Raw genomic sequence first — 57,671 nt, forward strand, 5'->3', positions numbered from 1 at the left:
AACCCCTCAAGATTGAGGGGCAGGGGAGTTGAATAGGCGAAGCCTATTTTTTACGTTTTAAACCGATAGTTCAATGACATAGATATATGCTGCATATAGAATAAAAAAGTAGGAGAGTTAGGATTGTATCTGGTGGGGTTATAGCTGGTAGTTTGGTCTGTATGGAATATCAGAGATAAAGACAGGTAATGAAGAGTTTTTAAAACTTTTTATTGCCTATTTTTTAGATATTACAGATAGTTGCAGGGAACGGTGATTAGGTGTACAATAATGGCGTTTTAAGTTTAACGGATGATGAAAGTGGCAGGAAGATGGAAATATTATTAGCGGGAAACACAGGATATTTAACGGGAGAATGGATCGAACAGACTTCTCCCGGGACGCATGTCCTGATCTGTGGTGATACACAATTTAAATACCATAAGGGAAAAGTCCCCATTTTAAGACTTCAGGAACATCGTGCAGAAGAGATTGATTTAAAACAATATGAGCTGGATCGTATTGTATATTTTTCCAGTTTTTTATCGTTAGGCGCAAAAAACAGTGGGGAAGTCGAGGCTCTCAACCACCTTTTGGAGTATTGCAGAGGACGCGCGATCCAGTTCTTATATATTACAAATGAAAACGGGAAAGGAGATAATCCGCTTCTGAGAAATATGGCGGATGATATATGCAGGTATTATCGGGAGAAAGCAGGCGTTTCGTTAAAGGTTGTGAGTGCTCCCTGCCTTTATTCTGCAAGATACAGTAAAGACTGGCTGTACAAGACCTTTCAGTCACTGGAAAAGGGAAAGATGCCTGAATTTCCAAAACAAAATGAGGATATGGCTGATTTTTTGTATCTGGATGACCTGGGAGAACTGATTTTTCGTATTTTTGATAACTGGGATCAGGATGACAGGAGTCTTGAAATCCCGGATGTGTTCCATATTCGTTAGGGAGAACTGGAAACTGCAATCTTAAAATTGTTTCCTGCGCTAAAAGCAGACCGTTCAGAAAAACGGGAAAAAACTGTGAAGACTGTACCGGACAGCAGGAATATGATTGAAAAAGAGAATCTGGAAAAGAATACGATCCGGAAAAAATATGGCTGGTTTCCGAAGATCAGTATTCTGGAAGATTTAAAGGATCAGTATCAGGATTTTCTTGATAGAAGGCAGAAACGTGAAAACTGGTACAGACTTATTTTAAGCAGGATTACAGGTCATGCCGCGGTCATTAAATGGGGAGAAATCCTTCTCTTTTTCGGATTTTCTGAAATCCTCCACAGAGTTCTTGGAAATTCTGTACAGTTTCGTTATATTGATGTACGTCTTTTGTATGTGGTGATCATTGGATCTATTTATGGATTGAATGAAGGGGTAGCGGCAGCTTTTCTGGCAGTCTGTGCTCTGACAGTTTCTTACATCAGAGAAGGCATAAACGGTTTGACACTGTTTTATGAACCATCTAACTGGCTGCCGTATATTTTATATTTCGTGGTTGGGGCTGTATGTGGTTATAGCCAGATGAAAAACAGAAAAGATATTGCGTTTGCAAATGAAGAAAATGCACTGTTAAAGGATAAATTCCTGTTTATCCTTTAACAGTGCATTATATGGAATATAACATTAAGTGAAAGGGCAAAGCTGTATGCCTGGAGCAGCGGGAAATATAAAATCCCTCTGGTCTGGGAAAATGATTATGGTTCTGGGAAATTTGTGGTAGTAAATCTGGGAATATATGTAAAGGCAGTCAGAGGTATTTTTTCAGCTGCATACAGTCTTCTGTCAGATTGTACCATCTACCCGGTTATCAATGGATCTGCTTTTTATCTGGATGATTTTCCTTCCCCGGTACCGGGTGGAAACGGAGAGTATATATACCGTGATTATGGTATAAATGTCAGAGATTTTTATGCAAACATCTGGTGGCCGGATATCCTGGCCCTGGCGGAAAAATATGGTGTTAGATATACAGGAGTTGTGATTGAAAATTATGGGGATCAAACAGACGGGGTAATCGAACATCAGATGGAAACATCCAGGTTCCAGTATTTTGGAAATATGCTTCTGCGTCACGGAGGAGAAATAGGATATCATGGGTATAATCATCAGCCACTGGCCCTTGGAAATGTAAAGTATGGTGACATTCTTCCGTATAATACATGGGCTGATACGGAGGCAATGGAAAATGCCATGACAGAACTTTTGCAGTTCTGCCGGGAAATGTATCCGGAGGCTTCCATGAGTGTGTATGTTCCGCCATCCAATGTTCTTTCAGAAGAGGGGCGGCAGCTGTTGGCGGCAAAATGCCCGGAGATTAGAACAATTGCCAGCAACTATTTTACAGGTGAATTCGCATACGAACAGGAATTTGAAGTGGCAGAAGATGGAATTGTGGAGCAGCCAAGGATAATTTCCAGTGCAGTGATCGATGATTATATGCAGCTTTGTGCCTTTTCCGAACTGAATATGCATTTTGTAAATACTCATTTTATGCATTCGGATGATCTTCTGGATGAGGACCGTGGAGCAGCACTTGGATGGGAAACGTTAAAGGAAAATCTGGACAGATATATGGGCTGGCTTTATACGTCTGCTCCTTTGCTCCGAAATCTGACGGGATCGGAACTTTCAGGTGCGATCCAACGCTACAGCGCGGCAGCCGCAGAGAAAGAACGTACAGCAGACGGATTTTGTTTTCATATTGAAAACCGATATGATACAGCGTATTTCTTTGTGCGGTTTTCAAAAGAAAAGCCGCTGGCAGTGACAGGTGGGACAATGGAACAGCTGACAGACAGCCTGTATCTTCTTTGCGCAGACAGCGATGAAGTGCAGGTGAAGACGGACAGGTGATGCAATGAAAATATGTTTGATTTTGGAAGGATGTTATCCTTATGTTCATGGCGGTGTTTCAACATGGATGCATCAGTATATTACAATTATGAAAGAACATGAATTTGTGCTGTGGGTCATTGGCGCAAAAGCAGAACAGAAGGGAAAATTTGTTTATGATCTTCCGGATAATGTGACGGAAATTCACGAAGTATTTCTGGATGATGCATTGAAAATCCGGGAAAACGGTGTACGGTATGTACGTTTTTCGCCGGAAGAGGAATGTGCGCTGGGAGAAGTGATGGACTGCAAAAGCCCTGACTGGGAGATTTTGTTCCGTCTGTACCAGGAGAGAAAGATCAATCCCATGTCCTATCTGAAAAGTGAGGCATTTTTAAGAATTCTGGAAACGATCTGTGAAGAGCGCTATCCGTATATTGCCTTTGCGGATGCATTTCATACGATCCGTTCGATGATGCTCCCGGTGCTCTATCTTCTTGGAACATTTGTACCCCAGGCAGATGCATATCACGCCATTTCTACTGGTTACGGAGGACTTCTGGCATCCCTTGGAAGCTGGAAATATAAAAAACCACTGATGCTGACGGAACATGGCATTTACACAAGGGAACGGGAGGAGGAGATCATCCGTGCATCCTGGGTTGCTCCGGCATTTAAAAAGCAGTGGATCCGTTTTTTCTACATGCTCTCTGATGTGATCTATAAGAGGGCATGCCGGGTGACATGCCTGTTTACAAATGCCTTGAAGATACAGGAAGACATCGGCTGTGCCCCTGAAAAGTGCCGGGTGATTGAGAACGGGGTCAGTTATGAGCGTTTTTGTGAAATCCCATTAAAGGAAGAAGACGGCTGGGTGGATATTGGCGCAGTGGTCCGTCTGGCCCCGATCAAAGACATCAAGACGATGATCTATGCATTTTATGAGCTTTCCTCAAGAATGGAACATGTCCGGCTTCATATCCTGGGAGGTGTGGATGATGAAGAATATGCAAAAGAATGTTATGATCTGGTTAAACAGATGGAACTTCAAAATATCATTTTTACCGGAAGGGTAGATATTCAAAAATATATGGAAAAGCTGGATTTTACGATCCTGACAAGTATATCGGAAGGCCAGCCGTTGTCTGTACTGGAATCAATGGCAGCAAGACGTCCCTGTGTCTGTACAGATGTTGGCTGTTGCAGGGAACTGTTGGAAGGTAAGCAGGGTGATCCTTTTGGACTTGCAGGATATTGTGTGCCGCCGATGTATCGGGAAGGGCTGGCTGATGCGATGGAAAAAATGTGTCTTTCAAGAAACAGGAGACTGAGGATGGGAGAAAGCGGAAGAAAACGTGTGGAGAAGTATTTCCGGCATGAATATATGATGGAAAAGTATAGAAAGCTGTATAGAGAGGTAGAAGAGATTGGCAGGAATCGGATTTGAGTTAAAAAAACTGTTTCGCAGAAAAGGGATTTTCGCATCTTTCCGTGCATATGGATATGCAGGTGTGATCTGTACAGGCCCGATGCTGTTAGGTGTTCTTCTTCTGCTGGGTGTAATGTTTCTCTGCAATCTATACAATGTATCAGAACATAGCAGGGAGCTGATCATCTGTATGATCACCTATGCTCTCCTCGGTTCCCTTACAGTTACCAGTTTTTTTTCCATGGCAGTTACCAGATTTCTGGCGGACATGCTTTATGAGGATAGAAAAACAATGATCCTTCCTTCTTTTTGGGGATCAACCGGGATTTTGCTGGCAGCTGGCGGTATCTTGTATGGACTCTTTTTGCTGTTTGCAGGGATCGGACCGGTGCTGCAGCTTCTCTGTTTTGGATTGTTTGGTGAACTGGTGGTCTGCTGGATGGCAATGAACTATTTGACAGCGATCAAAGATTATAAAGGGATCATGCTGTCATTTGTTGCAGCCGTTCTTGTGACATTTCTGCTGGGGTTTCTATTTCTCTGCCTGGGATTTCCGGCAGAGGAAGGTATGATGGCAGCTGTATTTTTTGGATACTGTGTAATGCTTATCTGGGATGTTGTGCTTTTGTACCGTTATTTTCCGCAAAGTGAAGAGAAACCATTCGCGTTTTTAGCGTGGGTAGACGAGTTTCTCCCTCTGGCATTTACAGGCCTGTTTGTAAATCTGGGGCTTTTTTCTCATCTTGTCATTATGTGGATGGGGCCATTACAGGTACACGTTCAGGGATTGTTTTATGGTGCGCCTTACCATGATGTGTCAGCCCTGATGGCATTTTTAAGTATTCTGATCACCACTATAAATTTTGTGGTATCCATGGAAGTAAATTTTTACCCCAAATACAGGAATTATTACAGTCTGTTCAATGATGAAGGATCCATCCGTGATTTGAAACAGGCAGAGCATGAGATGCTGGAGGTTCTTGATAATGAACTGAGATTTACGGCACTGAAGCAGATATTTGCAACAGCTGTTGCTATTTCCATAGGAGGAATCGTCCTGAGTTATCTTCCTCTTGGATTTAATGATCTTATGGAAGGATATTTCAGGACACTCTGCGTTGGGTATGGGATCTATGCAGTTGCGAATACCATGCTTTTGATCCTGTTATATTTTACAGATTATCAGGGTGGACTTGTGGCATCGGCTCTGTTTGCTTTGGTTTCCTCAGCTGCAACGGTGATATCCCTGTTCTTTTCCAAAGTGTATTTTGGCTTTGGATTTATTCTGGGATGTGCAGTTTTTTTCCTGGCAGTTTATATCAGATTAGAACAATTCACCAGGAGGCTTCCATATTATATTCTCAGCAGACAGCCTTTAGTGGAGGAGGATAAACTGGGGGTGTTTACAAAACTTGGATATTTTCTTGATGGTGAGAGAAAGAAGGAAAAACTTCATGAAAAAACGAATTAGTTTACTATTAAGCGTTTGGCTTGCGGTTTCATCTGCTCTTTGTGGATGCAATATGGTTTTGCAGAAAAATGAAAAAATTCAGGAAAGCAGTACGGATTTAGCGACCGCATCAGAAGAAACGGAGATACAAGGTGTAAAAAAAGCAGAGGAACAGGATATTAGCCAGGTACATCTGCGGGATAAGGACCTTTTATATTCAAAGGAAGATGAAACAAATGTGACTACTATGTATCTGACAGTCAGTCGTGGAAATGATGCAGAAAATACAAATCACAGTTGGGAAGAAATTAATTCATATTCTGTATTTGATTATGAAGAAATGGGAGTGCCAAGGTATCAGGTGGCAGCTCTTTTACAGGTGGGAGACGAAAACGGCCCTGTTGCAGGAGAGGTTGGATACGGTGAGACAGTACCGAATGCAACTGTGCAGATCAGGGGACAAAGTTCCAGTAAAAATCCCCAGAAAAATTATAAGATCAAGTTGAAAGAGAATAAGGGATCATGGGAAGGCCAGCAGACGATCGCGCTAAACAAGCATATGTCAGAGGGACTACGCTTCAGAAACAAATTATGTTATGATCTTCTTAAGGGTATCCCACAGATAATGAGCCTCAGAACCCGCTTTGTCCATCTTTATGTAAAAGATACAACTTCCGGGAAAGATGCATTTGAAGATTATGGTTTGTATACACAGGTAGAACAGTTAAATAAAACAGCTTTGGAGGCACATGGACTTCAGAAAAACGGGCAGCTCTATAAAGTAAATTATTTTGAGTTTTATCGCTATGAAGATACGATCATGACAGAAGATACACCAGGTTTTGATCTGTCAAAATTTGAAGAAAGGCTGGAGATCAAAGGGGATCACGATCACACGAAATTAATCCAGATGCTGGATGATCTGAATAATTATTCAATACCTGTTAGCGATGTGTTAAAGCAGCATTTCGATGAGGAAAATCTGCTGTACTGGATGGCATTTCAGATTTTAGTTGGAAACAGTGATACGCAGAGCCGGAATTGTTATTTGTACAGTCCGACAAATTCGCCAATATGGTATATTTTGCCATGGGATAATGATGGAAGCTTTTTTAATACAGAATGGGCTTTGAAAAAAATACAAATCGTGGAAGCTGGGAGGTAGGAGTCAGCAATTACTGGGGAAATATTTTATTTCAAAGATGTTTGAAATCAGATGCTTTCCGTGAAAAACTGGATCAGGTGATAGAAGAACTCCGCAGATATCTCAGTGAAGAACGGCTGGAAGAAATGGTGGAACAGTATGCAGGTGTTGTACAGCCTTATGTAGAGAAAATGCCGGATCAGTTGAATGAACCACTTACACCGGAGGAGTATGAACAGGTAAAAGCAGGGCTTCCGAAAGAAGTAGAACAAAATTATGAGATGTACAGGGAAAGCCTTGAAAAACCAATGCCGTTTTATATTGGAAGACCTGTGACAGAAAATGGAAAACTGAAAATAAATTGGGATGCTTCCTACGATTTTGATGCGGAAGATATTACATATAGTGTGGAAATTGCCCGGGATTATCAGTTTACCCAGGTGATCTACAAGGAAGAACAGACGTTGATCCCGGAGATATTGGTAGATATTCCGGACCCTGGGCAATATTTTGTGCGTATACGGGCCACAAATGAATCGGGAAAGACACAGGATGCCTTTGATTATTATGTAACAAATACCGGAAAACAATATGGCATGATCTGTTTTTATATTAACGAAGATCATACGGTTGGAGTAGACGCATATGAGGAAGAGTAAGGAACACTTTCGTCACGAATGGAAATACCTGATCAATAGGGCTGAGAAGCAACTGACAGATCTGCGCTTAAGGGAATGCATGCAGCTGGATCCTCACGCAGGGGAAGGCGGTTACATGATTCGCAGCCTGTATTTTGATGATTACTGGAACAGTGCCATGGAAGAAAAGGATGCAGGTGTACTGATGCGTAAAAAGTACAGGATCAGGATCTATAATTGCAGTGACAAAAGCATTAAACTTGAGAGAAAGAAAAAATTCGGCAGTTACATATACAAAGAAGCTGCGCCGCTGACACGGCAGGAAGTAGAATGGATCCTGGATGGAAAATACGAATTTTTGCTGCGCAGTTCCTATCGTTTATGCAGGGAATTTTACATCGAGTGTGTTTGCAATATGATGCGTCCAAGGGTGATCGTAGATTATGAAAGAGAACCATGGATCATGGATACAGGAACAGTACGGCTTACCATGGACATGAATGTGCGTGCTGCAGTGGGAAGCTATGATATTTTTGACAGCAGTCTGCCAACGCTTGATGTGCTGGAACCTGGAAAACTTGTTATGGAAGTTAAATATACGGAATTTCTGCCCCAGATTGTAAGAAATCTTGTTCCACAGAGTGCATCAGAATTTACAGCTGTTTCAAAGTTTGTTCTGTGCTGTGAAAAAACGAGATATCTTCATGGATTTGAATATTGGGCAGAATAAATGGGAGGAAATTATGAGTGTAAAAGATACGATCAAAAAATCTGTCCTGGAATCAGGCACATTTGCACAGTATGATATGTTAAAGATCATGCTTGCCATGACAATTGCCCTGCTAATGGGATGCCTGATCTATATGGTATATAAAAAGTTTTATTCCGGAGTTGTGTTTTCAAGAAGTTTTGCGGTGACCTTAGTGGGAATGTGTGTGCTGACATGTATGGTAACTCTGGCGATCAGCACCAATATTGTAATCTCCCTTGGTATGGTCGGAGCATTATCGATTGTGCGTTATCGTACAGCCGTAAAAGACCCTATGGATCTTTTGTATCTTTTCTGGAGTATTACCACAGGTATCACAGCAGGAGCAGAAATGTATCCCTTGGTTTGGGGAGCAGCGATCATTATGATAGTGATGCTCACATTGTTTTATCATTATCAGGAAAAAGGAAAAGTATATATTGCAGTGATCCATTATCAGGGTGATGTGGCAGGTGATGAAGCAATCCGCTGTTTTGGAAAACGGAAATATTTTCTGAAATCAAAGACCATGCGAAAGGGGATGACTGAGATGGCAATTGAAGTATTCTGCAAGAAAGAGGACACGAGTTTTATGGAAAAGATCCGTGCAGTAGAGGGTGTAAATGATGTAACTTTGATTCAGTATAATGGAGAATATCATGGTTAGGGAAGTAATTACAGTAGCAGCTCTTACAGCAGCCTTCTCTTTTTTGGGTGGCTGCACCCCACGGGCGGCGACACTGCCTGGTTTTAGAAGTGAGACAAAAGAGTTTTCACAAAGCGGGGAAACATTTGGAAATCCATTAATGGGATATGCACCGGATGCCAGAAGGGAAAATGTATCAGAGGACATCACACTTTTGTATGTAGATATAACATGGAAAGAGCTGGAACCGGAATGTGGGGTATATGACTGGGACACCATTGAAAAAGAAAATCAGTTTTTTCGTTGGAGATCAGAGGGAAAACATCTGGTATTAAGATTTATCTGTGATGATCCTGGAGATGAGAGTCATACAGATATTCCAGACTGGCTGTACCGGGAAACAGGGAAAGACGGAGACTGGTACGACAATGATTATGGAAAAGGATTTGCGCCGGATTATTCTAATACGACCATGATCAGACGCCATACACAGGCGGTAAAAGCTATGGGAGAACGCTGGGGTTCAGATTCGTTGATCAGTTATATAGAATTGGGCAGCCTTGGTCACTGGGGGGAATGGCATGTTTATTATGGGGCAGGAATTCGCAGATTGCCGTTGGAAGAAGTAAGGGAGCAGTATGTGAAGGTATGGCCGGAGGCATTTCCGAATGCGATGATCCTGATGCGCAGACCATTCTGTTCTGCAAAAAAATATGGATTTGGTCTGTACAATGATATGGCGGGCCATCCCGAAGATACGAAGACATGGATAGAGTGGATTGAAAATGGCGGTGTGTATGATCAGACTGGGGAAACCGATGTTATTGTACCCATGAACAGTTTTTGGAAAAAGGCTCCTGTGGGAGGAGAATTAAACAGTTCCATAAGTATGAGACGGATGTTAGTTAAAAACCTGAATGAGACGGCAGAGCTGATCCGCTCATCTCATACCACATTTCTGGGTCCGAAGATCGCTGATAAATCCTATCTGGATGGATATCAGACGTTGTTGAAAAATATGGGATACCGGATCTGGGTCACCCAGGCACAGTTAAAGCAGGCATTGGGAAAGGCAACGCTCATACTGACATGGGAAAATGATGGAACGGCACCGTTTTATAAAAACTGGCCGGTAGTTGTCACAGTGACAGACAGTTCCGGGGCTGTCATTGAGGAAAAAACATTAGATTGGAAGATATCTGAACTGATGCCAGGAGAAAAAAACGTAACGACAGTGAAGCTTGATACCAGAGGCCTGCTTGATAAAGCACGGTCAGACAGGAATATCTGTGTGGAAATTCGCGATCCCATGACGGAAAAAGCGGCTGTACGGCTTGCAAATAAAGAACTTGACCAGAAAGCACAGAAAAAACAGATGATTGTTTTTAAATCAGGTGAATAAGGAATGGTGAGAAAGAACAAGAAAGAAACAAGGAAAGGAATGTTTTATGATAGCTGAAATTTATCATAAGTTTTCTACAGATCTGGAAGATGTGCTGACTGGTGATTTTTTCGGTGCTATGAGGTATATGCCTTTTAATAGAGGCCTGAATCAGATATTTAAGAATTACGCAGTCAGTGAAGATCCGCAGGTGACGCATATTCTTTCTAATGCCGCAGATGATGATTTTAATTTTGAATTCTGGAAGCGGTCGGAAAATGGACTGGTTGAGATCGATGGATTTATTCCGCTTACGTCTGTGGAAATCGGGATCGAGGTAAAATACAGGAGTGGATTATCTGGTGGGGATCAATTGGAGAAAGAAGCGCAGGTTCTTGATGAATGGTGCAATGGTAAAGAAAAACTCTTAATATTGATCGGGGAGGCAGAGGAGGCAAAAGCAATTTATATTGAAAACAAGGATAAACGGGTATTCCGGGATGTTCATCTGGCATATTTATCGTGGCAGGATATTTTACTGGGACTGGATCAGGTATTGATATCATCATCATATGAAAAGAAAATGATAGAAGATTTAAAAACGTTGCTAAGAGAGAAGGGGTTTGTATCCTTTGAAGGTTTTTCAATTGATCAGCCAGTGGTAGATAAAGATATCTGCTGGACAATGGATGGAAATGATTTTGTAAAAAGCGATGCTTAAGGGGAAAGAATAAATGATGGTTGGAGAAAATATACATAATGCTTTTGTGGTTGTATTTAAAACATTGCAGGAAATTGAAAAGTTTATTGGTAAATGCAGAACAGAACTGGATACGAAAAAATATTACATGCCGGCAGAACGTTTCATGAGATACAGCTCAGATCAGACATGGGAAGGCTGGATCTACTGGAGTTTTATATTGCTGTTTCAGCGCCTGGATGATGGCTCTGTTATGGAAAATGGCTGGATTGACGGTCCGGTATATGCGGTAGAAATCAATGTAGATTCTGATACATGCGATGTTCCAAAGGTTTATATTGCAAAAATGCAATTTGATAGAATGAAAGACTGGACAAAGGGATGTTCTCCATCCAATCATTCATTGTTTTATAACGCAATCCATGGAAATTCCTGGACACCTTTCTGGGGACTCCAAAAAGTGGAAAAGCAGGAACATGATCTGACGGATCTTACACAGAAAAATTATAAGGATGTTATTTTTGGGACAATTGAAAAGATGGCGAAATAGAATACATCCATTTATAATAAACTTAAAAAATAAATTTAACAGGAGAAAATGAATGAAAAATTATGTATACATGACCGACAAGGATAATGTAGTAACCATGATCCGCCAGCTAAATGCCGGAGAAGCAATCGAGGTAGATGGCGTAAAAATCAAAGCAAACCAGGATATTCCTGTATACCACAAAATTGCGATCGAAGAAATAAAAACAGGGGAGACGGTTGTAAAATATGGTGAGAGCATCGGTACTGCCAGCTGTGATATCCACATAGGTGACTGGGTCCATACCCAGAATTTAGAGTCAGGCAGAGGCCGCGGTGACCGTTAGAGGAAAGGGAAACATAATTATGAAATTAATGGGATACAAAAGAGAAAATGGTACTTTTGGAATAAGAAATCATCTGTTGATCCTGCCAACTTCCGTCTGTTCCAGCGAGACTGCACAAAGAATTGCTGCTTTAGTGCCGGGAGCAGTTGCAATTCCTCATCAGCATGGCTGCTGTCAGGTAGGCGCAGATTATCTTCAGACTGTAAATACCCTGGTTGGCTTTGGCAAAAATCCGAATGTAGGTGCTGTACTTGTTGTCAGTCTTGGCTGTGAAGGAATACAGCCGGAAGTAGTAGCAGATCAGATCCGCGAAAGTAAAAAGCCGGTTGAAACTGTTATCATCCAGGAATGTGGCGGTACCTTAGGCTGCATTGCCAAAGGTGCTGAAATTGCAGCTAAAATGGCCAGGGAACTTTCCGTTCAGAATAAGGTTGCGTTTGATATCAGCGAACTTGTTTTAGGACTGGAGTGTGGAGGCAGTGATCCTACCAGTGGTATTGCAGGTAATCCGTCTGTAGGTGCGGCTTCCGATAAGCTGATCCAGCTTGGAGGTACAAGTATACTCAGCGAGACCACAGAACTTATAGGTGCAGAGCATCTGGTAGCTGCCCGTTGCGTGACCAAAGAAATGGGTGATAAGCTTACAGCTATGGTCAAGCGTATTGAAGATAAATCAAAACTTTACGGAGTAGACCTTCGGGGGACACAGCCTACGCCAGGTAATATTGCAGGCGGACTTACAACGATTGAAGAAAAATCCCTGGGCTGTATTCATAAAGCAGGTCAGAGTCCTGTGATCGGTGTTCTGGAGTATTCAGAAGCGGTTGATCCGGAAAAACATGGTCTTTATTTCATGGATACACCGGGGGAAGACATTGACTCCATCACCGGTATGGTTGCAGGTGGAGCACAGATCATTCTTTTTACTACAGGTAGAGGAACTCCTACAGGCAGTCCGGTTGCGCCCGTTATCAAAGTCACGGGAAATCCTGAAACCTATGCAAAGATGACAGATAATATCGATATAAATGCCGGCAGGGTCATCACAGAAGGAAAGACACCACAGGATATAGGTGCTGAAATTTTTGATAAGATGGTTGCTGTGGCAAACGGCGAACTGACCAAGGCAGAAGTCCTTGGACATAAGGAATTTGGAATATATCGCATAGGAGATACGTTCTAAGTTAGTATCTGCAGGTGGTTTTACCGATCTTCTGGTGTGCCTTGTTGTCTGTAGCAGCTTCCTGGGTGATCGATCGGTTTGTAGTAGATGTTTTATTAGAAAGGTCAAAGGATATTAGATAAAATGTTAGGAATTTTATTTGCTTTTTTATTTCTGATCTGTGTGTTTAAATTTGTTGGTATCCTGCTGATGATGTGCGGAAAGGTAATGGGCGCTGTATTCAGCATGCTGGGATTTATCATTTCACTGGCAGTAGGAGTATTGCTGTTTGGGCTTTCGGCAGCTTTTTCCATGATCCTTTTGGGAATTGCAGCTGTGTGGCTGTTAGTGCGGATCATCTTATAATAAAAACGGGAGTGCTTATGTTGAGGCATTCCCGTTTTCATTTTCATAACCATATGTAACATAAGCCATCATGGCATCGGTTGTTTCTTCATCACGGATAAAACTCATAAGGATCTGATTGATCTTTTCGATCCGTTCGGATGGAAAACTTTTTCCTGCTTCTGCGTCAGAAAGTTCCTGGCGCATTTCAAATAACGTATCTTTACGCTGTGGACAGGGAAGACCAAGGGCTTTTGCAACTGTTCCAATGGCGCAGTATGCTTCAATGGGAGAGGACATATGGGCTGGTGGGTTAAAACGGGCTTTGATATCCAGAGCCATTTTTATGATATAAGACAAAAGATCGCCTTCTTTCTGTAAAATGATATAAATGCATGTGCATAGTATTTTAACACAGAACCATCTGTTTTAACAGAACGATCCTGAAATTAAAAACATTTTTTTAACGTCCGGTCTGCTTTTAAAATCGGGTATAGTATGGTATACTCATACAAATGACGAAAGTAACATAGGAGCCTGAACTAAAATATGAAAAATTCCAAATTTCGATTTTTTATGGACTGGGGTCTTACGGCATTAGCGGTGATCGCCAGTTGTGTTCTTTTATGTTTTGCATTACTGAAATTTTCCGTGATCGCAGCGATCATAAAAAAGATCATAACGATCCTTATGCCTATTATATACGGAGGTGTACTGGCATATCTGATGCTGCCGGTTTACAACAGGACAGAAGTCTGTGTCCGGGATCTTCTGTCAAAGGTGATCAAAAATGATGAGGGCCGCACCCGTATTGCAAAAAGTATAGCAACGTTGGTGAGTCTCGCAGTATTGTTTGCGATCGTCAGCGGACTGGTTTCCATGTTGATCCCACAGATCTACGAAAGTATCATTGGTTTCCAGGACAGCCTGACAGAGTATATCAACAACCTGACCGTCTGGATCAGCAAACTTCTTCAGGATAATGAACATCTTCAGGAAAGCATTATGCCGTATTACAATGAGGCGGTCATGCGTTTCCAGAACTGGATCGCTACGGATCTGGTGCCAAATATTTCCCTGATCTTTGACCGCGTTTCCAGCGGTGTGATCAGTCTGGTCACTGTTTTAAAAAATCTGCTGATCGGCCTTATTGTTATGGTGTACTTTTTAAACATAAAAGATACACTGTGCGCCCAGTCAAAAAAAATGGTTTATGGATTTTTAAATGTAAGAGCAGCTAACCGACTGATCGGTGAAGTCCGTTTTGCCCATAAGATATTTGGCGGCTTTATTACAGGAAAGCTTTTAGACTCTCTGATCATAGGCATCATGTGTTTCTTTTCTTTAAAATTTTTAAAGATGCCATATGTGCTCCTGATCAGTGTGATCGTAGGTGTTACCAATGTGATCCCGTTCTTCGGACCATTTATCGGAGCGGTGCCAAGTGCATTTCTGATCCTTTTAGTGGATCCCATGAAGTGCCTGTATTTTTTGATCTTCATTCTGGTGCTTCAGCAGTTTGATGGAAATATTCTTGGACCGAAGATCTTAGGAGACTCTACCGGTCTTCCAAGTTTCTGGGTATTGTTTTCCATCCTGTTATTTGGCGGTCTTTTCGGGTTTGTGGGAATGATCATAGCAGTGCCTACTTTTGCAGTTATCTACAGGGCCATGTCCTTATATATTAACAGTGCTCTTAAAAAGAAGAATTATTCGGAGAACACACCTGATTACTGCCGTCTCCACCATATAGATCCCCGGAGTGGAGATTTTATTGATATGGATCAGTGGCCGGAAACGGGAAATAAAGGGATGAATGACCTGGATATGGCCGCGGGAGAAGAACTAGAAGAGAAAACGGAAAATATAGAAAAGTAAAAATGATCCGGCATAAGCCGGGAAACAAAATTAAAACCATACCTGAACCGCAAAAACTGTCGATGACAAGAACTGGAAAATCACTTGTCAATTCCGGCAGTTTTTGTTATAATAATTCTTGTGTTGCAGATATAGTTCATCGGTAGAACATCAGCTTCCCAAGCTGAGGAGGCGGGTTCGATTCCCGTTATCTGCTTAAACTATTTAAGGAATGAGAAGCCCTGTAGATGTATAAATAGCATTTGCAGGGCTTTTTCAAAACTTCTTGCCAACTTTGCAAATTATTGTTATAATAATGCCGATTTAGAAAGATTTAGAATATAGTTGCGAAACACTCAAAAGCCTTGTTTCTATAAGGTTTTTTTTTGTCATCAAATAGCAGTGAAGAAAGATTGCAAGAGAACATAATGCAATATGGAGGGAAAAATGGCAAAGGAACAATACAATGCAGACAGTATAACCGTCCTGGAAGGACTGGAGGCAGTACGGAAAAGGCCGGGTATGTATATTGGAGGAGTTGGGTCTAAGGGGCTGAACCACCTGATCTATGAGATCGTGGACAATGCAGTGGACGAGCATCTGGCTGGTTTCTGTACCCAGATCACCGTCCGCCTGGAAAAAGACGGCTCCTGTACCGTTCGGGATAACGGACGTGGTATTCCGGTGGAAATGCATAAAAAAGGAGTGTCTGCAGCCAGAGTGGTACTTTCCACCCTTCATGCAGGCGGAAAATTTGACAATAACGCATATAAGACCAGCGGCGGTCTTCACGGTGTAGGTTCTTCTGTTGTAAATGCTCTTTCTGAGCATATGACTGTAAAGATTTACAGGGACGGCTGTATCTACCAGGATACTTATCATCAGGGACATCCTACTACAGAGCTGGAAAATGGTCTCCTTCCAGTTATAGGAAAAAGCCGTGAGACAGGAACCGAGATCAACTTCCTTCCAGATGGGGAGATCTTTGAAAAGACCCGTTTTAAGGCAGACTGGTTAAAGAGCCGTTTACATGAAACTGCTTATTTAAACCCAAACCTGATGATCCACTATGAAAACCGCAGAAGTGGGGAAGAAGAGAAGGTAACTTACCACGAACCGGAAGGCATTATCGCCTATGTAAAAGAATTAAATGCAGGAAAAACACCGATCCATGACCCCATCTATTTTAAGGGTGTAGTAGACAAGATCGAGGTAGAAGCCTGCGTTCAGTTCGTAGATACCTTTGAGGAAAATATCCTTGGCTTCTGCAACAACATTTTCACCCAGGAGGGCGGCACCCATTTAGCTGGATTTAAGACCAAATTTACAGCTCTGATCAACTCTTATGCCAGAGAGCTTGGCATTTTAAAGGACAAAGACTCCAACTTTACAGGTGCCGATACCAGAAACGGTATGACAGCCGTGATCGCTGTAAAGCACCCGGATCCTATTTTTGAAGGACAGACCAAGACAAAGCTTGCCAGCGCAGATGCTACCAAGGCTGTATTTACTGTAACCGGTGACCAGCTGCAGCTTTACTTTGACCGAAATGTAGAAGTGTTAAAAGGCGTGATTGGCTGTGCAGAAAAATCTGCAAAGATCCGCAGGGCCGAAGAAAAAGCAAAGACCAACATGCTCACCAAGTCCAAGTTTTCCTTTGACAGCAACGGAAAACTGGCAAACTGCGAAAGCCGTGACGCTTCTAAGTGTGAGATCTTCATCGTAGAGGGAGACTCCGCGGGCGGTTCCGCAAAAACAGCCAGAAACCGTCAGTACCAGGCCATCCTTCCCATCCGTGGAAAGATCTTAAACGTAGAAAAAGCATCTATGGATAAGGTTCTGGCCAATGCAGAGATCAAGACCATGATCAATTCTTTCGGTTGTGGCTTTTCCGAAGGCTACGGAAACGATTTTGACATCACAAAACTGCGCTATGACAAGATCATCCTTATGACCGATGCGGACGTAGACGGAAGCCATATTGATACCTTATTATTGACTTTCCTTTACCGTTTCATGCCGGAGCTGATCTACGACGGACATGTATACATTGCCATGCCGCCGTTATTTAAAGTGATCCCGAAAAAGGGAGAAGAACAGTATCTCTATGATGAAAAAGATCTGGAACGCTACCGCAGAAACCACACCGGTGATTTTACCTTACAGCGCTACAAAGGTCTTGGTGAAATGGATGCAGAGCAGCTTTGGGAGACTACACTGGACCCGGAGCGGCGTGTATTAAAACGGGTAGAGATCGAAGATGCTAGAATGGCGTCAGAAGTAACAGAAATGCTTATGGGCAGTGAGGTAGGACCCCGCCGCCAGTTTATTTATGAACATGCAGACGAAGCAGAGATCGACGCATAACAGAGAGGACAGACAGATATGGCGGAGAAGATATTAAGAACCGAATACAGCGAGGAAATGCAGAAAAGCTACATGAATTATTCCATGAGCGTTATCACTGCAAGAGCGATCCCGGATGCAAGAGACGGGTTAAAGCCAGTTCAGCGCCGTGTTCTCTATGACATGAGCCAGCTTCATCTGGACCATGATAAACCACACAGAAAATCAGCCCGTATCGTAGGCGATACCATGGGTAAATACCATCCACACGGCGACAGCTCCATTTATGATACCTTAGTTGTCATGAGCCAGGAATTCAAAAAAGGAATGGCATTGGTAGACGGCCACGGAAACTTCGGCTCCATTGAAGGGGACGGGGCTGCGGCTATGCGATATACAGAGGCAAGACTGGAGAAATTTGCCCAGGAAGTTTATTTAAAAGACCTGGACAAGACCGTTAATTTCGTACCAAACTACGATGAAACAGAAAAAGAGCCGGAAGTCCTTCCTGTACGTGTGCCAAACCTTTTAGTAAACGGCGCAGAGGGAATTGCCGTTGGTATGAGTACCAGCATTCCTACCCACAATTTAGGGGAAGTAGTGGATGTAGTCCAGGCATATATTGATGATCCGGCAGCTCCTACAGAAGAACTGATGGAATATCTGCCGGGACCTGACTTCCCAACCGGAGGCATTATTGCAAATAAAAGCGAGCTGCCACAGATCTATGAAACAGGTGTTGGCAAGATCAAATTAAGAGGCCGTTTTGAGGTAGAACTGGGCAAGCGGAAAGTTGATAAGGACAAACTGATCATCACAGAGATTCCTTATACCATGATCGGTGCAGGTATTAATAAATTCCTGGTAGATGTGGCAGATCTGGTAGAGTCCAAGAAGCTGACCGATGTAGTGGACATTTCCAACCAGTCCAATAAGGACGGTATCCGCATTGTGTTAGAACTTCGCAAGGACGCAGATATTGACCGTATTAAAAATATTCTTTATAAGAAGACCAAGTTAGAAGATACTTTTGGTGTCAACATGCTTGCCATTGCAGACGGCAGGCCGGAAACATTAAACTTAAAAGGCATCCTGCGTAATTTCATGGAATTCCAGTATCAGAATACCGAGCGCAAATACAATGTGCTTCTGGAAAAAGAACTGGATAAGAAAGAAATCCAGGAAGGTCTGATCGCAGCCTGTGACTGTATTGACCTGATCATTGCCATTTTACGTGGTTCTAAGAATTTAAAAGATGCCAAGGCATGTCTGGTAAACGGCGACATTTCCAATATTCATTTTAAAGTAGCCGGTTTTGAAGAAGATGCAAAGAAGCTTCATTTTACAGGGCGTCAGGCATCTGCGATCCTGGAAATGCGTCTGTATAAGCTGATCGGATTGGAAATATTAGCCCTTGAAAAAGAACACAGAGAGACTTTAAAGAAGATCGCCGAATACAAGAAGATCCTTGGCAGCAGAGCGGTTATGAACCAGGTGATCAAAGATGATCTGGCTGCCATCAAAGCAGAATTTGCTATTCCAAGACGGACCCGTATTGAAGACGGGGCAGAGGCTGTTTATGTGGAAAATGAAATTTCCGTTCAGGAAGTTGTTTTCGTTATGGACCGCTTCGGCTATTGCAAGCTTCTTGATAAATCTACCTACGAACGCAACCAGGAGACCGTAGATACAGAACAGGTTCATGTGCTCCGCTGCTTAAATACAGATAAGATCTGTCTGTTCACCTCTGCCGGTGTCCTTCACCAGATCAAGGCTTTGGATATTCCATCCGGCAAGCTGCGTGACAAAGGCGTTCCTATTGAGAACTTAAGTAAATACGATGGCAGAAATGAGACCATCTGCCTTCTCACTACAGCCCGTGAACTGAAAGGCCGCATCCTTTTATTTGCAACCCGTCTTGCCATGGTAAAACAGGTGCCTGGAGAAGAATTTGAGACCAACAACCGTATGGTAGCAGCTACCAAGCTTCAGGAAGAGGACAGTGTGGTTTCTGTAACAATGATAAACGGGGAAACAGATGTAGTGCTTCAGACTACAAATGGAACGTTCCTGCGGTTCCCGTTAGAGGAGATCTCTGTTCTTAAGAAAGCCTCCAGAGGTGTCCGTGGTATCCGCTTAGCAAAGAATGAAGAACTGGAAACAGTATATCTCATCGGTGAAAATCCGATCATCGACTATAAAGGCAAAGAAGTTCATTTAAACAGGTTGAAACTGGCAAAAAGAGATGGAAAAGGCAGTAAAGTCCGTTTGAACTAAACTTCTGACAAACAAAAATAAAGCCATGTCCGCGATATAAATACAAATGTGCGCAAAAGACGAATTTTTAGTTGCATTTTTCCCGACTTTGTTATAGTATAAGGAAAGACTCCCCGATACGGGGCAAAAACGAAAGCAGCGGCTGCCCCAAAGCCCTGCGGAAGATGAGGAGAGGAACTATGGAAAAGAAATTAAGAGTTGGTATCTTAGGTGCAACAGGTATGGTAGGACAGAGATTTATCTCTCTGCTGGAAAATCACCCATGGTATGAGGTAGTTACAGTAGCTGCCAGCCCAAGATCAGCAGGAAAGACCTACGAAGAAGCAGTAGGTGACCGCTGGAAAATGACCACTCCTATGCCGGAAGCTGTAAAGAAGCTGGTTGTTATGAACGTAAACGAAGTAGAGAAAGTAGCTGCCAGTGTAGACTTCGTATTCAGTGCAGTGGATATGACCAAGGATGAGATCCGTGCCATTGAAGAGGAATACGCAAAGACAGAAACACCGGTTGTTTCCAACAACAGCGCGCATCGTTGGACTCCAGACGTTCCTATGGTCGTTCCGGAGGTAAACCCAGAACATTTTGATGTGATCGAATTCCAGAAAAAGCGTCTGGGAACTACCAGAGGCTTCATCGCAGTAAAGCCAAACTGCTCCATTCAGAGCTACGCACCTGTTTTAACTGCATGGATGGAATATGAGCCATATGAAGTAGTTGCAACTACCTACCAGGCAATCTCCGGTGCAGGAAAGACCTTTAAGGACTGGCCTGAAATGGAAGGAAACATCATCCCATACATCGGCGGAGAAGAAGAAAAGAGCGAGCAGGAGCCACTGCGTATCTGGGGCCACATTGAAAACGGTGTGATCGTAAAGGCAGAAAGCCCTGTGATCACCTGCCAGTGCATCCGTGTTCCTGTATTAAACGGACATACAGCAGCTGTATTTGTTAAGTTTAAAAAGAAACCAACCAAGGAACAGCTGATCGAGAAGTTAGTAAACTTCAAGGGCATTCCTCAGGAACTGGAACTTCCAAGTGCTCCAAAGCAGTTCATCCAGTATCTGGAAGAAGACAACCGTCCACAGGTAAGCCTGGATGTAGATTTTGAACATGGTATGGGCATCTCTGTAGGCCGTTTAAGAGAAGATACCGTATATGACTACAAATTTGTAGGACTTTCCCACAACACCGTAAGAGGTGCAGCAGGCGGTGCAGTTCTGTGTGCAGAACTTCTTACAGCTAAGGGATATATCGCAGCTAAATAATAAGTATAAGAAGTATGTTTTGTCCTCCTGGTATTTTGCCGGGGGGACATTGGATTAGTTACAGATTAATTATAAGGAGGTTTTCTTATGGCTATTCAGAAAAAAGAATTTGGTGTTATGCCTTCCGGGGAAAAGGTATACGAGTACACACTGACCAACAAAAGCGGTGTCAGCGCGTCGTTTATTGAACTTGGGGCAACCTGGACCAAAATGCTGGTTCCGGACCGTGATGGCAACATGGCAGATGTGATCTTAGGCTATGACGATCTTGCAAGCTATCAGGCAAATACACCTCATTTTGGCGCCCCCATCGGCAGAAATGCAAACCGTATTGGAAACGCAGTGATCACCATTGACGGAAAAGATTATAAATTAGAGGCAAACAATGGTCCTAACAACCTGCACAGTGGTCCGGATCTGTATCACAGCCGTTTATGGGAAAGCTGGGCATATGAGACAGCAGAAGGCAGCCGCCTGGACTTCTTCTTAAACAGCCCGGACGGAGATCAGGGATACCCTGGAAATGCAAAGATCCGCATCAGCTATACCTTAACAGAGGACAGCTGCTTAAAAATCGATTACAACATGGTTGCAGATGCAGACACAGTAGCTAACTTTACCAACCATTGCTATTTCAACCTGGCCGGACATAACAGCGGTCCTGTAATGGATCAGCAGGTATGGCTTGCAGCTGATACATACACACCTGCAGACGCGGTTTCCATCCCAACAGGAGAGATCCTTCCGGTAGCAGGAACTCCTATGGATTTTACAAAGATGAAACCGATCGGACAGGACATTGAAGTTGATTTTGAGGCTTTGATCCTTGGACATGGATACGATCACAACTGGGTATTAAACCATGAAGCAGGCGTTCTTGGCATTGCAGGTAAGGCAAAAGATCCAGCAAGCGGCCGTGTGATGGAAGCATACACAGATCTTCCTGGAATGCAGTTTTATACTGCAAACTTCTTAAAAGATGAGCGCCCTGGAAAAGGCGGTGCCCACTATGACAGACGCCATGCGTTCTGCTTTGAGACACAGTACTATCCAGATGCCTGCCATAAGCCAAACTTCCCGTCACCGATCTTAAAAGCAGGAGATACTTATAAGACAACTACCATTTATAAGTTCTACGCAGAATAGGGTCAGACGGATACTGCCGGCAGGCAGATCTTCAAAAATATACAGTACAAAAAGGACAGTCTATTGCTGGAAAATGGCTTTGGACTGTCCTTTATAACTTCTTGCAAGAGCCCTGAAAAAATGGTATACTTATAAAATATGTCTTTAAATAATGAGGAATCAAATGTCAAAATCATTATACATTGCGGAAAAGCCCAGTGTAGCCCAGCAGTTTGCAGATGCATTGAAAATACGGGGACGTCGCGGAGACGGCTATATCGAGTCAGATGAGGCGATCGTCACCTGGTGCGTGGGACATCTGGTGACCATGAGTTACCCGGAAGCCTACGATATGAAATACAAGCGCTGGAGTCTGAATACACTTCCTTTTCTGCCAAAAGAATTCAAATATGAAGTAATACCAAGTGTGGAAAAGCAGTTTTCCATTGTAAAAGGACTTCTTACAAGGCCGGATGTAGATACTATTTATGTCTGCACCGACTCCGGACGGGAAGGAGAGTATATTTACCGTCTGGTAGCCCAGATGGCTGGTGTAAAGGACAAGCACCAGAAGCGTGTGTGGATCGACTCCCAGACCGAAGAGGAGATCCTTCGCGGGATCCGGGAAGCAAAAGATGAGTCTGAATATGACAACCTTTCTGCCTCTGCTTACTTAAGAGCCAAAGAAGATTACCTTATGGGTATCAATTTTTCCAGAGTACTGACCCTGCGCTACGGGCCGTCTATGTCTCAGTATCTGGGAACAAAATTTACAGTCCTTTCCGTAGGCCGTGTTATGACCTGTGTCCTGGGAATGGTAGTCCGCAGGGAGCGGGAAATACGAAACTTTGTAAAAACCCCGTTCTACCGTGTTCTTGGAAGCTTTCAGGCAACTGCAAAAGACGGTACACCTGTGCTGTTAGACGCAGAGTGGAAGGCGGTAGAAGGCTCTAAATATTTTGGAACGCCCTATCTTTATAAAGAAAATGGTTTTAAAGAAAGGGAGAAAGCAGAAGAGCTGATCGCCTACTTAAAAGAAGAGCCGCCTTTAGAGGCAAAAGTCCTTTCCAAAGAAAAGAAGAAAGAAACGAAAAATCCGCCTCTTCTTTATAACCTTGCGGAACTTCAGAATGACTGTTCCAAAATGTTTAAAATAAGCCCGGATGAGACTTTGAAAGTGGTCCAGGAACTGTATGAGAAAAAGCTGGTCACATATCCGAGAACTGATGCCAGAGTCCTTTCAACAGCTGTTGCAAAGGAGATCTATAAAAATATTAACGGTCTCATGCGCTATGAACCAATGGCAGGTTTTGCAAAAGAAGCAATGAATCTTGGAAGTTTTAAAGGGATCGCAAAGACCCGTTATGTCAATGACAAGCAGATCACAGACCATTATGCCATCATTCCTACAGGACAGGGAATGGGAAACTTGCGCGGACTGTCCCCGTTATCTGAAAAGGTCTATCAGGTAGTTTGCCGCCGGTTTTTAAGCATCTTTTATCCGGCTGCCATTTACCAGAAATACAGTCTGGTACTGGAACGGAAAAAAGAACAGTTTTTTGCAAGCTTTAAAGTGCTGTCAGAACCTGGTTATTTAAAGGTGGCAGATGTGAACCTGGCAAAGAAAAGCAGCATCCAGGAGACCTTTTCTGATGAGAAAGAGGGAAATTCTGCACAAACAGATGAAAAAAACGCGGAAATTCCGAAAGTTGACCGAACTCTGCTGTTACAGGTGCTTGCAGATTTGAAAAAAAATGATATACTTACTATAGCGGATCTGAAGGTGAAGGAAGGAGAGACTTCTCCACCAAAAAGATATACCTCCGGTTCCATGATCCTGGCTATGGAAAATGCCGGCCAGCTGATCGAAGATGAGGAGCTGCGGGCCCAGATCAAGGGCAGCGGCATCGGCACCAGTGCCACCAGAGCGGAGATACTGAAAAAACTGGTCAGTATCAAATATCTGAGTTTAAATCAGAAGACCCAGGTGATAACCCCGTCTCTGTTGGGAGAGATGGTTTATGAAGTGGTGGACCACTCCATCAGGCAGTTATTAAATCCTGAGCTGACTGCTAGCTGGGAAAAAGGTCTGACTTATGTGGCGGAAGGTTCCATTACATCGGATGAATACATGGAAAAACTGGAACGTTTTGTTGCAATGCGCACTGTAAACGTGACCAGATTGAATAACCAGTATGATATGCGGGGACTTTTTGACGCGGCTGCCGCCTTTTACAAAACAAAAAAGGAGAACTGATTACAATGAAACTGAAGGAAATGAAAATTAAAGAGCTGTTTGATACAAGCCATACAATTGCTGAGAGAATTTTTGATAATCATACTTATGCCTGGGAAGTACTTCCGGAGATCGGTGATTTCATCCGTTCTTTAGGACCTCTTCTTCCGGAAAATGAATACCGCAAGATCGGCACTGATATCTGGGTACACAAGAGCGCAAAAGTAGCACCTACCATTATGATGGCTGGTCCTATGATCATCTGTGAAGGCGCAAATGTACGTCACAGCGCATTCTTAAGAGGAAATGTTATCATCGGCGCTGGCGCTGTTGTAGGCAACTCCTGTGAATTAAAGAATGCTCTGATCTTTGACGAAGCACAGATCCCACACTTTAACTATGTTGGTGACTCCGTACTTGGATATAAGGCTCATATGGGCGCAGGCGCAGTTACTTCCAATGTAAAGTCTGACAAGTCTTTAGTTGTAGTACACGCAGAAGATAAGGACGTAGCTACCGGATTTAAGAAATTTGGCGCGATCCTTGGTGATGGCGTAGAAGTAGGCTGCAACAGTGTTCTTAATCCAGGAACTGTTGTAGGTAAGGAAAGCAACATCTACCCATTATCCAGCGTAAGAGGCTGTGTTGCTGCTCACTCCATCTACAAGAGCCAGGACAATATCGTAGCAAAGGAAAACCGTGAAGAAGCTCCGGCACCAAAGAAGAGAGCAACCAGAAAGCCAAAGGTTGTGAAATAACGTAATGTGCGCAGCAAAAAACAAGCGGCTGCGGTAGCAGACATTTGTTTTTTGCAAGCCATTAACGAACGAACCGCCCGCGAAAGCGGGCAGTGGAGCGCGTAAGCGCGTGGTTCGTGAGTGAAGAATATATAATAAAACCCCCGCTAACCAGCGGGGGTTAATTTTTTACGTCCTATTTTGTTCCGAAGATACGATCTCCCGCATCTCCAAGACCTGGGCAGATATACGCATTTTCATTTAAACATCTGTCTAAATGTCCAACATAAATCTGAATGTCCGGATGTGCTTCCTGCAGTTTCTTAAGACCTTCCGGTGCTGCGATGATGGCCATAAATTTGATCTTCTTTCCACCGTGCTGCTTGATGAAATTAACAGCTGCAACAGCAGATCCACCGGTTGCCAGCATTGGGTCAGTAACAACAATGGTACGTTCCTCGATCGGATCCGGAAGTTTGCAGTAATATTCATGAGGCTCATGTGTCTCCTCATCTCTGTAAAGACCGATATGTCCGACCTTAGCACTTGGAACCAGTGCCAGGATACCGTTTACCATACCAAGACCTGCTCTTAAGATCGGCACAACTGCCAGCTTACGGCCTGCGATCATAGGTGTCATACAGGTCTCGATTGGTGTCTCAACTTCTACATCTTCCAGAGGAAGATCTCTTAAAGCTTCGTATCCCATCAGCATGGCGATCTCTTCGATCAAAGCACGGAATTCATTTGTACCGGTGCTTTTCTTTCTTAAAATAGAGATCTTGTGCTGGATCAATGGGTGATCAAAAACAATTACATTTTCCATAGTTTTTTGCTGCTCCTTATTCGTGTTGTATAAGACACAGATACTTGTCTGTCTTTTCTGTTTCCTATTATAACTGATAGCGTGGATAATGGCAACGTTAATTACTTGGTAGAAGGATCAAATGCAACGATCACATAATCTCCCAAAGCGTGGGGGACCGGAACGGAAAAGCAGATAGTTCCGTGGTTTTCATAGCTGAAGGATTCCGGCCATACAGTATCAGATGCCAGCGGAAAGTCGGCTCCGTTAAATACCTCTGTAAGGATATCCAGATCCAAACTGTCACGATACTCTAAAAAAGCTTCCTTCTGATCCTGGGTTATACCTACAAATTCCACATCATCACTTAAAACATAACCGGCCATAGTGTAGCCATCTGTGTAATCAGAAAGCCCAAGATTTCTTACCTGGTTCAGATCCACTGTGTTGGTATAAAAAACACTGACAGGATAAGCAGCTCCATTACTCATGCGGTCTCCTTTGTAAACAGCAGTGAGACGCTTCCGGTCTGCAGATATGACTTCGCATTTTACAGTAAGAGTATCTGCGGTTTCATCCAGATCGTTTGCCTGAATAATGGAAAGGGCATTGGTCTTTAAAAGTTCATTTACATTGTCCTGTTTTGCGCTGTCGTTCATCTGGCTTACCACCGGATATTGAATGGAAATATTTCCGGAAGAATAAGTCTCAAGCTGTACGCTGATACCTGTAGTTCCTTCTTTAACAGTCTCACTTTCCTGAACAGAAGAACTTTCCTCCACAGTTGCAGGTTCTGTTGCTTCCGGGACACTGGTAGCTTCCTGGGTATGTATGGTAGACAGATCCGTATCCGCCGGAGCGAGACCAAAGATAAGACCGATGGAAACTGCGCCGACCACAACAGCAGCACCTATGGCACCGATAATGATCTTTTTGGTTGTATCCATAATTATTTCCTCCTCGTATAGTATTTCTTCCTTATTATATATTACTCTGCTTTTATGGACTCTGTATAAAGAAATACTTACAAATTCATGAAGGATAACAGGAATATATTTTCATTTCCTTTCATATAGTATAAGAGCGTGTCAAAAAGGTTATGTCACGCAGGATAAAAACGGGAGGGAATGTAAAATGACATATTTAGAACTGGTTGCAGCAGTAGGCAGCGTACCTATGGATATTGCCTGTATGTACTTTAACGGCAGGCTGACAGAACGGGAAATGAAAAATGTGATCGGTTGGAAAAAGGCCGGTCTGGTGGAATGTTTTTATCTGCAAAATAGAAATGATGAAAATAATCAAATCCGTAAATGAATATTGAAAATAAATACCCCTTGTGCTACATTTATAATTAGGTGTGAACAAAAGCAAAGGGACTGTTGATGTGGGAGAGAAGAAGTTATATGTTAATTTATTAGGAGAGTTTTCTGTGTGGTACGGAGACAAAAAGGTGTACATGGGACGTACATCTACCGGCCGCCAGGCACAGCTGTTCCAGCTTCTGATGATCAGTCCGGGATTTCAGATATCCAAGGAAAAATTAATGGCTGACATTTATAAATCAGGAGAGTTCAATAACCGGAACAACAGTGTCAACAATGCGATCTATCGTCTGAGAAAAATGCTCACGGATGCGGGGGTTCCAGGTGACGAATATATCGCCATTGAAAATGGAAACTGTGTGTGGAAAGAAGATATACCTGTTCAGGTAGATACTGTGGAATTCAAACGGCTGTTAGAAGAAAGCCGGGATGCAGAAGATGATGATAAACTTCATATACTTCAGGAAGCCTGGCTTCTCTACAGAGGACCGCTGCTTGCCAGCAATTCCATTGAAGAATGGGCTATTCCTGAGAATCTTCATTATAAAGAACTGTATCGTGACTGTACCAACCAGATCGCGGATATATTAAAAGAAAAAGAACGCTGGGAAGATCTGTATACCCTGTATACAACTGCATTGGGAATAGAGACTTACGAGGAATGGCAGTTAGGGCAGCTGGATGCGCTGATCGCTTTAGGAGAGTATGAGAAAGCATATAAAACATATGAAAAAGCGGTCCGGATCTATACAGAAGTTTCGGATCTGCCTGTTTCCGAAGAGATGTTAAAGCGTTCCCGCAAGATCAGCCAGTACTTAAAAGGTGGTTATGAGGATCTTGACGATATCCAGGTAAGCTTTCTGGAAGTAGCCAAGAAAAGTGAAGAACAGGTATATGAGTGCCCATATCCAAACTTTATGGATGTGTACTGTTCCATCTTAAGACTTGGTGCCCGTATAGAGGTTGTTTCCTGCCTGATGCAGTGTACCATTGTAAATAGGAAGAAACTGCCGGTACAAAAGGCAGTTGCAGCGAAAAAAAGCGCCCTTCTTTTACAGGCGATCAAACAGACGCTGCGTTATGGTGATATATTTACGCAGTATAATACATCAAGATTTCTGATCATACTAAATCATACTAAAAAGGAAAATGGAAAGATCGTCTTTAACCGGATCGCCAAAGTTTACGAATAACTTGGCGGAAATCGCAGGGATATTGACTATCAGATCACTCCTATGTATCAGGAATAATATAATTGTTCATATTGTCCAACAGATATCTCAGACAGATTAAACTCTGCCTGGGATATTTTTTAAAATTAAAATATTTCTTCAAAAATGGCACTTTTTTTGTAACTTGTGATAAAAACCGTGATAAGGAAAATGATACCATAAATACAACAAGAGAAGAGGTAATTGTCAGACAGTTGAACATATATTATTGAGGAGGGAGTTGTATGAATCAGCTACGCAAAGCGAAAAGCAGAAGACACGCTGTGTTGCCTCGTAAGTATATAAAGGTGGTTGTTACATATGTACTGTTATTTGCCATTGTATTCAGCAATATGAGCAACCCACTACTCAATGTATTTGCAGGGCAGAAAAAAGAAGAATTCCGAATTCATGCGGATGAACTCCAACGGGCAGCAGAAGAAGCCCTGGAGGAAGGACACATCGTCGAGGAACCATTAGACTTCTATACGAAAGACTCTTCGTTATTAAAAGAATACGAAGAACTGTTCGCAGCAGACGGTACTCTCTATGAGATCTTTCCGGATTATGAGAGAGAATATTATCTGGACGATATCGAACTTCGGATCTTCCTTCGGATCAGTCCTGATGCAGATCCAGACTCCTACGCACTGACCGGAGAAGAAACACTGATCTTCCTTTATACAAACGGAGGAGAAGAAACAGTAGCAGGCAGGGTAAATATTGACGGATACATTTCCGGTATCTGCAGCCTGAAATCTTATATGACTGCATTTGAAAAGAAAGAAAACAGCGGCAGCCATAACAGCGGTAACAGCAGCAGCTCCGGAACAAAAACAAAACCGCGAATTGATCCTTCAGAAACTGAGACAGCAGAAGAAGTTCCAGGAACAGATCAGGAACCAACTGATGATGGAGAAAAAAACTCACAGGTTGACTCCGAAACAGAAGAAGTAAAAGAGCCGGAAGCTTCTGATGCAGGAAAAAATGATGATGAGGATAAATCTCACGAAGATGGTTCTGGCGCAGATAATTCCAACACAGAAAACAACGGATCTGACAATGAGGAAAATCCGGATACAGAAGATGAGAATGATGCCTCTGAAAACACTCCGGACGAGAACCAGGAAGAAAATACTTCTGATAATGAAAATTCAGAAGATACTGGTTCCGATAATGAGGACCAGGGAGAAGAAGCATCCGACAACGGTGACTCTTCCGAGGATGCCGGTGATACAGCAGACGATACAGACAACAGCAGTTCATCTGATACAGTTGCTTCCATTTCTATCCATTCCAGAATTTTCCTGACAGATACAATGCAGGAAGAGACGGAAGAGGAAACAGAGGCACCAACAGAAGAAGAAACTGAAAAGGAAACGGAACCGGAGACCGATCCTGTACCAGAGGAAACAACACCTAAAGAAACCACTGCTGATGAAACTCTTCCGCAGGAAACACCAGAAGAGACAACAGCAGCAGAAAGCAAAGATAATACCGGCACAACAGAAACAGGAGCAGCTGCACAGCCTGAAACAGAAGAAACAACAGCTGCAGATGATACAAAACTTTCTGATCTGCCGGGGGCAGTAGAAGAGACAGAAACAGAACCTGGATTTGAACGTGTCGGAGTATTAAAAGGTGAGACTTACAACCTGGTAGCATTAGATCAGACAATAACAGCAAGAGCTTTCACCGCAAAGCTTTCTGATATGGGATTTGACAAAGATGAACTGGAAAGCCAGGGACACATCATCAATTACATGATCGATCCTGTAGGCAGCGCAGAACTTGTAAAAGCACCAAAACTTACAAGAGACGGCGCAGAAGTAACCTTTGGTGTGATCCCGCAGACAGGTTATAAGATAACAGAAGTCACTGCAAACGGTGTGGAACTGGAAGAGACCGATCCGGAAAACATCGCCAGCCCGTCCAATGCAGAAAGAGCTGACGAAGCTGTCTACTATACGATCCCGGAAGTTTTAGAGGATCAGGAAGTAGAGATCTTCTTAGAGGAGATCGTACCGGGTACACATCCGGCATTCAACCAGGCTAAAACAGTAAACGGCGTGATCGTAACGGTTACAGCAGAAGAAGGTATCATTCCGGAAGGAACCGAACTTACAGTTACAGAAGTAACAGATCAGGTTCAGGAAGCTGTGATCGAGAAAACAGCCAGTGACGAAGAAGCTGATACAAATGTAACAGCTGTGATCGCATACGATATCAATCTTATGCTGGACGGCAAAAAGCTGAACAATGACTGGGGCCAGAGCCATCACGTAAATGTGAAATTCTCCGGCGAACGCATTGAACAGCTCAGTAAAGAAGCCGATACCCTCCAGGTAGCAACTCTGGAAACACCAACAGAAACCGTAGAAGCTGCCTTAGGCGGAACCGAAGAAATGCCGGTGGTAGACAACATTACCCCAGACAATATCCAGATCAATGCAGAAGGCAGAGAGAGTATTGATGTTGCAGGCGAAGCTTCTGTGGAGGCAGTGGAGTTTGAGGCGAGACATTTTACCGTTATTGCATTATTAGCTGAAAACGGAATAGCTGTTCAGGCAACGCAGAATGTAAGCTTGATTGCTGGAGAAACTAAGACAATTACAGGTACAGCAGGTGACGAAAGTTCTGATTATACTTCTTGGCGCTCTAATAACACTGGTGTTGTAACTGTAAAGGGCAATGGTTCTTCCGCAAGTATTACAGGAGTATCAAAAGGTACTGCAACCGTTACCCATGGTTATTATAATAATGGGTGGTATTATACAGAAACATTTAATGTAACAGTATCAGGATACAAATTATATTTTTACGCATTGATCCCAGGAAAAAATGCGGATGATAAAACAGATCCTAATACACGCTGGTTTGGTTTGGGTGTAGGTGGTATTGATGGTGAGTACTTAGAGGCACCTAGCCAATATACTGCGGATACGCGAATTGATAATAGCACTGTTACAATAGCTTATCCAAATCAGACTCCAGAATTTCCGGATATTACATATCCGAAAGCAGGAGTACAGGGAAGTACCACATATAAGTATGCAGCACCTGGCAGTGAACATGTAGGAGAAAAAGGATATTATACATTAGAGTTAATGCGTAATATCGTATCAAATGGTGCGAACGCAGGCTATAACGATTACAATTCAAAAGTTGCCGCAGGAACCAATACGTTTCATAGAGATTATATCATAGTGCTTAATACCACCAATAAAATAACGGTAGGTTATAAGGTCAAGTATCCGGACTCGACAACGTTTAACGCATTAGAAGGTTATACATGGACAGTTGATCAGGGAATAAAAGAGTCAGAAATTGAAAAGTTAAAACCTACATCAGCGGATATTGTTGGTGATAAAACTTATAATGATATTAAATATAAGTTTGATGGATGGTATGAAGACGAAGCGTGTACAATTAAAGCAACTTTTGCAGGAACAGTTACAGAAAATCCAACCTGGTATTATGGACGGTATATACCGGAGTCAGGAAATATTGTTTTAAAGAAAGTATTTAAAAAGACTAACGGTGAAAACGCAAGTGGTAATATGTTAAAGGTTAAGTTTTCATTATATCAAGCAACTGCAAGTGGTGAAATTGATTTAAACGCTCGTATATCTGAAAATATCACACCTGGTATAGATGGTCTTATTTCTTTAAAGAATTTACAAGACGGAAAGACATATTACCTTGTAGAAACCGCAACCAGTACAGGATTTACCTTAAAATCTGAACCAATAAAAATAACGATTGTATATGATAAGGATAACTCACAGTTAAAATATACGATTGAAACAAGTTTAGATCCGTATAGTGTAACAAATCCATATGTAATAGTCAACTATGCAGGAGTTATCTTACCAGATACCGGTGGTTCCGGACTTGATCATATCCGCCGCGTTGGATGGTCTGTAATTATCACATCCGTGTTATATGCAGGCATACAGTTAAGTCTGACATTGAAACGCAAGCGTGAAGAATAATACTTCACAGTAAAAACAATAGTAATAAACACTGCGGGGCACCCCGCTCCGCAGCGTATAAAAAATAATAAAAAATTAATTATCCAAAAGGGGAATTTTTCTAAAAAGAAAGGAAAGATGATTATGAAAAAGATGAGAAAAGTAGCGGGAATGTTAATGGCAGCAACAGTAGCAATGGCAATGCCTATGTCAGCAATGGCAGCAAGTATCACTGTAAATGGTGCATTTGAAAATGAAACTTACAAAGCGTATAAGATTTTTGATTATACTTCAAGTGGTGACTCTTATGCGTATACAATGTCTGCCGACAGTGCATGGAAATCTGTTGTTGAAGGATATGAATATGCATCTGGACAGAAATTATTCACTTTGACTCCAAGTGCTAATGATGCAAATGTATTAGTTGTAACAACTACAACAACCATGACAGAGGTAATGGCTGGAGATTTTGCAGCCTACTTATCAGAAAACAGCACTGGCAAGAGCGTAGATGAGACAGTAACTGCTTCTAAAGTTAACGGTGAAGTTGTAGCATCTTTTGATAGTTTAGGTGCAGGATATTATTTTGTAAATACTACAACAGGATCTGTTTGCTCTTTGGTAAATAAAGACTCATCACAGACATTACGTGAGAAGAACGATCTTCCTTCCATTGTTAAAAAGATTGTTACAACAGCAGAGGGGGTTGAAACTTTAGTTGATGCAACAACAGCATCTATTGGAGATAAAGTTACTTATAAGATTAAAGTGACTGATGGAAAAGGTACTGATAAAGAAATTACAGTACATGATACCATGGATGCTCAGTTAACTCTGGATGCCGCTTCTATTAAAGTAGAGCAGAATGGAAACGCTGTTGATAGCAGTAAGTATACAATTTCAACCTCAGGTTTAGAGACAGGTTGCACATTTGAAGTTAAGTTATCTGCTGATTTTGTAAAAGCGTTAGATCAGAATGACGAAGTTGAAATTATTTATGATGCAACATTAAGTGCGGATACAGTTGTCGGATCAGAAGGCAATCAGAATAGCGCCCATATTACTTATTCTGAGAGCTATATTCCTGGAAATGAAGTAAGTGTATATGCATATAAATTTGGTCTTGTAAAAACAGATACCAATAATAAAGTAATTTCTGGCGATAAATTTGCTAAATTTAGATTATATGAAGATGCAGCAAAAAACAAAGAAATTCCAGTAGTTAAATTAACAGATGGTACATACCGTCTTGCTGTAGAAGGCGAAACTGGTGTAGAAATTGAAGCTGGTGTTACTGAAATCAAAGGTCTTGGAAATGGAACTTACTATTTAGTGGAAACAGTAGCTCCACAGGGTTATAATTTATTAACTACTCCAACAGAAGTTGTAGTTGCAGATGCAGATAACAATGCAACCTTGAATACTGATGGAACAGAGTATGTAAGCGGTGGTGTACAGGTTATCAACTCTACCGGTACAATCCTTCCATCCACCGGTGGCATCGGTACAACAATCTTCTACGCAGCAGGTATCGTAGTAATGGCAGGCGCTGTATTCTTCGTAGTACGCAGCAGAAAGCATGACTAATTGACACGTAAATCCTATTCACGTATAATGGATTTATAAAAGACATTGTGAAAAAAGTTTTATGAAGTAACCATAAACCCAGGAGGTGCGGAAAGACCGGATGAGAAAACGAATTTCAACTATCATATTTGTGATCATTTTCCTGATCGGTCTTTCCATTCTCCTTTATCCTGCGGTCAGTGAGTATGTGAATGAGAGACATTCCTCACGGGCGATAGCTTCTTACGACAAGTTAGTAGAGGAACTTCCGGAGGCGGATTATTCCAAAGAACTGCAGGACGCACAGGCTTACAACGAATATCTTGCTCAGTTTGGCAATCTCAGTGAAGCAGCCAGTACAGAAAAAGACCGGGAAGACAGTCCTTATGAAGACCTTTTAAACACAGGTGGTTCGGGGATCATGAGTATCATTAATATACCGGGAATTGCAGTAGAACTTCCTGTATATCATGGTACTAGCGAAGGCGTCTTACAGGTAGCAGCAGGACATTACGAAGGTTCTTCCCTTCCTGTAGGCGGTGAAAGCACTCATGCGATCATCACCGGACACAGAGGACTTCCTTCAGCAAAGCTGTTTACGGATCTGGACCGCCTGGAAACAGGAGATGTGTTCTATCTGAAAACATTAGGAGAGATCCTGGAATATCAGATCGATCAGATCGTTACTGTACTTCCTTCCGAGGTAGACGGACTTTCCATTGAACCGGGAAAAGATTATGTGACACTGGTCACCTGTACTCCTTATGGTATCAACAGTCACCGGCTTCTGATCCGGGGAACACGGATCCCATATGATGAAAAATATGCAGAAAAGGTTCCGTTAAAACCGGCACCGGCAGTCAGTGACAGACCGGCGGAAGAGCAGGGACGCAAACTGGGTACAAGACAATGGATTCTATTTGCCATAGCTGCATTTGGAGTGGCAATCTTACTTGGAATCCTGGCACCTTCCGGAAAGAAGAAGGGAAAAGCCAGCAGCAAAACGGAAGAAACCGCTGACCAAAGAAACAAGGAACTCTCTCAGAACAGCAAAGCAGAGAAGAAAGAAGGAAGCCATGAAAAGAATGAAGAAGAAAAATAAAATGGCAGCTTTTCTGGCGGCAGTGATATTGATGACCATGAGCGTATGCCAGGGTGCATTCGCAGGCGAAACAGCAGGTATCGACACGGCCAGACCGGTATCTCTGACCATTGATCTGGAAGCGGAAAGTAAAAAAGCAACTATTTCCATTTACAAAGTAGGTGAATGGAATGGTGCAGAAGGAGCATATGCTCTGTCTCAGGAATTTACCGGTTCCGGAGCTGATATAGGAGATCATACTGCTACCGGCGTGCTGTCAGCTGCACAAACTCTGGAACAATTCATAAAAAATAATCAGATCGGAGCGTTGTCTACACAGGCAACTGCTTCCGGAAAGATCCAGTTTACAGGACTTTCATCCGGTTTGTATCTGGTATGCCAGTTCAAGGCTTCCGGTGATAATGTAACTGTAAGCCCGTATCTGACTACACTCCCGGTATTAAACGAAGAAACGAATACCTGGGTATATGATGTGAGATCCCTTCCGAAGTATGAAGCAGACTCCACTGGAGGCGGTGGCCACAGTGGTGGCGGCGGAGGCGGCGGTGGTTCCAGTACCACAGGACGTCACGCAGCCCAGACAAATGAGTCTGTAGACGTACCGGACAATGATGTTCCAAAAGCTGAAAATCCGATCGTGAAAGCAATTGAGGATGTACTGGTTCCATTAGGAATTCTCCCAAAAACCGGTGATAATTCTACTTCCATCGAGATCATGTCAGGGATCACCGTAATGAGTGCGGCACTCCTGGTATTGCTCATTGCAAAACGCAGGAGAAAAGATGCATAATAATAAAAACAGCGGTTGCCAGATAATTTGAGGCAGCCGCTGTTTTTATGTCATGACTGAACTGTAACATTCTTATTTAGAACTTATTCCAAAACCACTTGCAAAACCAAAAACTATATGGTAAAATAATTTTCGTTGTGAAGAAATGCCGGCGTGTCGGAATGGCAGACGATGCAGACTCAAAATCTGTTGCGGGTAACCGCGTGCGGGTTCAAGTCCCGCCGCCGGCATTACACCCTTGGCAGGGAGAAACCTTAGAAATAGCGTGAATACGTTGTTCCTAAGGTTTTTTTCTTTTTAGAAAATATTTTAAAAAATATTTAAGCATTTTTCTATACATTGAAAACCGCCCCATTTTAGTGTATGATGATATCTGAATTATGTTTTATTTCGTACAGCAGTTTTGCTGCAAAAGGAGGTGACTGCCATGACCTGCAGAGAGGCAGAGCGTCTGGTTATGCCTTATATCAATGGCAGTATAACAGATGAGGAACTGAAAGCATTTGTAGAACATATTGATCATTGCCCGGATTGCCGGGAGGAACTTGAGATATACTTTACAGTAGATGTGGGTATCAGGCAGCTGGATGAAGGTACCGGAAGCTACAACATCAAAGGTGCGTTGGAAACTGCACTGGAGCTTTCCCGCCAGCGGATCCACACGCTGAAACTTCTGCAAAATGCGATTTATGCAGTAAATACCCTTTGTTTCTGGTCTGTATTTGTGATACTGATCGTCCAGATCCGTATCTGGAGCCAGACTGGATTTTAAGAATAAATTATTGAAAAGGATTTTATATTATGGACAATAAACTGGTACTGATCGATGGACACAGTATTTTAAACCGGGCTTTTTATGGGGTTCCGGATCTGACCAATGCAGAAGGACTTCATACCAATGCAGTCTATGGCTTTTTAAATATCATGTTTAAGATATTGGAAGAAGAAAATGCAGACCATCTGGCGGTAGCCTTTGACCTGTCTGCGCCTACGTTCCGCCATAAGATGTATGATGCATACAAAGGCACCAGAAAACCGATGCCGGAAGAACTGCGGGAACAGGTACCTCTGATGAAGGAGGCACTGCAGACCATGAATATCCCTATCCTTACAATGGAGGGATATGAAGCGGACGATATCCTGGGAACTGTGGCAAAAAGATGTCAGGCGGAAGGAATCGAAGTATCTGTTGTTTCCGGCGACCGGGATCTTTTGCAGTTAGCGGATACCCACATTAAGATCCGTATCCCCAAGACCAGCAAAGGCAGCACACAGATCTATGATTATTATCCGGAAGATGTAAAAGAACAATACCAGGTAACACCAACGGAATTTATTGATGTAAAAGCTCTTATGGGAGATACTTCTGATAATATCCCAGGTGTGCCTTCTATTGGCGAGAAGACAGCGACTAATCTGATCGTATCCTATGGTTCTATTGAAAATGCCTATGCCCATGTAGATGAGATCAAGCCTCCAAGAGCCCAGAAAGCCCTTTCTGAGTATTATGACATGGCCCAGATGAGCAAGGAACTGGCAACGATCTGCATCACCTGTCCCATCCCATTTTCCTATGAAGAGGCTCTGATCGGCAATCTTTATACACCGGAAGCTTTTAAGTTTATGAAACGGATGGAATTTAAGTCCATCTTAAACCGTTTTGACTCTGCTTCCATGGAAGATAAGGAAAATGGTCCACAGAAGTCATTTAAGGAAGTTACAGATAAAAAAGAGGCGGAAAAGATCTTTAAGGCAGCGGAAAAAGCCGCTGTTACAGGTCTGCAGCTGATCACCGGAAGCAGGGCAAAGGTTTCGGAGAAAGCAGAACAGCTGACCTTCTCTTTTGATACGGATGGAACAGTCCATTCCGGCAAAAAGGCAAAATCTGCCTTTCTTCCTGTAACAGCCCTTGCGATCTGCACAGGTCCGGAAGAAATCTACTGTATCCGTGTGTCCGAGTCTCAGATCACAGACAGCTGGCTGACAGAAAAAGTACAAAACCTCTGTAAAAATGACACCGTTCATTCTGTCTGGGTCCTGGATCTTAAATCCATGCTGCCTCTGTTAAATCTTACAGACGAAGCACCGGTTTATGACGCAGGCGTTGCCGGTTATCTTTTAAATCCTTTAAAAGATACCTATGGTTATGATGATCTGGCAAGAGATTATCTTTCCATGACCATTCCTTCTAAAAGCGACCTGATCGGAAAAGAAAACCTGGGCGATCTGTTAGAAACAGGGGATGAAAAGGCGGTAACCTGTGCCTGCTATATGGGCTATATTGCCTGGAAAGCTGCAGAGCCTTTAAAGAGCCGCTTGGAGCAGGAAGAAATGTATAAGCTGTATACAGAGATCGAGATGCCTCTGATCTACAGCTTGTGGCATATGGAACAGGAAGGTGTCCTTGTAAAAAGGGACAAGTTAAAAGAATATGGAGATACCCTAAAAGTAGGGATCAAAAAACTGGAAACAGAGATCTATGCTGAAACAGGAAAAGAATTTAATATCAATTCCCCGAAACAGCTGGGAGAGATCCTGTTTGGTGAAATGCAGCTTCCAGGTGGAAAGAAGACCAAGACAGGTTATTCTACAGCAGCGGAAGTTCTGGAAAAACTGGCTCCGGAGCATCCGGTGGTACAGAAGATCCTGGATTACCGCCAGCTGACCAAGTTAAATTCTACCTATGCAGAAGGCCTTGCAGCTTATATCAGCGAAGACGGCCGTATCCATGGAAAATTTAACCAAACTATAACAGCTACGGGCCGTATCAGCAGTACAGAGCCAAACCTGCAGAACATTCCGGTGCGTATGGAACTGGGACGTCAGATACGAAAGGTATTTGTCCCGAAAGAGGGCTATATTTTTACAGATGCCGATTATTCCCAGATCGAACTGCGTATTTTGGCCCATATGTCCGGGGATGAGCGCCTGATCGAGGCTTACAGGGAGTCCAGGGATATCCATGCCACTACAGCATCCCAGGTATTCCATGTGCCTTTAGAGGAAGTAACCCCTCTTCAGAGAAGAAATGCAAAGGCAGTAAACTTTGGTATTGTATACGGCATCAGTGCTTTCGGCCTCAGTGAGGATCTGAGTATTTCCAGAAAAGAGGCAAAGGAATATATTGAACGGTATTTTGAGACTTATCCGAAAGTAAAGGAATTTCTGGACAGTTTGGTAAAGCAGGGAAAAGAGCAGGGATATGTGACGACTCTTTATGGCAGACGCCGTCCGATCCCGGAATTTAAGTCCTCTAATTTTATGCAGCGCCAGTTTGGGGAACGTGTGGCAATGAATTCCCCGATCCAGGGAACAGCAGCTGATATTATGAAGATCGCCATGATCGCAGTAGACAGGGAACTGCGAAAGAGAGGGCTTTCCTCCCGCATTGTTTTACAGATCCACGATGAACTTCTGATCGAGACTGCAGAAAATGAAGTGGAAGAGGTAAAAGAGATCCTTACAGACAAGATGAAACATGCTGCAAATTTAAAGGTTTCACTGGAAGTTGACGCGAAAACAGGAGCATCCTGGTTTGACGCAAAATAGATCATAAGCGTATAGGATACGATTAAGGAGCAGATCAGAACTATGTGCCAGGACAGAACAGATGATATGTTAGAGACACATTTTACATGTAAAGGAAAAAAATACCCGGTGATCGGTCTCACCGGGGGCGTAGGAGCCGGAAAAAGTACGGTGTTGTCCATTCTTCAGGAAAAATATGGTTTTCATGTGATCCAGGCAGATCTTGTTGCAAGAGCTCTTATGGAACCGGGAAAAGAGGCTTATGAGGCGGTATGCGCCTTTTTAGGCCCGAAGATCCTGTTAGAGGACGGACAGATCAACCGCAGCGCCATGGCAGAGATCATTTTTAAAGATCCTTCCAAAAGAGCAAAGGTAGACAGTCTGACCCATCCCCTTGTGTGGAAGGCAGTGAAAAAAGAGGCAGAGGAATATAACAGACAGTCGGTGGTCATAGAAGCTGCTATTCCTTCAAAAGAATTTCGTGACATCTGCGACGAAATGTGGTATCTTTATACATCAAGAGAAGAACGTATCAGACGCCTGAAAGAAAGCCGGGGATATTCTGACGAAAAGATCGCAGGGATCATGGCAAATCAGGCATCGGAAGAAGAATTCAGAAACTTTACAGACTGTGAGATCAACAACAGCGGAACGGAAGAAGAAACTTCTTTACAGATACAGAAACTTCTTTGCGGGAAGGATAACGAAACAGCATGAGAATGGTAAGCATAGCAAGCGGCAGCAGCGGCAATTGCATTTACATAGGTTCTGACAACACCCATCTGTTAGTAGATGCAGGTATCAGCAACAAGCGGATCCAGGAAGGGTTAAATGACATCGGACTGACCGGTTCTGATGTAACAGGTATTCTGGTGACACATGAACATTCCGACCATATTAAAGGGTTGGGAGTCCTTTCAAGAAAATATCATCTTCCTATTTACGGGACAAAAGAGACTTTAGACGAGATCGCAGCCTGCAAGACATTGGGAACCTTTGATACCGGTTTATTGTCCCCTATAGAGCCGGATGTGGATTTTCAGATAGGGGATCTGACTGTAAAGCCCTTTAAGATCGATCATGACGCAGTAAATCCTGTAGCTTACCGGGTGGAAAATGGTTCCAAAGCTGTGGCTGTAGCTACGGATATGGGACATTTTGATCAGTATGTGATCGACCACCTTCAGAAACTGGATGCCATTTTATTGGAGTCCAACCATGATGTGCGCATGCTGGAGACCGGCCCTTATCCGTACTATTTAAAACGCCGTATCCTTGGGGATCACGGTCATTTGTCCAATGAAAATGCAGGGAGATTGTTAAATAATATCCTTCATGATAATCTGAAAAAAATCTTCTTAGGCCATTTAAGCAAGGAAAATAATTACGCGGAACTGGCTTATGAGACAGTCCGTCTGGAAATTGACGAGGGGGACTGCCCGTATGGAGCATCGGATTTCTCCATTTCCGTTGCCTCCAGAGATAAAATGAGTGAAGTAGTTTGCTTGTAACGAACGAACTGCCTGCGTAAGCAGGCGGTAAAGCGCAAAAACGCGGGTTCGTGAGTATAAAAAAAGAAGAGGAGAATGAAAAATGAGTAAGGCAATTATCACAGTAGTAGGAAAAGACACAGTGGGAATTATCGCAAAGGTATGTACTTATCTGGCAGAGAACCATGTAAACATCCTGGATATCTCCCAGACCATTGTACAGGGTTATTTTAACATGATGATGATCGTAGATGTGTCTGCTATCGAAAAGACCTTCGGAGAGGTTGCAGATGAGCTGGAAAAAGTGGGAGAAGAGATCGGTGTAACCGTAAAGATCCAGAGAGAAGAGATCTTTACAAAGATGCACAGAATTTAAATACATACGTCACCAGGTGGTGATATCCCCATACGAATAAAGCCGATAAACATCTGAAAGGAAAAACAGGTCATGATTAATATCTACGAAGTAAATGAAACCAACAATATGATCGAACACGAAAAGCTGGATGTGCGTACCATTACCATGGGTATCAGTCTTCTTGACTGCGCAGACAGTGATCTGGATACTGTCAACGAAAAGATCTACAAAAAGATCACCACTCTGGCAAAAAATCTGGTTTCCACCGGAAAAGATATTGAAAGGGATTTTGGTATTCCCATTGTAAATAAAAGAATTTCTGTTACTCCTATTGCATTAGTAGGTGGTTCTGCCTGCAAAAAGCCGGAAGATTTTGTTACCATTGCTAAGACTCTGGACAAGGCAGCAAAGGAAGTAGGCGTCAACTTTATTGGCGGTTATTCTGCTCTTGTAAGCAAGGGAATGACTACAGCTGATAAAAACCTGATCCTTTCTATCCCGGAAGCTTTGGCAACTACAGACCGTGTATGCAGCTCTATTAACGTAGGTTCTACCAAAACAGGTCTTAACATGGACGCTGTAGAATTAATGGGCCGCATTGTAACAGAAACTGCCCAGGCTACAAAGGATAACGACTCCTTAGGCTGCGCAAAGCTGGTTGTATTCTGCAATGCACCAGATGATAACCCATTTATGGCAGGTGCTTTCCATGGTGTAACAGAAGCAGATGCCATCATTAACGTAGGTGTCAGCGGCCCTGGTGTTGTAAAAGTGGCTCTTGAAAAAGTAAGAGGCGAAAACTTTGAAGTTCTCTGCGAGACCATTAAAAAGACTGCCTTTAAGATCACCCGTGTAGGACAGCTGGTAGCCCAGGAAGCATCCAAGCGTCTGGGCATCCCATTTGGTATCATTGACCTTTCTTTAGCACCGACCCCTGCTGTAGGCGACAGTGTGGCCGAGATCCTGGAAGAGATCGGCTTAGAGCGTGTAGGCGCTCCTGGAACTACTGCAGCCCTTGCTATGTTAAATGACCAGGTTAAGAAGGGCGGCGTTATGGCATCTTCTTATGTAGGCGGTTTAAGCGGTGCCTTTATTCCTGTCAGTGAAGACCAGGGAATGATCGATGCTGTAAGCCTTGGCGCTCTTACCATTGAAAAACTGGAAGCTATGACTTGTGTATGCTCTGTAGGTCTTGATATGATCGCTATCCCGGGAGATACACCTTCTACTACCATTGCAGGTATCATTGCTGATGAGGCAGCCATTGGTATGGTCAACCAGAAGACTACCGCAGTCCGCCTGATCCCAGTGATTGGAAAGAAAGTAGGAGATACAGCAGAATTTGGCGGCCTTTTAGGTTATGCACCGATCATTCCTGTTAATACATTCTCCTGTGAGAAATTTGTTACAAGAGGAGGACGGATCCCGGCTCCGATCCACAGCTTTAAGAACTAGGACTCGATACGTATGAAATTATATCTCATCCGTCATGGGCGGCAGAACAGCCGCCTGTGCAATGTTAATGTTGATCTTTGTGAAGAGGGCTACCGTCAGGCAGCCCTTTTAGGTGAGCGTCTTTTTCCTAAAAAGATCCAGGCGGTTTATTCCAGTGACCTGTTAAGAGCCGTAGAGACAGCCCAGGCGGCTAATTTATACTGGAATGTGGAACACACCATCTGTCCGGAACTTCGTGAAATTGATTTCGGGGAGATGGAAGGTCTTTCTGATGAAGAGATTGCTGTAAAGTTTGCAGATTTTAAGAAGGAACAGGCAAAAATGGAAACAGATCTTGCTTATCCGGGCGGTGAGTGTGCTGCCGATGTGGTAAAACGGGCGGATCCTGTTTTAAAAGGCCTTGTAAAAACAGGATATGAACGGATCGCAGTGGTAACACACGGCGGGCTGATCCGGGTCATGGCTGCTTATTATACGGGAATTCCGTTAAGCCGTTTCCGTATTCTTGGAAAAGATCTGGAAAACTGCAGTATTACAGAACTTCAATGGGATGAAAAGAATGAACGCTTTACACTGGAATGTTTTAATGACCATGCACATTTAGACAAGTATCCGGAACTTTTAAGAAGCGGCTGGAAAGGATAACAAAAGGGGAGAATAAAGGATGAAAAAGGGAATTATTTTTGATGTAGACGGAACCTTATGGGATTCTTCTGTTCAGGTGGCCCAGTCCTGGCAGGTAGCGGCAGAAAAGCTGTTAAATGGACCAAGACCCATCACTCCGGATATGATCAGCCGGAATATGGGCAAGAACATGAAAGATTTCGGAGACGCATTATTTCCGGATCTGTCTCCTGCAAAACGCTTAGAGGTAATGGAAGCCTGTATGGAATATGAAAACCAGTATCTGGAAGATCATCCGGGAATTCTTTACCCTCAGGTAGCAGAAGTTCTTCAGCAGTTAAGCTGGAAATATAAACTGTTTATTGTAAGCAACTGCCAGAAGGGCTATATTGAGGTTTTAATGCGTTCCTGTAATCTGGAAGAATATATTACAGATATTGAATGTTATGGAAATACCGGTCTTTCCAAGGCAGATAATATTTCCATGGTGATCCAGAGAAACCACTTAGATCAAAGTTTTTATGTAGGCGATACTGCCATGGACGCAGAGGCAGCTGCAGATGCCGGAATCCCCTTTGTCCATGCTGCCTATGGTTTTGGACAGGTAAACGGGGCAGAGGCAGTGATCCGGGAGTTTGGGGAACTTTTACAGCTTTCCAAAAAGCTTTTAGGTGAAGACTGAAAGGAGAAAGGGACAACAATGGTAGAATCCAATGAACATGCACAGTTAAGGGAAGCTTTGGAATTTTGCCTTGAAAAGGATTTAGAGAGGATTCTTTTAAGCAATCCTTCGGACCCGGATCATTTTTCAAAGTCAAAGATCCGTCCTTTGCTCCTGAAGGGAAATCTGATCTTCCAGGCAGAGGAGCAGAAAGGCAAACAGGCTTTTCATAAAAATTTAAGCAGAGATGAAGCTGTTATTTATGTAGAAAACTGCTTAAATGGTCCTTTCCGTCAGGCTGAGATCACCTGTGCCAGAGGCAAGGCAACAGTACTTGTAAGTAAAAAAGGAAAAATGACTGTAAAATTTAAGAAGCAGGCCCGTATGATCAACCAGGCAGCTTTGGAGCATAACCGTAAAAAGCAGTATCTTTTACCGGAAGGAACAGCGGTTCCGTTTCTGGTAGATCTTGGGGTTATGACAAAAGAAGGCACTATTGTCCACAGCCGCTATGATAAGTACCGTCAGATCAACCGTTTCCTTGAATTTATAGAAGATATTCTTCCTCAGTTAAATAAAAACAAAGAAAATGTGATCATTGATTTTGGCTGCGGTAAGTCCTATCTTACCTTTGCCATGTATTATTATCTGAAAGAAGTAAAGGGATACCCGGTACGGATCATCGGTCTGGACCTGAAAGAAGATGTGATCTGCCATTGTTCTGACCTGGCAGTACGGTACGGATATGAGAAGCTGAGCTTTACCTGTGGGGATATTGCTTCTTATGAAGGGGTGGATCATGTAGATATGGTAGTTACCCTTCATGCCTGTGATCTGGCAACGGATTATGCCCTGGAAAAGGCAGTTGGCTGGGGAGCGAAGGTGATCCTTTCTGTTCCATGCTGTCAGCATGAATTAAACCGTCAGATCCACAATCCTGTTCTGCAGCCTGTTTTGGAATATGGCCTGCTTAAGGAACGGATGGCAGCTTTGTATACAGATGGCATCCGGGCAAAGGTTTTAGAATACAGAGGTTACAATACCCAGATTTTGGAATTTATTGACATGGAGCACACACCGAAAAATATTCTGCTGCGTGCTGTGTTGAGAAAAGAAGGGAATTCAGAGGGAGAGAAGAAAAAAGAAACAGGAGAGCAGATACGGGAACTGATCCATTTCCTGAATATAGATCCCGCCATTGTCCGTCTCCTGGCTCCGGAACTCTGATACTGAGAACGCTGTGTGCAAGCTTGCATCGGATTTCCGACCTTTTGATCCTGGTATCATCATATAATACAGATGGGCTGTGTAAACTCATTACGCACCGGCTGTCCTGTTTTTCCTAAAAGCAGGCTCTGACGCACATGAGATGCATACAGATCCTGTTCAAATAACATTTTTGCTGTACCAGAAAGCATCCTGGATGCATCCGCGGTCTTTGTGACCAGCGGGATCCGGGTATGCTTTTTTATTTCGCTTAAAACCCCTGCTTTGCTTTTGCGAAAACCTAGGATCCGGGCATAGGGGGAAAAACCGGCCTCTTTTCCTGCAAGGACCATTTCATCTGTAATGCCTAAAAGGATATGCAGAAGACACCGGCTGATGCGGGTATAGGTATATTGCCTGGATTTTAACTGCCGGATCCGTTCTTCCCAGTCTGCCTGCTCATAGAGTTTGCTTTCCAAGCGGTCTGAAAGGTCGTTTGATACATCTGCGAAAACAGAAAAAGGGATCCCGTCCCGCTTTAAAGTCAGGAGTCTGTAATTTAGCAGATCAGACAGATCTTCCGGCTGCAGAGAGACTTCTGCCTTAAAGAGAGAACGTATTTCATCAGGCACCTGCGATAAAAGAATGGAAAAATCCGGTTCTTCTTTAAAGATTTCTCTGCGGATAGCGGAAGCGGAGGCAAGTTCTCCTGTAAGATCCTGGCTGTGGTATCCATTTCCCTTTCGTAAAATAGTAATCGGCTGGATGGGACTTTTCTGCCGGATCAGGGCTTTGCAGTATTCTACACCTAGCAGATTGTTAGGCGTTTCCAGGAAGTTTCCAAGATCCGATATTCCTTCTGCTTCTAAAGCCCGGACTCTTGCCTGAGGCCAGGAAAGCCCCTCTGAAAGTCCTTCTTTTAATTTTGTGGAAAATGAGTCCGGCTCATCTGCAAGAATAGCCGCTGTTTCCATAAAACGTTCACTTTCTCCCATTTCACTGCCAAAACAAAGATGGGTCACCACTCCCAGCTGATCAAGAAGGGCAACTGCACCGGCTGCAAAGTCCTCTGCACTGCTTACTGCAAAGATGGAAGGGATCTCAAGGACCAGGTCTGCGCCGCACAGAAGTGCCATCTTTGTACGCAGGTATTTACTGAAAACAGCCACTTCTCCCCGCTGTACAAAATCTCCGCTTATAACGGCGATGCAGTAATCACAGCCGGTTACTTCACGGGCTTTTTTGATCTGATAGGCGTGTCCGTTATGGAATGGATTATATTCAGCTACAATACCGGTTATCTTCATCTTATTTTCGTCTCCTGTCCTAAGTCTGTGTATACAGAATGGCGTATTCATGGTACTATTATACCCACGGACAGAAGGTTCGTCCAGCATGCCTTAAGATCAGGACACAAAATATACACAATTGCATCACAATTGCATCAAAAACAGAGGGTATATTGTAGTTATCAAAAGGAAAGAGAAAGAAATTAAAAAGAAAATAAAAATCCATTTGAAATATACAAAGGCATCTGAAAGGAGCGTTTTTTATGTACGAAGAAGATAGAGAAAACAGAGAGGATAGAGATCAGGAGATCGAAAGAACAGAAATTATGGATGATGTAGATGAGCAGGAAACTCAAACCAGTTCATCCCGGTCACAGGAAAACAGAAAGTCCGGTTCTTCACAGAATGTAAACTGGACTACCCCAAACCGTTCTTCTGAAAGAACTTCCTCTGAGAGAAAAACTCAGTGGCAGGAGAGCAAACAGCAGAATAACAGACCGGAACATGGTTACAGAAATGAATACCGTGAAACCGTTCAGGCACCAAGAAAGAAAAACAGCTGGGCAAGAAAGGCAGCAGGTATTACTGCAGCAGCTGTGCTGTTTGGCACAGTAGCAGGCGGTGTGATGACAGGTGTTAATTATGTAGGCGCCCGTCTTACAGGACTTGCTGATATAACAGCTACTGCACCGGCAGAAACAGAAGGAACCACCACTGCACAGGTACCGGAAACAAGCGCTGCATCCAATAACGGAAGTACGACCGCTGTATCTACAGTAACCGATGTTTCTTCCATCGCTGAAAAGGCAATGCCTTCTCTGGTAGCCATCAACGATACCATGACTGTGGAACAGAACAATTTCTTTGGTATGCCTCAGACTTATCAGGCACAGAGCAGCGGTTCTGGTATCATTGTTGGACAGAATGATACAGAACTTCTGATCGCTACCAACAACCACGTTGTATCCGGTGCGACAGATATGAAGGTTACCTTTACAGACAGCACTCAGGTAGCAGCTGCTGTAAAGGGTACAGACTCAGCAACAGACCTGGCGATCATTGCTGTAAAGCTTTCTGATATCCCATCTGATACTATGAGCAAGATCAAAGTAGCAACCCTGGGCAATTCTGATAATGTAAAGGTAGGACAGCAGGTAATTGCCATTGGTAATGCACTTGGTTATGGACAGTCACTGACAGTTGGTTATATCAGTGCTTTAGACCGTGAGATCACAGATGAAAATGGTATCCAGCATACTTACATCCAGACAGATGCAGCCATCAACCCTGGTAACAGTGGTGGTGCCCTTCTTGACTTAAATGGCAATGTAATCGGTATCAACGCTGCAAAGAACGCATCTACAGAAGTAGAAGGCATGGGCTTTGCGATCCCTATCTCAAAGGCACAGGAAATCTTAAATAACCTGATGACAAAGAAGACAAGAGAAGCAGTTGACGAAAGCGCACAGGGATACCTTGGAATTCAGGGAACCAATATTGATGCCAATGCTTCCAAGGAATACGGTATGCCGGTTGGTATCTATGTATACAAGATCGTTGAAGGCGGTGCAGCAGCAAATTCTGACCTGAAAGAAAAGGACATCATCACCAAGTTTGACGGACAGTCTGTTACCAATATGGAAGAATTAAAGCAGATGCTTACTTACTACGAAGGCGGTTCTACGGTTTCTTTGACAGTACAGTCCCTTGTAAATGGTTCTTATGTAGAACATGAAGTACAGATCACTCTTGGAACCAAACCGGCATCTAATTCATAATTTCATAGAAAGAGACATTTGTTCATAGAAAGAGACGTTCCATAGAAAGAGACATTTATTCATAAACAGAAACATTTATCCCCGGACGAGGCAGAAATGTTGAAATAATGTTAAAAATATTAAGAAACAGGCACCGGAGCTAAATTTCGGTGCCTGTTTTTATATAAATATGCTATACTTATAACAAGCCGCCTGGGACAGCAGGCAACAGAGCACGCAAGTGCAGGGCTCATAAGTCTATACCAGAACAAAGCAAGGAGGACTAAAACCATGAAATTAGTATACGCCATTGTACGAAATGATAATGAAGATGATGTAGTAAGCCTTTTAAACCAGAACCATTACAGTGTGACCAGACTGTCTACCACCGGTGGTTTCTTGAAAAAAGGAAATACCACTTTGATGATCGGTGTAGAGGATGAAAAAGTAGAAGAAGTGATCAATCTGATCAAGCAGGAATGCGGACAGCACCAGAAACTGACTGTGAACATGCCGTATATTTCCGGTACTGCCATGGTAAACTATGCTACCATGCCTATGACTGTAGAGGTAGGCGGAGCTACTATCTTTGTGATCAATGTAGATCATTACGAAAAGATCTGACCCCGGGGATTTTTGGGAAACATGTCTGCATCTTATCCAAAATAACGAAAAGTATGAAAAAAAATGCAAAATTTCGTTAAATTCAGCTTGTTTCCGCTGGGGGCTACGTATATAATAATGTTATATGCTTCAACATAAGGAAAGGGGTAAAAAAGATTATGGCAGTAATCGACATTATCAAAGAAAAAGCAAAAGCAGACAAAAAAACTATCGTTCTTCCAGAGTCCATGGACCGCAGAACATGGGAAGCTGCTGAGAAAATTTTAAAAGAAGGACTTGCTAACCTGATCATTATCGGTACACCAGAGGATATCGGCGAGCACAGCAAGGGCTTAGATGTTTCCGGCGCAACCATCATCAATCCACAGACCTACGAGAAGACCCAGGAATATATCGATCTCTTCGTTGAGTTAAGAAAAGCAAAAGGCATGACTCCTGAGAAGGCAAAAGAGACCATCTTAGGCGACTACGCTTACTATGGCTGTTTAATGATCAAGAACGGCGATGCTGACGGTATGGTATCCGGCGCTTGCCATTCTACAGCAAACACCTTAAGACCTTGCTTACAGGTTATTAAGACCAAACCAGGAACCAAGTTAGTTTCCGCATTCTTCTTAATGGAAGTTCCGGATTGCGATCTTGGCGACAACGGTACATTCGTATTCGCTGACTGCGGTCTGAACCAGAACCCAACTCCAGAAGAATTAGCAGCAATCGCTGTTTCTTCCGCTGAGAGCTTCAAGATGTTAGTAGGACATGAGCCAAAGGTTGCTATGCTGTCCCATTCTTCCAAGGGAAGCGCAAAGCATGCTGACGTAGACAAAGTAGTAGAAGCTACCAAGTTAGCTAAGGAAATGGCTCCAGAATTAGCATTAGACGGCGAACTGCAGTTAGACGCTGCAATCGTTCCTGAGATCGGTGCTTCCAAGGCTCCAGATTCCAAGGTTGCTGGACATGCTAACGTACTGGTATTCCCAGACCTGGATGCTGGTAACATCGGTTACAAGCTGGTTCAGAGACTTGGCAAGGCAGCTGCTTACGGCCCAATGTGCCAGGGTATTGCTAAGCCAGTAAACGATCTGTCCAGAGGATGCTCTGCTGACGATATCGTAGGTGTTGTAGCTATCACAGCTGTACAGTGCCAGAACAACTAATTTAGAAGCGATAAATAAAAAGTTACCGGGTGCCTGCGCTTATGCGTATATGACGCCCGGAACTTTTCATAGTAAAATAAATATACAGGAGAATTACCTATTATGAAGATTTTAGTTATCAACTGCGGAAGCTCTTCCTTAAAGTACCAGCTGATCGATATGGACAACGAAAGCGTTGTTGCTAAGGGCCTTTGCGAGAGAATCGGTATCGAAGGTTCCAAGCTGACCCATCAGCCAGCAGGCAAGGACAAATATGTTGTTGAAAGCCCAATGCCAAACCACACCGTAGCTATCAACATGGTTATGGAAGCTTTACAGGACAAAGATCACGGCGTGATCGCAAGCACCGATGAGATCTCCGCGATCGGACACCGCGTACTGCACGCAGGCGTTGTTTACAGCGAGTCTGTAGTAGTAAACGAGGATGTTAAGAGAGTTATCCGTGAATGCTTCGACTTAGGACCTCTGCACAACCCAGCTAACTTAATGGGTATCGAGGCTTGTGAACAGGCTATGCCTGGTAAGCCAAACGTAGCAGTATGGGATACCGGATTTGGTATGTCTATGCCAGAGAAGGCTTATATGTACGCAATTCCTCATGAGTACTATGAGAAATACAGTATCCGTCGTTATGGCTTCCACGGAACCAGCCATATGTTCGTATCCGGCGAAGCGATCAAGTTCGGCAACTTAGATCCAGAAAAGGCAAAAGTTATCGTTTGCCACTTAGGAAATGGTGCCAGCGTATCTGCTTCCATCGGCGGCAAGTGCGTAGATACCAGTATGGGACTTACACCTCTTGAGGGCCTGATCATGGGTACCAGAAGTGGTGACGTTGATCCTGCAGTTGTTCAGTTCATCTGCAACAAGGAAGGAAAAGACGTAAACGAAGTTCTGAACATCTTAAATAAGAAGTCCGGCGTTTTAGGCATGAGCGGCGGCATCTCCAGCGACTTCCGTGATATCGAGAAGGCAAAGGAAGAAGGAAACCATCTGGCAGCAGTAGCTCTGGATGCATTCGTATACCGTGTTGCTAAGTACGTAGGTGCTTACACAGCAGCTATGAACGGTGTAGATGCTATCGCATTCACTGCTGGTGTTGGTGAAAACGATAAGGTTACCAGAAAGAACGTTTGCGAATACTTAGGCTACTTAGGCGTTAAGATCGATGACGAAGCTAACAATGTAAGAGGAGAGAGAAGAATTATTTCTGCTCCAGATTCCAAGGTAAAAGTTATGCTGATCCCAACCAACGAAGAGCTGGCAATCGCAAGAGAGACTTTAAGACTGGTTAAGTAATTTTTTTGGAAAATTTTGTTGACAAACCCGGTGCGCCTATGTATAATAGCATAGGTGCATATCAAGGAGTACGATATGCTGATTAATTTATCAGAGCTGTTCCCTGTTGAAGGGAAATCCAAAAACTATACAGTTCCACTGGAAATGACACATTTTAAAGGACCTGATGGTTCTTATAAAGTTGTGGAAAAAGAACCGGTGACTCTGGTTATCACTAACCAGGGAGAACGGGTACTGACTGTGACAGGAAAGGCTGTTTTAAGCCTTGAAATGCCATGTGCCAGATGCTTAGAGCCTGTTTTAGTTCCTTTTGAACTGGAGATCGACCAGGAGCTGGATATGAATCAGACGAAGGAAGACCGCATAGAAGCTTTGGATGAGCAGTTCTATATTAATGGTTATAATCTGGATGTCGACCAGCTGGTTGGTAATGAGTTAACCCTGAACCTGCCTATGAGAGTTCTCTGCAGTGATAACTGCAAGGGGATTTGCAATAGATGTGGCACAAATCTCAACCGAGGGACTTGTGACTGCGACAACAGGTCACTGGACCCAAGAATGTCAGTTATCCAGGATATTTTTAAACAGTTGAAGGAGGTGTAAACCATGTCTATTTGTCCAAAGAATAAATCTTCTAAAGCTAGAAGAGACAGCCGTAGAGCAAACTGGAAGATGAGCGCACCAAACCTGGTTAAGTGCAGCAAGTGCGGAGCCCTTATGATGCCTCACAGAGTATGCAAGGCTTGCGGAAGCTACAATAAGCGCGAAATCGTTAATACAGCTGAATAATCTGTAGAAAAACGAAGATCAGAGGATCCTGGGAGTAATCTCAGGGTCCTCTTTTGCGGTGAAAAGAAAACATGATTGCCGCCTTTAACAGGCGGGGCGAAATTCACATAAAAACGTATTGATTTATGATACGACATCTAGTATATTAATAACTGTATTGCGAAACCGAAAGGAGAGTCTTTTATGATTAAAGTAGCTGTAGATGCTATGGGCGGTGACCTGGCACCAGTTGAGATGGTTGCGGGAGCCGTAGAAGCGGTAAACGCAAAACCAGGGATCCAGGTGCTTTTAGTAGGTCAGGAAGCAGTAGTAAATAAAGAGCTTTCCAAATATACTTACAACAAAGAGCAGATCCAGGTGGTGAATGCCACAGAAGTCATTGCCACAGAAGAACCGCCGGTGAATGCGATCCGTAAGAAGAAGGACTCATCTATTGTGGTAGGCATGAATCTTGTAAAGAATAAAGAAGCAGATGCTTTTGTATCCGCTGGAAGTTCCGGAGCTATTTTAGTAGGCGGACAGGTGATCGTAGGCAGGATCAAGGGCGTAGAACGTCCTCCGCTGGCACCGCTTATCCCTACTGAAAAAGGCGTGTCACTGCTGATCGACTGTGGCGCCAACGTAGATGCCAGACCATCTCATCTGGTACAGTTTGCGCAGATGGGTTCCATTTATATGGAACACGTTGTGGGAATTAAGAACCCAAGAGTCGCTATTGTAAATATCGGAGCAGAAGAAGAAAAGGGAAATGCCCTTGTAAAAGAAACATTCCCGCTTTTAAAAGCCTGTCCTGATATTAACTTTATTGGCAGTATTGAAGCAAGGGAAATTCCACATGGCGGAGCAGATGTCATCGTCTGTGAAGCGTTCACAGGCAATGTGATCCTTAAGCTTTACGAGGGTGTGGGTGCTACGCTGATCCATATGGTGAAGCAGGGCATGATGGCCACCTTAAGAAGCAAGATCGGTGCTCTATTAGTAAAACCAGCTTTGAAGACCACATTAAAGGCATTTGATGCCAGCCAGTACGGCGGAGCGCCATTGTTAGGCTTAAAAGGTCTGGTAGTCAAGACCCACGGAAGTTCAAAGCGTACAGAGGTACGCAACTCCATCATCCAATGCGTTACTTTTAAGGAACAGGAAATCAATGAAAAGATCAAAGAGTCCTTAACGGTTGGAAACGGAAAAACAGAAGAAATGAAAGAATAAAGATCTAAGAAAGAGGAGCTAAGAAATGGAATTTGAAAAATTGCAGGGAATTATTGCAGAAGTGTTGAACATTGAACCGGAGGATGTGACAATGGCAGCTACATTTGTAGATGACCTGGGTGCTGACTCTCTGGATATCTTCCAGATCATCATGGGAATTGAAGAGGAGTTCGACATTGAGATTCCAAATGAAGCTGCAGAACAGATCGTTACCGTTGGGGACGCAGTTGAACAGATTAAAAATGCACTGAACTAAATAACAGGAATCCAGGGCTGTTATCAAACAGCCCTTTTGTGTTATTATATCCGTAAGGAGGATACTACGTATGAATGAGCAATTAAAAGAACTAGAAGAGAAGATCTCCTATCATTTCCAGGATAAACATTTATTAGCCCAGGCGCTGACTCACAGTTCCTATGCCAATGAACACCGTTTAGACCACAATCACTGCAATGAACGTCTGGAATTTTTAGGAGATGCAGTCCTTGAGATCGTTACCAGTGATTTTCTCTATCACAAATATACAGAAAAGCCGGAAGGTGATCTGACAAAGATCAGAGCCAGCATTGTCTGCGAGCCGACCCTGGCGTACTGTGCAGAAGCTATCAACCTTGGAAGCTATCTGTTTTTAGGCAAAGGCGAAGACGCAACCGGCGGAAGAAACAGAAATTCTGTTGTATCAGATGCTATGGAAGCAGTGATCGGAGCTATTTATCTGGACGGTGGTTTTGCTAGTGCAAAAGAGTATATTCACAGGTTCATTTTAAATGATATTGAACACAAGCAGCTCTTTTATGATAGCAAGACTATCTTACAGGAGATCATACAGAGCCGCCAGGACGGCGAATTAAGCTACGAGATTCTGAAAGAAGAAGGACCGGATCACAACAAATCCTTTGAAGTCCGCGCTCTGGTAGGTGATCAGGAAATCGGCCGTGGAAAGGGCCGTACCAAGAAGGCTGCTGAACAGTTAGCTGCCTACAACGGCATCTTAAAACTGAAGGCGGGTGAAACATGTATCTAAAAAGCATTGAGATCCAGGGATTTAAGTCCTTTGCCAACAAACTGCTTTTTGAATTTCATAATGGTATTACCGGTATCGTAGGCCCAAACGGAAGTGGAAAGAGCAATGTTGCCGATGCAGTCCGCTGGGTGCTTGGTGAACAGCGTATTAAGCAGCTGCGAGGCGCCAGTATGCAGGACGTTATCTTTTCCGGTACAGAGCTTAGAAAGCCTCAGGGCTTTGCCTATGTTGCCATTACACTGGACAATTCCGATCACCAGCTGGCTATTGATTATGATCAGGTTACAGTTTCCAGACGTCTGTACCGCTCTGGTGAAAGTGAATATATGATCAATGGCAGCACCTGCCGTTTAAAGGATATTAATGAGCTTTTTTATGATACAGGTATCGGTAAGGAAGGTTATTCCATTATCGGACAGGGCCAGATCGACAAGATCTTAAGCGGAAAGCCGGAGGACAGACGAGAGCTGTTTGACGAAGCGGCCGGTATTGTTAAATACAAACGGCGTAAATCCATTGCCCAGAAGAAATTAGAGGATGAACAGGCAAATCTGGTCCGTGTCAGCGATATTTTATCAGAACTGGAAAAACAGGTAGGACCTTTGGAACGTCAGTCAAAAACTGCCAGGGAATATCTTCAGTTAAAAGAAGAATTAAAGGTATGTGACGCCAATCAGTTTCTTCTGGATACAGAAAATACCCATTCCCAGTTAAAAGAGGTAGAAAACCGCAGACGTCTTCTTGCCGGGGATGTGGAAGAGACCCAGAAAAAGGCAGATGATCTGAGAAAAGAATATGATACCCTGGAAGAAAAACTGACAGCTTTAGATGAAGTCCTTACAAAGAACCGGGCGGCTTTAAGCGAAGCAGCTATGGAAAAAAGTTCCAGAGAAGGCCAGATCAATGTCTTAAGGGAACAGATCCATACAGAAGAGGCCAATGAAGAACATTATAAAAGCCGTAAAAATGTGATCTCCCAGGATCTGGAAAATTATGGAAAACAGCTGGCTTCCTATGTAAAAGAACGTGAAGATGCCCAGATACAGGTAAAAGACGCAGGAGAACGGTTGGAAGCTGCCAAAACACAGCTTCAGGAAAAAGATGACCAGATCTATCAGTTGGAAAATGAGATCGAACAGGCGAAAAGTGAGATCATCCAGGCGTTGAATGACAAGGCGGATCTGACTGCAAGACAGCAGCATTATGAGACTATGTTAGAGCAGGTAAATCTGCGCCGCAGCGAAGTCTCCCAGAAACTTCTCCGCTTTAAAAGTGATGAATCTGTACAGGATGAAAAGATCCTTCAGGAAAAGGCTGCTTTAGACCAGGTACAGGAACAGTTAGAAAAGGCCCAGTTTTCAGCAGAAGAAGCAGAAGAGGGAATGAACGCCGCCTTAAAAGAGGTTCAGCGTTTAAATAAAAACTTAAATAACACCCAGCAGGAATACCACATGGCCCATACAAAATTAGAGTCTTTGCGAAACCTGGCAGAGCGCTATGATGGCTATGGAAACAGTATCCGGCGGGTAATGGAAGTAAGAGACCGGATCCATGGGATCCGCGGTGTTGTGGCTGATATTATCAGCACAGAGAAAAAGTACGAAACAGCTATTGAAACAGCCTTAGGCGGCAGTATCCAGAATATTGTTACTGACTCTGAAGAAACTGCCAAACGGCTGATTGAACATTTAAAAAAGAATAAATACGGCCGTGCTACTTTTCTGCCTCTTACCAGTGTGGGAAAGAACCAGTCTCCGTTCCCAAAGCCGGAGGCTTTAAAGGAACCGGGGGTACTGGGGCTTGCAAGCAGTTTAGTCCAGGCAGACAAAGAGTATGAGGGTCTGATCCGGTATCTTTTAGGCCGGGTGGTAGTGGCGGATACCATTGATCATGCCATTGCCATTGCAAGAAAGTATCACTACAGCCTGCGTATTGTTACCTTAGAGGGAGAACTTTTAAATGCCGGCGGTTCCATGACAGGTGGTGCTTTTAAAAATACCAGTAATCTTTTAGGCAGACGCCGTGAGATCGAAGAACTGGAAACTGCCTGCAACGGCTATTTAAAACAGACAGACTCCATTCAGCAGGAATTAAGCCTTCAGGAAGCAACGGCTGCTGAAAAGAAGGAAATTTCTGAACAGTTAAGAAATGAGATCCAGAAACTGGCTTTAAGTGAAAATACCATCCGTATCAATATCTCTACTTTAGAGGACAAGAAAAACGAGATTGCAGACTCCTCTGCAGATCTGGTCCGTGAACATGCGCTTCTGGAAGAGCAGGTCCGTGAGATTACAGAAGGCCGTGCTTCTTTAAAGGCAGAAGAAGGCAGACTGGAAGAGAGAAATACAAATTCCCAGAAGCAGATCGACGAAAAATCATTGTTGTTGAACCAGGAAAAGTTACTGCGGGAAAACTGTTCTCTGGAACTTTCAAAAATACAATTAGAGTCTTCAGCTTTGGAACAGCAGCTTTCATTTATCAGTGAAAATGAAAACCGTGTGATCGGTGAGATCAGGAAATTAAAAGACGAAGATGCTTCTCTGGAAGCAGGTAAAAATGACTCCAGAAAGGCCATTGAAGAAAAAGAAGCTGCTATTATAGCGATCCAGAAGGAAATTGAAAGCAGCAAAGAAGATGACCATCAGCTAGAGGAAGAGATCCAGAAAACTGCCCTGGAAAAAGAAGAAGTCTCTAAACAGCAGAAAAATCTGTTCCAGACAAGGGAAGATATTTCAAAGCGTCTTTCTGACCTGGATAAGGACCTGTTCCGTGTACAGAGCCAGGCGGAAAAGCTGGAAGAACATTTGGAAAGTCTGGCTGCCTATATGTGGTCTGAGTATGAAATGACCTTAAATCAGGCAAAAGAACTGAAAAAAGAGGAATTATCCTCCCTTCCGGAGATCCGCAGACAGATCGATGCTTTAAAAGAGCAGATCAAATCTCTTGGAAATATCAATGTAAATGCTATTGAAGATTACAGGGAAGTGTCAGAACGCTATGAGTTTATGAGGGCCCAGCATGAGGATCTGGTAAACGCACAGGCAGAACTGGAAAAGATTATTGAAGAGCTGGATATTGGCATGCGCCGTCAGTTTGAAGAAAAATTCCGGGAGATACGTGCAGAATTTGACAAAGTATTTAAAGAACTTTTCGGTGGCGGCCGGGGCGCCCTGGAATTAATGGAAGGGGAAGATCTCCTGGAAGCAGGAATTCAGATCATCGCCCAGCCTCCGGGCAAGAAGCTTCAGAA

The 57,671-nt window shown here is 43.3% G+C and carries 51 protein-coding genes and 2 tRNA genes (1 of these 53 running past the window's edge); 49 read left to right on the forward strand and 4 right to left on the reverse strand.

Annotated elements, in window-relative coordinates; all coding sequences use genetic code 11:
- Positions 1-311 precede the first annotated feature (311 nt).
- The 15 genes from DW251_RS14405 to DW251_RS14470 all read left to right on the forward strand — a co-directional run bounded on the left by DW251_RS14405 (position 312) and on the right by DW251_RS14470 (position 13,358).
- On the forward strand, positions 312-938 hold the full coding sequence (locus DW251_RS14405) for a hypothetical protein (RefSeq protein WP_147352239.1): 627 nt from the start codon (positions 312-314) through the stop codon (positions 936-938).
- Between the two features lie 102 nt (positions 939-1,040).
- A complete protein-coding gene (locus DW251_RS14410; protein ID WP_021870136.1) occupies positions 1,041-1,586 on the forward strand; it encodes a hypothetical protein in 546 nt (181 codons plus the stop codon).
- A gap of 18 nt (positions 1,587-1,604) precedes the next feature.
- Positions 1,605-2,840, forward strand: coding sequence for a DUF2194 domain-containing protein (locus tag DW251_RS14415; protein WP_347474673.1), 1,236 nt, complete (start codon positions 1,605-1,607; stop codon positions 2,838-2,840).
- A gap of 4 nt (positions 2,841-2,844) precedes the next feature.
- Positions 2,845-4,266 carry a GT4 family glycosyltransferase PelF gene (pelF, locus tag DW251_RS14420; RefSeq protein WP_118301566.1) on the forward strand — a complete coding sequence of 474 codons (1,422 nt, stop codon included), beginning with the start codon at positions 2,845-2,847 and terminating at the stop codon, positions 4,264-4,266.
- Positions 4,247-5,719 (forward strand): exopolysaccharide Pel transporter PelG, encoded by a 1,473-nt coding sequence (pelG, locus tag DW251_RS14425; protein WP_118301567.1) that lies wholly within the window; start codon positions 4,247-4,249, stop codon positions 5,717-5,719. The genes pelF and pelG overlap by 20 nt, the downstream gene beginning before the upstream one ends.
- The gene (locus DW251_RS18515; RefSeq protein WP_279217544.1) at positions 5,703-6,863 is read left to right on the forward strand and encodes a CotH kinase family protein; all 1,161 of its coding nucleotides are present in this window, start codon (positions 5,703-5,705) and stop codon (positions 6,861-6,863) included. Before pelG ends, DW251_RS18515 begins: the two co-directional genes overlap by 17 nt.
- Positions 6,821-7,501, forward strand: coding sequence for a CotH kinase family protein (locus DW251_RS18520; protein ID WP_279217545.1), 681 nt, complete (start codon positions 6,821-6,823; stop codon positions 7,499-7,501). The genes DW251_RS18515 and DW251_RS18520 overlap by 43 nt, the downstream gene beginning before the upstream one ends.
- Positions 7,488-8,210: a polyphosphate polymerase domain-containing protein gene (locus DW251_RS14435; RefSeq protein WP_021870141.1), complete on the forward strand. Its 723-nt coding sequence runs from the start codon at positions 7,488-7,490 to the stop codon at positions 8,208-8,210. Before DW251_RS18520 ends, DW251_RS14435 begins: the two co-directional genes overlap by 14 nt.
- A 13-nt stretch (positions 8,211-8,223) precedes the next feature.
- Positions 8,224-8,895: a DUF4956 domain-containing protein gene (locus DW251_RS14440; RefSeq protein ID WP_021870142.1), complete on the forward strand. Its 672-nt coding sequence runs from the start codon at positions 8,224-8,226 to the stop codon at positions 8,893-8,895.
- Complete coding sequence (locus tag DW251_RS14445; protein WP_118301568.1) at positions 8,888-10,276, forward strand: DUF4832 domain-containing protein; 1,389 nt, start codon at positions 8,888-8,890, stop codon at positions 10,274-10,276. Before DW251_RS14440 ends, DW251_RS14445 begins: the two co-directional genes overlap by 8 nt.
- 46 nt (positions 10,277-10,322) lie before the next feature.
- Positions 10,323-10,976 carry a hypothetical protein gene (locus DW251_RS14450; RefSeq protein WP_021870144.1) on the forward strand — a complete coding sequence of 218 codons (654 nt, stop codon included), beginning with the start codon at positions 10,323-10,325 and terminating at the stop codon, positions 10,974-10,976.
- A 13-nt stretch (positions 10,977-10,989) separates the two neighbouring features.
- Complete coding sequence (locus tag DW251_RS14455) at positions 10,990-11,505, forward strand: hypothetical protein (protein ID WP_021870145.1); 516 nt, start codon at positions 10,990-10,992, stop codon at positions 11,503-11,505.
- A 52-nt stretch (positions 11,506-11,557) separates the two neighbouring features.
- Complete coding sequence (locus DW251_RS14460; protein WP_021870146.1) at positions 11,558-11,830, forward strand: UxaA family hydrolase; 273 nt, start codon at positions 11,558-11,560, stop codon at positions 11,828-11,830.
- 19 nt (positions 11,831-11,849) lie between these two features.
- Positions 11,850-13,013, forward strand: a complete 1,164-nt coding sequence (locus DW251_RS14465; protein ID WP_021870147.1) for a UxaA family hydrolase — start codon at positions 11,850-11,852, stop codon at positions 13,011-13,013.
- Positions 13,014-13,136: 123 nt separating this feature from the next.
- Positions 13,137-13,358, forward strand: coding sequence for a hypothetical protein (locus DW251_RS14470; protein ID WP_021870148.1), 222 nt, complete (start codon positions 13,137-13,139; stop codon positions 13,356-13,358).
- A gap of 15 nt (positions 13,359-13,373) precedes the next feature.
- On the opposite strand, the gene DW251_RS14475 is transcribed toward DW251_RS14470, so the two are convergent.
- The gene (locus tag DW251_RS14475; RefSeq protein ID WP_021870149.1) at positions 13,374-13,697 is read right to left on the reverse strand and encodes a DUF3837 domain-containing protein; all 324 of its coding nucleotides are present in this window, start codon (positions 13,695-13,697) and stop codon (positions 13,374-13,376) included.
- Positions 13,698-13,886: 189 nt separating this feature from the next.
- Between DW251_RS14475 and DW251_RS14480 the strand changes: the two genes are divergently transcribed.
- From DW251_RS14480 to DW251_RS14515, 8 genes are all read left to right on the forward strand, one after another.
- Complete coding sequence (locus DW251_RS14480; protein WP_118301569.1) at positions 13,887-15,215, forward strand: AI-2E family transporter; 1,329 nt, start codon at positions 13,887-13,889, stop codon at positions 15,213-15,215.
- A gap of 125 nt (positions 15,216-15,340) precedes the next feature.
- Positions 15,341-15,411: transfer RNA gene (locus DW251_RS14485), tRNA-Gly, on the forward strand.
- A 230-nt stretch (positions 15,412-15,641) separates the two neighbouring features.
- Positions 15,642-17,561, forward strand: a complete 1,920-nt coding sequence (locus tag DW251_RS14490) for a DNA gyrase subunit B (protein WP_118301591.1) — start codon at positions 15,642-15,644, stop codon at positions 17,559-17,561.
- Between the two features lie 18 nt (positions 17,562-17,579).
- Positions 17,580-19,817, forward strand: coding sequence for a DNA topoisomerase (ATP-hydrolyzing) (locus DW251_RS14495; protein WP_118301570.1), 2,238 nt, complete (start codon positions 17,580-17,582; stop codon positions 19,815-19,817).
- A gap of 179 nt (positions 19,818-19,996) precedes the next feature.
- Positions 19,997-21,082 (forward strand): aspartate-semialdehyde dehydrogenase, encoded by a 1,086-nt coding sequence (gene asd, locus DW251_RS14500; protein ID WP_118301571.1) that lies wholly within the window; start codon positions 19,997-19,999, stop codon positions 21,080-21,082.
- Positions 21,083-21,169: 87 nt separating this feature from the next.
- Positions 21,170-22,228: an aldose epimerase family protein gene (locus DW251_RS14505; RefSeq protein WP_118301572.1), complete on the forward strand. Its 1,059-nt coding sequence runs from the start codon at positions 21,170-21,172 to the stop codon at positions 22,226-22,228.
- Between the two features lie 163 nt (positions 22,229-22,391).
- Entirely contained in the window at positions 22,392-24,464 is a 2,073-nt protein-coding gene (locus tag DW251_RS14510) for a DNA topoisomerase (RefSeq protein WP_118301573.1), read from the forward strand.
- A 5-nt stretch (positions 24,465-24,469) separates the two neighbouring features.
- On the forward strand, positions 24,470-25,201 hold the full coding sequence (locus tag DW251_RS14515) for a hypothetical protein (RefSeq protein ID WP_021870157.1): 732 nt from the start codon (positions 24,470-24,472) through the stop codon (positions 25,199-25,201).
- Positions 25,202-25,376: 175 nt separating this feature from the next.
- Here the strand turns inward: DW251_RS14515 and upp are convergent, their stop codons facing one another.
- Together upp and DW251_RS14525 are read right to left on the reverse strand one after the other, a co-directional pair.
- Positions 25,377-26,006 (reverse strand): uracil phosphoribosyltransferase, encoded by a 630-nt coding sequence (gene upp, locus DW251_RS14520; protein WP_021870159.1) that lies wholly within the window; start codon positions 26,004-26,006, stop codon positions 25,377-25,379.
- Positions 26,007-26,107: 101 nt separating this feature from the next.
- The gene (locus DW251_RS14525) at positions 26,108-26,932 is read right to left on the reverse strand and encodes a hypothetical protein (RefSeq protein WP_021870160.1); all 825 of its coding nucleotides are present in this window, start codon (positions 26,930-26,932) and stop codon (positions 26,108-26,110) included.
- A gap of 187 nt (positions 26,933-27,119) precedes the next feature.
- Between DW251_RS14525 and DW251_RS14530 the strand changes: the two genes are divergently transcribed.
- The 16 genes from DW251_RS14530 (at position 27,120) to DW251_RS14610 (ending at position 45,296) form a co-directional block, all read left to right on the forward strand.
- Positions 27,120-27,302, forward strand: a complete 183-nt coding sequence (locus DW251_RS14530) for a hypothetical protein (protein ID WP_118301574.1) — start codon at positions 27,120-27,122, stop codon at positions 27,300-27,302.
- A 115-nt stretch (positions 27,303-27,417) separates the two neighbouring features.
- Positions 27,418-28,503: a bacterial transcriptional activator domain-containing protein gene (locus DW251_RS14535; RefSeq protein WP_147352241.1), complete on the forward strand. Its 1,086-nt coding sequence runs from the start codon at positions 27,418-27,420 to the stop codon at positions 28,501-28,503.
- Positions 28,504-28,766: 263 nt separating this feature from the next.
- Positions 28,767-32,516 carry a prealbumin-like fold domain-containing protein gene (locus tag DW251_RS14545; protein ID WP_118301577.1) on the forward strand — a complete coding sequence of 1,250 codons (3,750 nt, stop codon included), beginning with the start codon at positions 28,767-28,769 and terminating at the stop codon, positions 32,514-32,516.
- A gap of 123 nt (positions 32,517-32,639) precedes the next feature.
- Positions 32,640-34,082 carry a SpaH/EbpB family LPXTG-anchored major pilin gene (locus tag DW251_RS14550; RefSeq protein WP_182433636.1) on the forward strand — a complete coding sequence of 481 codons (1,443 nt, stop codon included), beginning with the start codon at positions 32,640-32,642 and terminating at the stop codon, positions 34,080-34,082.
- 100 nt (positions 34,083-34,182) lie between these two features.
- Positions 34,183-35,163 carry a class C sortase gene (locus DW251_RS14555; RefSeq protein ID WP_021869022.1) on the forward strand — a complete coding sequence of 327 codons (981 nt, stop codon included), beginning with the start codon at positions 34,183-34,185 and terminating at the stop codon, positions 35,161-35,163.
- Positions 35,147-35,953 (forward strand): LPXTG cell wall anchor domain-containing protein, encoded by an 807-nt coding sequence (locus DW251_RS14560; protein ID WP_182433637.1) that lies wholly within the window; start codon positions 35,147-35,149, stop codon positions 35,951-35,953. Before DW251_RS14555 ends, DW251_RS14560 begins: the two co-directional genes overlap by 17 nt.
- A gap of 147 nt (positions 35,954-36,100) precedes the next feature.
- Positions 36,101-36,183, forward strand: a tRNA-Leu gene (locus DW251_RS14565).
- Between the two features lie 197 nt (positions 36,184-36,380).
- On the forward strand, positions 36,381-36,725 hold the full coding sequence (locus tag DW251_RS14570; protein ID WP_021870559.1) for a zf-HC2 domain-containing protein: 345 nt from the start codon (positions 36,381-36,383) through the stop codon (positions 36,723-36,725).
- 29 nt (positions 36,726-36,754) lie between these two features.
- Complete coding sequence (gene polA / locus DW251_RS14575) at positions 36,755-39,502, forward strand: DNA polymerase I (RefSeq protein ID WP_118301580.1); 2,748 nt, start codon at positions 36,755-36,757, stop codon at positions 39,500-39,502.
- Positions 39,503-39,544: 42 nt separating this feature from the next.
- Positions 39,545-40,198, forward strand: coding sequence for a dephospho-CoA kinase (gene coaE, locus DW251_RS14580; protein WP_021870561.1), 654 nt, complete (start codon positions 39,545-39,547; stop codon positions 40,196-40,198).
- Positions 40,195-40,992, forward strand: coding sequence for an MBL fold metallo-hydrolase (locus tag DW251_RS14585; RefSeq protein ID WP_021870562.1), 798 nt, complete (start codon positions 40,195-40,197; stop codon positions 40,990-40,992). The genes coaE and DW251_RS14585 overlap by 4 nt, the downstream gene beginning before the upstream one ends.
- 82 nt (positions 40,993-41,074) lie before the next feature.
- The gene (locus DW251_RS14590) at positions 41,075-41,347 is read left to right on the forward strand and encodes an ACT domain-containing protein (protein ID WP_118301581.1); all 273 of its coding nucleotides are present in this window, start codon (positions 41,075-41,077) and stop codon (positions 41,345-41,347) included.
- Positions 41,348-41,419: 72 nt separating this feature from the next.
- Positions 41,420-42,784: a PFL family protein gene (locus DW251_RS14595; RefSeq protein ID WP_118301582.1), complete on the forward strand. Its 1,365-nt coding sequence runs from the start codon at positions 41,420-41,422 to the stop codon at positions 42,782-42,784.
- A gap of 12 nt (positions 42,785-42,796) precedes the next feature.
- Positions 42,797-43,429 carry a histidine phosphatase family protein gene (locus DW251_RS14600; RefSeq protein WP_021870565.1) on the forward strand — a complete coding sequence of 211 codons (633 nt, stop codon included), beginning with the start codon at positions 42,797-42,799 and terminating at the stop codon, positions 43,427-43,429.
- Positions 43,430-43,448: 19 nt separating this feature from the next.
- Positions 43,449-44,090 carry an HAD-IA family hydrolase gene (locus DW251_RS14605; protein ID WP_118301583.1) on the forward strand — a complete coding sequence of 214 codons (642 nt, stop codon included), beginning with the start codon at positions 43,449-43,451 and terminating at the stop codon, positions 44,088-44,090.
- An 18-nt stretch (positions 44,091-44,108) separates the two neighbouring features.
- Positions 44,109-45,296, forward strand: coding sequence for an SAM-dependent methyltransferase (locus DW251_RS14610; RefSeq protein ID WP_118301584.1), 1,188 nt, complete (start codon positions 44,109-44,111; stop codon positions 45,294-45,296).
- Positions 45,297-45,355: 59 nt separating this feature from the next.
- On the opposite strand, the gene DW251_RS14615 is transcribed toward DW251_RS14610, so the two are convergent.
- A complete protein-coding gene (locus DW251_RS14615; protein ID WP_118301585.1) occupies positions 45,356-46,582 on the reverse strand; it encodes a nucleotidyltransferase in 1,227 nt (408 codons plus the stop codon).
- A gap of 245 nt (positions 46,583-46,827) precedes the next feature.
- On the opposite strand from DW251_RS14615, the gene DW251_RS14620 reads away from it, so the two are divergent.
- From DW251_RS14620 to smc, 10 genes are all read left to right on the forward strand, one after another.
- On the forward strand, positions 46,828-48,342 hold the full coding sequence (locus DW251_RS14620) for a trypsin-like peptidase domain-containing protein (RefSeq protein WP_118301586.1): 1,515 nt from the start codon (positions 46,828-46,830) through the stop codon (positions 48,340-48,342).
- A 270-nt stretch (positions 48,343-48,612) separates the two neighbouring features.
- Positions 48,613-48,945: a cyclic-di-AMP receptor gene (locus DW251_RS14625; RefSeq protein WP_118301587.1), complete on the forward strand. Its 333-nt coding sequence runs from the start codon at positions 48,613-48,615 to the stop codon at positions 48,943-48,945.
- A gap of 158 nt (positions 48,946-49,103) precedes the next feature.
- A complete protein-coding gene (gene pta, locus DW251_RS14630) occupies positions 49,104-50,099 on the forward strand; it encodes a phosphate acetyltransferase (RefSeq protein WP_021870571.1) in 996 nt (331 codons plus the stop codon).
- Positions 50,100-50,201: 102 nt separating this feature from the next.
- Positions 50,202-51,398 carry an acetate kinase gene (locus tag DW251_RS14635; RefSeq protein ID WP_021870572.1) on the forward strand — a complete coding sequence of 399 codons (1,197 nt, stop codon included), beginning with the start codon at positions 50,202-50,204 and terminating at the stop codon, positions 51,396-51,398.
- A 75-nt stretch (positions 51,399-51,473) separates the two neighbouring features.
- Complete coding sequence (locus DW251_RS14640; RefSeq protein WP_118301588.1) at positions 51,474-52,001, forward strand: DUF177 domain-containing protein; 528 nt, start codon at positions 51,474-51,476, stop codon at positions 51,999-52,001.
- A gap of 3 nt (positions 52,002-52,004) precedes the next feature.
- Entirely contained in the window at positions 52,005-52,187 is a 183-nt protein-coding gene (gene rpmF / locus DW251_RS14645; RefSeq protein WP_021870574.1) for a 50S ribosomal protein L32, read from the forward strand.
- Positions 52,188-52,370: 183 nt separating this feature from the next.
- Positions 52,371-53,396 (forward strand): phosphate acyltransferase PlsX, encoded by a 1,026-nt coding sequence (plsX, locus tag DW251_RS14650; RefSeq protein WP_021870575.1) that lies wholly within the window; start codon positions 52,371-52,373, stop codon positions 53,394-53,396.
- Between the two features lie 25 nt (positions 53,397-53,421).
- Positions 53,422-53,652 carry an acyl carrier protein gene (acpP, locus tag DW251_RS14655; protein WP_021870576.1) on the forward strand — a complete coding sequence of 77 codons (231 nt, stop codon included), beginning with the start codon at positions 53,422-53,424 and terminating at the stop codon, positions 53,650-53,652.
- Between the two features lie 70 nt (positions 53,653-53,722).
- Complete coding sequence (gene rnc / locus DW251_RS14660; protein WP_021870577.1) at positions 53,723-54,421, forward strand: ribonuclease III; 699 nt, start codon at positions 53,723-53,725, stop codon at positions 54,419-54,421.
- Positions 54,412-57,671, forward strand: the 5' portion of a protein-coding gene (smc, locus tag DW251_RS14665; protein ID WP_118301589.1) for a chromosome segregation protein SMC. Its footprint extends 304 nt past the window's final position; the window shows 3,260 of its 3,564 coding nt (coding positions 1-3,260); the start codon lies at positions 54,412-54,414; the stop codon falls past the right edge of the window. Before rnc ends, smc begins: the two co-directional genes overlap by 10 nt.

The organism is Clostridium sp. AM22-11AC (assembly GCF_003473545.1).
Lineage (GTDB): Bacteria > Bacillota > Clostridia > Lachnospirales > Lachnospiraceae > Enterocloster.

Coding starts and splice junctions, on each gene's coding strand:
- DW251_RS14550 (WP_182433636.1), top strand. CDS start 32,640: ATGAAAAAGATGAGAAAAGTAGCGGGAATGTTAATGGCAGCAACAGTA.
- DW251_RS14460 (WP_021870146.1), top strand. CDS start 11,558: ATGAAAAATTATGTATACATGACCGACAAGGATAATGTAGTAACCATG.
- DW251_RS14605 (WP_118301583.1), top strand. CDS start 43,449: ATGAAAAAGGGAATTATTTTTGATGTAGACGGAACCTTATGGGATTCT.
- DW251_RS14455 (WP_021870145.1), top strand. CDS start 10,990: ATGATGGTTGGAGAAAATATACATAATGCTTTTGTGGTTGTATTTAAA.
- DW251_RS14615 (WP_118301585.1), bottom strand. CDS start 46,582: ATGAAGATAACCGGTATTGTAGCTGAATATAATCCATTCCATAACGGA.
- upp (WP_021870159.1), bottom strand. CDS start 26,006: ATGGAAAATGTAATTGTTTTTGATCACCCATTGATCCAGCACAAGATC.
- DW251_RS14445 (WP_118301568.1), top strand. CDS start 8,888: ATGGTTAGGGAAGTAATTACAGTAGCAGCTCTTACAGCAGCCTTCTCT.
- DW251_RS14625 (WP_118301587.1), top strand. CDS start 48,613: ATGAAATTAGTATACGCCATTGTACGAAATGATAATGAAGATGATGTA.
- DW251_RS14450 (WP_021870144.1), top strand. CDS start 10,323: ATGATAGCTGAAATTTATCATAAGTTTTCTACAGATCTGGAAGATGTG.
- pta (WP_021870571.1), top strand. CDS start 49,104: ATGGCAGTAATCGACATTATCAAAGAAAAAGCAAAAGCAGACAAAAAA.
- DW251_RS14495 (WP_118301570.1), top strand. CDS start 17,580: ATGGCGGAGAAGATATTAAGAACCGAATACAGCGAGGAAATGCAGAAA.
- DW251_RS14510 (WP_118301573.1), top strand. CDS start 22,392: ATGTCAAAATCATTATACATTGCGGAAAAGCCCAGTGTAGCCCAGCAG.
- pelF (WP_118301566.1), top strand. CDS start 2,845: ATGAAAATATGTTTGATTTTGGAAGGATGTTATCCTTATGTTCATGGC.
- coaE (WP_021870561.1), top strand. CDS start 39,545: ATGTGCCAGGACAGAACAGATGATATGTTAGAGACACATTTTACATGT.
- DW251_RS14620 (WP_118301586.1), top strand. CDS start 46,828: ATGTACGAAGAAGATAGAGAAAACAGAGAGGATAGAGATCAGGAGATC.
- DW251_RS14570 (WP_021870559.1), top strand. CDS start 36,381: ATGACCTGCAGAGAGGCAGAGCGTCTGGTTATGCCTTATATCAATGGC.
- rnc (WP_021870577.1), top strand. CDS start 53,723: ATGAATGAGCAATTAAAAGAACTAGAAGAGAAGATCTCCTATCATTTC.
- DW251_RS14490 (WP_118301591.1), top strand. CDS start 15,642: ATGGCAAAGGAACAATACAATGCAGACAGTATAACCGTCCTGGAAGGA.
- DW251_RS14600 (WP_021870565.1), top strand. CDS start 42,797: ATGAAATTATATCTCATCCGTCATGGGCGGCAGAACAGCCGCCTGTGC.
- DW251_RS14405 (WP_147352239.1), top strand. CDS start 312: ATGGAAATATTATTAGCGGGAAACACAGGATATTTAACGGGAGAATGG.
- DW251_RS14610 (WP_118301584.1), top strand. CDS start 44,109: ATGGTAGAATCCAATGAACATGCACAGTTAAGGGAAGCTTTGGAATTT.
- DW251_RS18520 (WP_279217545.1), top strand. CDS start 6,821: ATGGGCTTTGAAAAAAATACAAATCGTGGAAGCTGGGAGGTAGGAGTC.
- rpmF (WP_021870574.1), top strand. CDS start 52,005: ATGTCTATTTGTCCAAAGAATAAATCTTCTAAAGCTAGAAGAGACAGC.
- DW251_RS14440 (WP_021870142.1), top strand. CDS start 8,224: ATGAGTGTAAAAGATACGATCAAAAAATCTGTCCTGGAATCAGGCACA.
- DW251_RS14560 (WP_182433637.1), top strand. CDS start 35,147: ATGAAGAAGAAAAATAAAATGGCAGCTTTTCTGGCGGCAGTGATATTG.
- DW251_RS14525 (WP_021870160.1), bottom strand. CDS start 26,932: ATGGATACAACCAAAAAGATCATTATCGGTGCCATAGGTGCTGCTGTT.
- DW251_RS14465 (WP_021870147.1), top strand. CDS start 11,850: ATGAAATTAATGGGATACAAAAGAGAAAATGGTACTTTTGGAATAAGA.
- DW251_RS14530 (WP_118301574.1), top strand. CDS start 27,120: ATGACATATTTAGAACTGGTTGCAGCAGTAGGCAGCGTACCTATGGAT.
- polA (WP_118301580.1), top strand. CDS start 36,755: ATGGACAATAAACTGGTACTGATCGATGGACACAGTATTTTAAACCGG.
- DW251_RS18515 (WP_279217544.1), top strand. CDS start 5,703: ATGAAAAAACGAATTAGTTTACTATTAAGCGTTTGGCTTGCGGTTTCA.
- plsX (WP_021870575.1), top strand. CDS start 52,371: ATGATTAAAGTAGCTGTAGATGCTATGGGCGGTGACCTGGCACCAGTT.
- asd (WP_118301571.1), top strand. CDS start 19,997: ATGGAAAAGAAATTAAGAGTTGGTATCTTAGGTGCAACAGGTATGGTA.
- DW251_RS14435 (WP_021870141.1), top strand. CDS start 7,488: ATGAGGAAGAGTAAGGAACACTTTCGTCACGAATGGAAATACCTGATC.
- DW251_RS14515 (WP_021870157.1), top strand. CDS start 24,470: ATGAAACTGAAGGAAATGAAAATTAAAGAGCTGTTTGATACAAGCCAT.
- DW251_RS14545 (WP_118301577.1), top strand. CDS start 28,767: ATGAATCAGCTACGCAAAGCGAAAAGCAGAAGACACGCTGTGTTGCCT.
- DW251_RS14410 (WP_021870136.1), top strand. CDS start 1,041: ATGATTGAAAAAGAGAATCTGGAAAAGAATACGATCCGGAAAAAATAT.
- DW251_RS14635 (WP_021870572.1), top strand. CDS start 50,202: ATGAAGATTTTAGTTATCAACTGCGGAAGCTCTTCCTTAAAGTACCAG.
- DW251_RS14590 (WP_118301581.1), top strand. CDS start 41,075: ATGAGTAAGGCAATTATCACAGTAGTAGGAAAAGACACAGTGGGAATT.
- acpP (WP_021870576.1), top strand. CDS start 53,422: ATGGAATTTGAAAAATTGCAGGGAATTATTGCAGAAGTGTTGAACATT.
- DW251_RS14595 (WP_118301582.1), top strand. CDS start 41,420: ATGATTAATATCTACGAAGTAAATGAAACCAACAATATGATCGAACAC.
- DW251_RS14555 (WP_021869022.1), top strand. CDS start 34,183: ATGAGAAAACGAATTTCAACTATCATATTTGTGATCATTTTCCTGATC.
- DW251_RS14585 (WP_021870562.1), top strand. CDS start 40,195: ATGAGAATGGTAAGCATAGCAAGCGGCAGCAGCGGCAATTGCATTTAC.
- DW251_RS14640 (WP_118301588.1), top strand. CDS start 51,474: ATGCTGATTAATTTATCAGAGCTGTTCCCTGTTGAAGGGAAATCCAAA.
- DW251_RS14470 (WP_021870148.1), top strand. CDS start 13,137: ATGTTAGGAATTTTATTTGCTTTTTTATTTCTGATCTGTGTGTTTAAA.
- DW251_RS14505 (WP_118301572.1), top strand. CDS start 21,170: ATGGCTATTCAGAAAAAAGAATTTGGTGTTATGCCTTCCGGGGAAAAG.
- DW251_RS14480 (WP_118301569.1), top strand. CDS start 13,887: ATGAAAAATTCCAAATTTCGATTTTTTATGGACTGGGGTCTTACGGCA.